Origin of the sequence: Pseudomonas sp. 22072, assembly GCF_052046095.1 — a bacterium.
Lineage (GTDB): Bacteria > Pseudomonadota > Gammaproteobacteria > Pseudomonadales > Pseudomonadaceae > Aquipseudomonas > Aquipseudomonas paracarnis.
Genome location: NZ_JBQEQE010000012.1, coordinates 104,180 through 160,104 on the forward strand (window position 1 = coordinate 104,180; position 55,925 = coordinate 160,104).

At 58.8% G+C, this 55,925-nt stretch carries 53 protein-coding genes and 2 pseudogenes (1 of these 55 cut by a window edge); 20 read left to right on the forward strand and 35 right to left on the reverse strand.

All coding sequences use genetic code 11. The features are described from left to right. Nucleotides 1-125: 125 nt before the first annotated feature. Nucleotides 126-1,415: an SDR family oxidoreductase gene (locus ACTJLA_RS14665; protein WP_314544787.1), complete on the reverse strand. Its 1,290-nt coding sequence runs from the start codon at nucleotides 1,413-1,415 to the stop codon at nucleotides 126-128. Between the two features lie 80 nt (nucleotides 1,416-1,495). Then, a complete protein-coding gene (locus tag ACTJLA_RS14670; protein ID WP_252950256.1) occupies nucleotides 1,496-2,260 on the reverse strand; it encodes an OBAP family protein in 765 nt (254 codons plus the stop codon). A gap of 192 nt (nucleotides 2,261-2,452) precedes the next feature. Between ACTJLA_RS14670 and ACTJLA_RS14675 the strand changes: the two genes are divergently transcribed. Further along, nucleotides 2,453-3,514 (forward strand): M28 family peptidase, encoded by a 1,062-nt coding sequence (locus ACTJLA_RS14675; protein ID WP_252950254.1) that lies wholly within the window; start codon nucleotides 2,453-2,455, stop codon nucleotides 3,512-3,514. A gap of 34 nt (nucleotides 3,515-3,548) precedes the next feature. On the opposite strand, the gene ACTJLA_RS14680 is transcribed toward ACTJLA_RS14675, so the two are convergent. After that, nucleotides 3,549-3,947, reverse strand: coding sequence for a low affinity iron permease family protein (locus tag ACTJLA_RS14680; protein ID WP_014718020.1), 399 nt, complete (start codon nucleotides 3,945-3,947; stop codon nucleotides 3,549-3,551). Nucleotides 3,948-4,069: 122 nt separating this feature from the next. On the opposite strand from ACTJLA_RS14680, the gene ACTJLA_RS14685 reads away from it, so the two are divergent. Next, complete coding sequence (locus ACTJLA_RS14685; protein ID WP_054895711.1) at nucleotides 4,070-4,570, forward strand: CinA family protein; 501 nt, start codon at nucleotides 4,070-4,072, stop codon at nucleotides 4,568-4,570. Nucleotides 4,571-4,589: 19 nt separating this feature from the next. On the opposite strand, the gene ACTJLA_RS14690 is transcribed toward ACTJLA_RS14685, so the two are convergent. The 3 genes from ACTJLA_RS14690 to ACTJLA_RS14700 all read right to left on the reverse strand — a co-directional run bounded on the left by ACTJLA_RS14690 (nucleotide 4,590) and on the right by ACTJLA_RS14700 (nucleotide 5,564). Then, nucleotides 4,590-4,868, reverse strand: a complete 279-nt coding sequence (locus ACTJLA_RS14690; protein ID WP_020303212.1) for a hypothetical protein — start codon at nucleotides 4,866-4,868, stop codon at nucleotides 4,590-4,592. A gap of 5 nt (nucleotides 4,869-4,873) precedes the next feature. Further along, on the reverse strand, nucleotides 4,874-5,128 hold the full coding sequence (locus tag ACTJLA_RS14695; protein ID WP_014718023.1) for a hypothetical protein: 255 nt from the start codon (nucleotides 5,126-5,128) through the stop codon (nucleotides 4,874-4,876). 253 nt (nucleotides 5,129-5,381) lie between these two features. Further along, on the reverse strand, nucleotides 5,382-5,564 hold the full coding sequence (locus ACTJLA_RS14700) for a general stress protein (RefSeq protein ID WP_003190457.1): 183 nt from the start codon (nucleotides 5,562-5,564) through the stop codon (nucleotides 5,382-5,384). 320 nt (nucleotides 5,565-5,884) lie between these two features. Here ACTJLA_RS14700 and ACTJLA_RS14705 point away from each other — a divergent pair, with 320 nt between their 5' ends. The 4 genes from ACTJLA_RS14705 to ACTJLA_RS14720 all read left to right on the forward strand — a co-directional run bounded on the left by ACTJLA_RS14705 (nucleotide 5,885) and on the right by ACTJLA_RS14720 (nucleotide 9,424). After that, nucleotides 5,885-6,115 carry a hypothetical protein gene (locus ACTJLA_RS14705; RefSeq protein ID WP_236455270.1) on the forward strand — a complete coding sequence of 77 codons (231 nt, stop codon included), beginning with the start codon at nucleotides 5,885-5,887 and terminating at the stop codon, nucleotides 6,113-6,115. Nucleotides 6,116-6,280: 165 nt separating this feature from the next. Next, complete coding sequence (locus tag ACTJLA_RS14710) at nucleotides 6,281-7,165, forward strand: manganese catalase family protein (RefSeq protein WP_014718025.1); 885 nt, start codon at nucleotides 6,281-6,283, stop codon at nucleotides 7,163-7,165. Nucleotides 7,166-7,228: 63 nt separating this feature from the next. Next, a complete protein-coding gene (locus tag ACTJLA_RS14715; RefSeq protein WP_019821478.1) occupies nucleotides 7,229-7,738 on the forward strand; it encodes a ferritin-like domain-containing protein in 510 nt (169 codons plus the stop codon). 108 nt (nucleotides 7,739-7,846) lie between these two features. Beyond that, nucleotides 7,847-9,424, forward strand: a complete 1,578-nt coding sequence (locus tag ACTJLA_RS14720) for a histidine kinase famiy protein (protein WP_172415510.1) — start codon at nucleotides 7,847-7,849, stop codon at nucleotides 9,422-9,424. Between the two features lie 214 nt (nucleotides 9,425-9,638). On the opposite strand, the gene cyoE is transcribed toward ACTJLA_RS14720, so the two are convergent. The 5 genes from cyoE to cyoA are packed head-to-tail and all read right to left on the reverse strand — an operon-like array spanning nucleotide 9,639 to nucleotide 14,350. Further along, complete coding sequence (cyoE, locus tag ACTJLA_RS14725; RefSeq protein ID WP_089042641.1) at nucleotides 9,639-10,535, reverse strand: heme o synthase; 897 nt, start codon at nucleotides 10,533-10,535, stop codon at nucleotides 9,639-9,641. Further along, nucleotides 10,493-10,831: a cytochrome o ubiquinol oxidase subunit IV gene (cyoD, locus tag ACTJLA_RS14730; protein ID WP_314544518.1), complete on the reverse strand. Its 339-nt coding sequence runs from the start codon at nucleotides 10,829-10,831 to the stop codon at nucleotides 10,493-10,495. Before cyoD ends, cyoE begins: the two co-directional genes overlap by 43 nt. 1 nt (nucleotide 10,832) lies before the next feature. Further along, the gene (locus ACTJLA_RS14735; RefSeq protein WP_054895700.1) at nucleotides 10,833-11,447 is read right to left on the reverse strand and encodes a cytochrome o ubiquinol oxidase subunit III; all 615 of its coding nucleotides are present in this window, start codon (nucleotides 11,445-11,447) and stop codon (nucleotides 10,833-10,835) included. Nucleotides 11,448-11,450: 3 nt separating this feature from the next. Continuing rightward, the gene (gene cyoB, locus ACTJLA_RS14740; RefSeq protein ID WP_054895699.1) at nucleotides 11,451-13,424 is read right to left on the reverse strand and encodes a cytochrome o ubiquinol oxidase subunit I; all 1,974 of its coding nucleotides are present in this window, start codon (nucleotides 13,422-13,424) and stop codon (nucleotides 11,451-11,453) included. A 2-nt stretch (nucleotides 13,425-13,426) separates the two neighbouring features. Beyond that, entirely contained in the window at nucleotides 13,427-14,350 is a 924-nt protein-coding gene (gene cyoA / locus ACTJLA_RS14745) for a ubiquinol oxidase subunit II (RefSeq protein WP_089042643.1), read from the reverse strand. Nucleotides 14,351-14,747: 397 nt separating this feature from the next. Between cyoA and ACTJLA_RS14750 the strand changes: the two genes are divergently transcribed. Next, entirely contained in the window at nucleotides 14,748-15,062 is a 315-nt protein-coding gene (locus tag ACTJLA_RS14750; protein ID WP_314544511.1) for a hypothetical protein, read from the forward strand. 402 nt (nucleotides 15,063-15,464) lie between these two features. Next, the gene (locus tag ACTJLA_RS14755; RefSeq protein WP_003190473.1) at nucleotides 15,465-15,734 is read left to right on the forward strand and encodes a DUF6555 family protein; all 270 of its coding nucleotides are present in this window, start codon (nucleotides 15,465-15,467) and stop codon (nucleotides 15,732-15,734) included. Nucleotides 15,735-16,210: 476 nt separating this feature from the next. Here ACTJLA_RS14755 and ACTJLA_RS14760 read toward each other — a convergent pair whose 3' ends face one another. The 4 genes from ACTJLA_RS14760 to ACTJLA_RS14775 all read right to left on the reverse strand — a co-directional run bounded on the left by ACTJLA_RS14760 (nucleotide 16,211) and on the right by ACTJLA_RS14775 (nucleotide 17,934). Further along, a complete protein-coding gene (locus ACTJLA_RS14760) occupies nucleotides 16,211-16,444 on the reverse strand; it encodes a DUF2934 domain-containing protein (RefSeq protein WP_089042644.1) in 234 nt (77 codons plus the stop codon). Between the two features lie 29 nt (nucleotides 16,445-16,473). Beyond that, nucleotides 16,474-17,025, reverse strand: coding sequence for an ATP-dependent Clp protease proteolytic subunit (locus tag ACTJLA_RS14765; RefSeq protein WP_089042645.1), 552 nt, complete (start codon nucleotides 17,023-17,025; stop codon nucleotides 16,474-16,476). A gap of 53 nt (nucleotides 17,026-17,078) precedes the next feature. Further along, on the reverse strand, nucleotides 17,079-17,429 hold the full coding sequence (locus ACTJLA_RS14770; protein ID WP_314544505.1) for a general stress protein: 351 nt from the start codon (nucleotides 17,427-17,429) through the stop codon (nucleotides 17,079-17,081). A 328-nt stretch (nucleotides 17,430-17,757) separates the two neighbouring features. Continuing rightward, the gene (locus ACTJLA_RS14775) at nucleotides 17,758-17,934 is read right to left on the reverse strand and encodes a general stress protein (protein WP_003190478.1); all 177 of its coding nucleotides are present in this window, start codon (nucleotides 17,932-17,934) and stop codon (nucleotides 17,758-17,760) included. Between the two features lie 418 nt (nucleotides 17,935-18,352). On the opposite strand from ACTJLA_RS14775, the gene ACTJLA_RS14780 reads away from it, so the two are divergent. Then, nucleotides 18,353-19,876: a sensor domain-containing diguanylate cyclase gene (locus ACTJLA_RS14780; RefSeq protein ID WP_054921133.1), complete on the forward strand. Its 1,524-nt coding sequence runs from the start codon at nucleotides 18,353-18,355 to the stop codon at nucleotides 19,874-19,876. 27 nt (nucleotides 19,877-19,903) lie between these two features. On the opposite strand, the gene ACTJLA_RS14785 is transcribed toward ACTJLA_RS14780, so the two are convergent. Next, nucleotides 19,904-20,122: a hypothetical protein gene (locus ACTJLA_RS14785; RefSeq protein WP_314544500.1), complete on the reverse strand. Its 219-nt coding sequence runs from the start codon at nucleotides 20,120-20,122 to the stop codon at nucleotides 19,904-19,906. A 21-nt stretch (nucleotides 20,123-20,143) separates the two neighbouring features. Next, on the reverse strand, nucleotides 20,144-20,599 hold the full coding sequence (locus ACTJLA_RS14790; protein WP_003190483.1) for a GNAT family N-acetyltransferase: 456 nt from the start codon (nucleotides 20,597-20,599) through the stop codon (nucleotides 20,144-20,146). A gap of 250 nt (nucleotides 20,600-20,849) precedes the next feature. Between ACTJLA_RS14790 and ACTJLA_RS14795 the strand changes: the two genes are divergently transcribed. After that, nucleotides 20,850-21,689 carry a DNA/RNA non-specific endonuclease gene (locus ACTJLA_RS14795; RefSeq protein WP_314544496.1) on the forward strand — a complete coding sequence of 280 codons (840 nt, stop codon included), beginning with the start codon at nucleotides 20,850-20,852 and terminating at the stop codon, nucleotides 21,687-21,689. 3 nt (nucleotides 21,690-21,692) lie between these two features. Here the strand turns inward: ACTJLA_RS14795 and ACTJLA_RS14800 are convergent, their stop codons facing one another. Then, entirely contained in the window at nucleotides 21,693-21,911 is a 219-nt protein-coding gene (locus ACTJLA_RS14800; protein ID WP_054895691.1) for a hypothetical protein, read from the reverse strand. A 234-nt stretch (nucleotides 21,912-22,145) separates the two neighbouring features. Here ACTJLA_RS14800 and ACTJLA_RS14805 point away from each other — a divergent pair, with 234 nt between their 5' ends. Both ACTJLA_RS14805 and ACTJLA_RS14810 read left to right on the forward strand, forming a co-directional pair. After that, nucleotides 22,146-22,589 (forward strand): DUF421 domain-containing protein, encoded by a 444-nt coding sequence (locus ACTJLA_RS14805; protein WP_034127111.1) that lies wholly within the window; start codon nucleotides 22,146-22,148, stop codon nucleotides 22,587-22,589. A gap of 135 nt (nucleotides 22,590-22,724) precedes the next feature. Beyond that, a complete protein-coding gene (locus ACTJLA_RS14810; protein ID WP_003190489.1) occupies nucleotides 22,725-22,874 on the forward strand; it encodes a hypothetical protein in 150 nt (49 codons plus the stop codon). Between the two features lie 242 nt (nucleotides 22,875-23,116). Here the strand turns inward: ACTJLA_RS14810 and ACTJLA_RS14815 are convergent, their stop codons facing one another. From ACTJLA_RS14815 to ACTJLA_RS14830, 4 genes are all read right to left on the reverse strand, one after another. Then, entirely contained in the window at nucleotides 23,117-24,457 is a 1,341-nt protein-coding gene (locus ACTJLA_RS14815) for a c-type cytochrome (RefSeq protein WP_198861906.1), read from the reverse strand. A 16-nt stretch (nucleotides 24,458-24,473) separates the two neighbouring features. Beyond that, nucleotides 24,474-26,711, reverse strand: coding sequence for a xanthine dehydrogenase family protein molybdopterin-binding subunit (locus tag ACTJLA_RS14820; protein WP_314544488.1), 2,238 nt, complete (start codon nucleotides 26,709-26,711; stop codon nucleotides 24,474-24,476). Then, nucleotides 26,711-27,169, reverse strand: coding sequence for a (2Fe-2S)-binding protein (locus tag ACTJLA_RS14825; protein ID WP_014718046.1), 459 nt, complete (start codon nucleotides 27,167-27,169; stop codon nucleotides 26,711-26,713). The genes ACTJLA_RS14820 and ACTJLA_RS14825 overlap by 1 nt, the downstream gene beginning before the upstream one ends. Nucleotides 27,170-27,449: 280 nt before the next feature. After that, entirely contained in the window at nucleotides 27,450-28,391 is a 942-nt protein-coding gene (locus ACTJLA_RS14830; protein WP_057978049.1) for a LysR family transcriptional regulator, read from the reverse strand. Between the two features lie 108 nt (nucleotides 28,392-28,499). Here ACTJLA_RS14830 and ACTJLA_RS14835 point away from each other — a divergent pair, with 108 nt between their 5' ends. Beyond that, nucleotides 28,500-29,999 carry a CoA-acylating methylmalonate-semialdehyde dehydrogenase gene (locus ACTJLA_RS14835; protein WP_440841490.1) on the forward strand — a complete coding sequence of 500 codons (1,500 nt, stop codon included), beginning with the start codon at nucleotides 28,500-28,502 and terminating at the stop codon, nucleotides 29,997-29,999. 96 nt (nucleotides 30,000-30,095) lie between these two features. Here the strand turns inward: ACTJLA_RS14835 and ACTJLA_RS14840 are convergent, their stop codons facing one another. The 3 genes from ACTJLA_RS14840 to ACTJLA_RS14850 are packed head-to-tail and all read right to left on the reverse strand — an operon-like array spanning nucleotide 30,096 to nucleotide 37,317. Continuing rightward, entirely contained in the window at nucleotides 30,096-35,060 is a 4,965-nt protein-coding gene (locus tag ACTJLA_RS14840; RefSeq protein ID WP_440841492.1) for an RHS repeat-associated core domain-containing protein, read from the reverse strand. A gap of 42 nt (nucleotides 35,061-35,102) precedes the next feature. Next, entirely contained in the window at nucleotides 35,103-36,080 is a 978-nt protein-coding gene (locus ACTJLA_RS14845) for a hypothetical protein (RefSeq protein WP_054922103.1), read from the reverse strand. Between the two features lie 43 nt (nucleotides 36,081-36,123). Then, nucleotides 36,124-37,317, reverse strand: a complete 1,194-nt coding sequence (locus ACTJLA_RS14850) for a hypothetical protein (protein ID WP_089042651.1) — start codon at nucleotides 37,315-37,317, stop codon at nucleotides 36,124-36,126. Nucleotides 37,318-37,577: 260 nt separating this feature from the next. On the opposite strand from ACTJLA_RS14850, the gene ACTJLA_RS14855 reads away from it, so the two are divergent. Further along, on the forward strand, nucleotides 37,578-38,354 hold the full coding sequence (locus ACTJLA_RS14855) for an ABC transporter substrate-binding protein (RefSeq protein ID WP_054895682.1): 777 nt from the start codon (nucleotides 37,578-37,580) through the stop codon (nucleotides 38,352-38,354). Nucleotides 38,355-38,472: 118 nt separating this feature from the next. Here the strand turns inward: ACTJLA_RS14855 and ACTJLA_RS14860 are convergent, their stop codons facing one another. The 7 genes from ACTJLA_RS14860 to xylA form a co-directional block, all read right to left on the reverse strand. Further along, nucleotides 38,473-39,099 carry a helix-turn-helix transcriptional regulator gene (locus ACTJLA_RS14860; protein WP_057978045.1) on the reverse strand — a complete coding sequence of 209 codons (627 nt, stop codon included), beginning with the start codon at nucleotides 39,097-39,099 and terminating at the stop codon, nucleotides 38,473-38,475. Next, nucleotides 39,099-40,232, reverse strand: a complete 1,134-nt coding sequence (locus tag ACTJLA_RS14865; RefSeq protein ID WP_440841494.1) for an NAD(P)/FAD-dependent oxidoreductase — start codon at nucleotides 40,230-40,232, stop codon at nucleotides 39,099-39,101. The genes ACTJLA_RS14860 and ACTJLA_RS14865 overlap by 1 nt, the downstream gene beginning before the upstream one ends. Nucleotides 40,233-40,349: 117 nt before the next feature. Beyond that, nucleotides 40,350-41,291: an ornithine cyclodeaminase family protein gene (locus tag ACTJLA_RS14870; protein ID WP_236455873.1), complete on the reverse strand. Its 942-nt coding sequence runs from the start codon at nucleotides 41,289-41,291 to the stop codon at nucleotides 40,350-40,352. 226 nt (nucleotides 41,292-41,517) lie between these two features. Beyond that, a complete protein-coding gene (locus ACTJLA_RS14875; protein WP_106118377.1) occupies nucleotides 41,518-42,654 on the reverse strand; it encodes a sugar ABC transporter permease in 1,137 nt (378 codons plus the stop codon). After that, nucleotides 42,655-44,208: a D-xylose ABC transporter ATP-binding protein gene (gene xylG, locus ACTJLA_RS14880; RefSeq protein WP_314544462.1), complete on the reverse strand. Its 1,554-nt coding sequence runs from the start codon at nucleotides 44,206-44,208 to the stop codon at nucleotides 42,655-42,657. Next, entirely contained in the window at nucleotides 44,205-45,206 is a 1,002-nt protein-coding gene (gene xylF, locus ACTJLA_RS14885) for a D-xylose ABC transporter substrate-binding protein (protein WP_181124158.1), read from the reverse strand. The genes xylG and xylF overlap by 4 nt, the downstream gene beginning before the upstream one ends. Before the next feature lie 144 nt (nucleotides 45,207-45,350). Then, entirely contained in the window at nucleotides 45,351-46,667 is a 1,317-nt protein-coding gene (gene xylA / locus ACTJLA_RS14890; protein ID WP_127882107.1) for a xylose isomerase, read from the reverse strand. A gap of 291 nt (nucleotides 46,668-46,958) precedes the next feature. On the opposite strand from xylA, the gene ACTJLA_RS14895 reads away from it, so the two are divergent. From ACTJLA_RS14895 to ACTJLA_RS14920, 6 genes and pseudogenes are all read left to right on the forward strand, one after another. After that, on the forward strand, nucleotides 46,959-47,231 hold the full coding sequence (locus ACTJLA_RS14895) for a PAAR domain-containing protein (protein WP_440841497.1): 273 nt from the start codon (nucleotides 46,959-46,961) through the stop codon (nucleotides 47,229-47,231). A 232-nt stretch (nucleotides 47,232-47,463) separates the two neighbouring features. Then, on the forward strand, nucleotides 47,464-48,906 hold the full coding sequence (locus ACTJLA_RS14900) for a hypothetical protein (protein WP_314544452.1): 1,443 nt from the start codon (nucleotides 47,464-47,466) through the stop codon (nucleotides 48,904-48,906). Further along, complete coding sequence (locus ACTJLA_RS14905; protein WP_127882110.1) at nucleotides 48,903-49,235, forward strand: hypothetical protein; 333 nt, start codon at nucleotides 48,903-48,905, stop codon at nucleotides 49,233-49,235. Before ACTJLA_RS14900 ends, ACTJLA_RS14905 begins: the two co-directional genes overlap by 4 nt. 244 nt (nucleotides 49,236-49,479) lie before the next feature. Then, nucleotides 49,480-49,719, forward strand: a complete 240-nt coding sequence (locus tag ACTJLA_RS14910; protein ID WP_127882111.1) for a hypothetical protein — start codon at nucleotides 49,480-49,482, stop codon at nucleotides 49,717-49,719. A gap of 478 nt (nucleotides 49,720-50,197) precedes the next feature. Then, nucleotides 50,198-50,344: pseudogene (locus tag ACTJLA_RS14915) on the forward strand (serine/threonine-protein phosphatase); the annotation flags it as partial. Nucleotides 50,345-50,517: 173 nt separating this feature from the next. Next, nucleotides 50,518-51,693: a XylR family transcriptional regulator gene (locus ACTJLA_RS14920; protein WP_314544448.1), complete on the forward strand. Its 1,176-nt coding sequence runs from the start codon at nucleotides 50,518-50,520 to the stop codon at nucleotides 51,691-51,693. On the opposite strand, the gene ACTJLA_RS14925 is transcribed toward ACTJLA_RS14920, so the two are convergent. The 3 genes and pseudogenes from ACTJLA_RS14925 to ACTJLA_RS14935 form a co-directional block, all read right to left on the reverse strand. Beyond that, nucleotides 51,690-52,952, reverse strand: a complete 1,263-nt coding sequence (locus ACTJLA_RS14925; RefSeq protein WP_314544447.1) for a carbohydrate porin — start codon at nucleotides 52,950-52,952, stop codon at nucleotides 51,690-51,692. The genes ACTJLA_RS14920 and ACTJLA_RS14925 overlap by 4 nt on opposite strands. 57 nt (nucleotides 52,953-53,009) lie before the next feature. Beyond that, a complete protein-coding gene (locus ACTJLA_RS14930; protein ID WP_054895671.1) occupies nucleotides 53,010-55,418 on the reverse strand; it encodes a glucose/quinate/shikimate family membrane-bound PQQ-dependent dehydrogenase in 2,409 nt (802 codons plus the stop codon). A gap of 295 nt (nucleotides 55,419-55,713) precedes the next feature. After that, a pseudogene (locus ACTJLA_RS14935) lies at nucleotides 55,714-55,925 on the reverse strand (methyl-accepting chemotaxis protein); its annotated part runs 325 nt beyond the window's last position; the annotation flags it as partial.

The window sequence follows — 55,925 nt, forward strand, 5'->3', positions numbered from 1 at the left end:
CCCCCCCCCCCCCCCCCCCCCCCCCCCCCCCCCCCCCCCCCCCCCCCCCCCCCCCCCCCCCCCCCCCCCCCGCTCCCACAGAGGAGTTGTGCTTGACTGGCTGGTATTCGGGATTTGCCCCGTTTTCATTTGTGACGAGCCGAATATTTGCGCGCAACGACAACGCCGCCCACTAGCAGCGCTGCGCCTATTGCAACCATCCCATAGGGCGTACGGCGGGTTTGCCGCCAGCCGCCTTCGACACGACGTTCGCCGCTTGCCGGGGTGTAGAGGTTGCCCGTAGAGGTCACGGCGCGCGGGCTGCGCTCCAGGCCGAGGCGGGTGAGCCAACCGGATAACCGGGCAAAGCCGGGCAGCAAAAAATGCGCGACGCGGGCCACGGTGGCAGCGCTGCCTACCGTGGTGCTGTCCCTCGGTTGCAGCGCACAGGCCACCATCGCTTGCGCGACTTTATGTGGGTCGTAGACCGGTGGCGGTGGCGTCAAGGTGTGGCCGGTAAAATTGCCGCCATCGCGAAAGCCCGGTGTGTCCATCACGGCGGGATAGATGTCGCACACATGAATATCGGGGTAATCAGTCAGCTCGCCACGCAGTGCTTCAGTCAGGCCGCGCAGGCCGTATTTACTGGCCGAGTAGGCGACGGCATAGGGCTGGGCTACCCAACTGCCCAGCGACAAGGTGTTGATCAGAATGCCGCGGTGCTGGGCTTTGAAATAGGGCCACACCACATGGGCGCCGCGCAGGTACCCGAGCAGGTCGGTTTGCAGCACCTGTTCGTGGGCTTCCAGCGGCGTGTCCTCGAAACTGCCGACGGCGCCTACTCCGGCGTTGTTGATCCAGATATCGATGCGGCCATTGCCGAAGGCCGCCGCCTGTTCGGCAAGGGCGCGCATCTGGTCGCCCTGGGTTACATCGGTTTTAACGGCGATGGCCTCGGCGCCACGCGCAGCGCATTCCTCGACCACCTCTTCCAAGGCTTTTTCATCTCGGGCCGCCAATATCAAGCGGGTACTTTGCTCGGCAAAGGCGTGAGCAGCCGCGCGACCAATGCCACTGGAGGCGCCGGTGATCACCACGGTCTTGCCGTGCAGTTTCCCCTTGGCCTGCATGACGCCAGGCGAATCCTCGGGCACGTGGACGGGCACCGGGTGCAGTTGCAGGCGGGTACCGTCAGTCAGTATCAGGGTCAGGTTTTCGACGGTGCCAGCGACGCGGTCGGGAAACACCGGTTCGCCTGTGGCGTCGAGCTCATCATAGATAAACGTCTGGCCTTCAAGCCATCCGACGGCCGTCATCAATTCAGGGCCCAGGTAGTACTTTCCGTCCAGGAAAAAACCGCTGAAGTTCGGTGTGCGCTCCAGGTTTTCCACGGCGTATCGCTCGCCAGGCCTCATTCCGGTTGCGGTATCAATCATCATGACATCCTCCTTTGGCTGGTCTTGGGTAGAGAAAGGCCCGCAAATGATCGTTCAATCCAAATGACTGAATGGCGGTGTCAATGTTGATGGGCCTTCAGGGTCGGGTCGGCGATCTGGATAACCGTGCCCTGGCGCCACGCGTCCGCCCCAGGGGCGATGGGCGGCGCGGGGATATCGGCGCGCGTCTTTTTCTTGTCGGCACTGTCGATGCCCAGTCGTTTATCGCGTTCGGCGACCATACGCGGGTCAGCCTGGCCGTCGGCGGTAAAGCCCATCATCAGCTGAGGCACGCCTAACGGGAGGCGTTTATCCAGATCGGTATGCCAGGTGTGCCAGGTCTTGCCGTAGGTGTGCACCAGCTTCTCCATCAGCGCATGTTCCGCCACCTCAGGAATTCCCGGCGCGACCAGTTGCCCTGACTTCACTTCATGCACATGGCTGTGCCACAGCGCCTTTTCAGGCGCGGGCAACGTGTTGAACTGCGCCTCGCTGATGATGTACTCCACGCCCATCAACTTCGCATCCTTGCGGTTGCCGTCGTAGATCACACACTGGATGACCTCCTCGTTGAGGATTGCGCAGTAGTGATGGGCTTCCATTTGCACATCGGGATGGCCGTTGTAGAAGTGAAAACCGTCCAGGTAGGCGTTCAGGGCATCAATCGGTGGGCGTGATTGCAGCAGGGCGGCGCCGGCTTCCAGCGTTCGGGTCGAAGGTGTTGTCGGCTTCCCAGGTGCCTCGACATTCGAAGGTGAGTTGTTGCCAGCGCAGGCGCTGAGCAGGGACAGCGCAACTGCGGCGGATAGGGATTTTGTCACTCGATGGGTTGGGGTGTCAGTCATGGTCGGCTGCCTCCTGTTGCCGGTATGGTCACGTTCGAGGATCTGCGTCAGGGCTGATCCTGTTCTCGTTGGAAAGACGCGCGTACGGGGCGTTCAAAATGCTTTGAGTTGAACACTCACTCATTCATCAGGTCGTTTTTTATAGAGGCGCTGACAGCGCAATTGCTTACCTGCCAGTGAGGTGTTCATCCCATGCACAAGACTGAAAATCCAGCGTCGACGCTGCTTACCCAATTGCTCCGGGCACGCGGGCCGGGCGGTCAGGAAGACGAGGTGCGCGCCATTTGCCTGGAAAGCCTGACGCCGTTGTGCGATGAGGCCTGGGTCGATCAGGCGGGTAATGTGGTGGGTTTGATCAAGGGCAAGCACAGCGATGCCGAGCCTGCCGGTGCGGTTAAAGTCATGGCACATATGGATGAAATCGCCATGGTGGTTAAACGCGTCGAGGCGGATGGCACGTTGCGGGTGACGGCGCTGGGTGGGGCCAACCCGGTCAACTTTGGCGTGTGCCCGGTGGATATCCTGGGGGACACACGCATCCTTCCTGGCGTGCTGTCCTTTGGCTCGATGCACGCCACCAGTAATACGGCACAAGGGGCTGATGTGCTCTCGGGCGATGTGCACTGGAACGACGTTCATGTGATCACGCGATGCACTGCCCAGGCATTAGGCGAGCACGGCATTCGGCCAGGAAGCCGTGTGGTGCTGAGCCGTCATTGGCGTGAGCCCTTCCAAGTGGGCGATGCCATTGCCGCGCATTTTCTGGATGACCGCGCCCCGATTGCTGCCGTTCTGCATACAGCCCAGCTGCTGGCTTCGCGCCGGGAGGCGTTGGCCAGGGATGTCTATCTGGTATTCACCACGCTCGAAGAGGAGTGCAATGCCGGGGCAATGTATGCCGCGTCGACGCTACCCGGCGACACCACCATCGCGGTGGAGGTGGGGCCGGTCATGCAGGAATACGGCACGCGCCTGGCCGTCGACCCGATCATCAATACGGGGGACCAGAAAGGCTATTACACCCGGGCGGTGGTCAACGACCTGGCGGCTGCCGCAGAGCGCTGCGGCTACAGCCCCCAATATGCGCTGTTGGTGGATTTCGCTTCGGATGCCAGTGCGGTCATGAGTAACGGGACCTGTGCCCGCGCCGGCTGCCTGGCCATTCCAACGGAAAATACCCATGGTTATGAATTGATTCTGGATGGGGCGGTGCAGGCCTGTGCCGAGACATTGGCCGAGTACCTTGCAGCCTGATAGACGGTGCAAGGTACGCTGACCGGCGTGGGGCTCAGATTGGGCCGCTTGGAGAATCTGTCTCCTGCCTGATTTCATCGGCCGCATTGGGTTGCCCCAGCTTGCTGTATTGCTCGCGCAATTTTTGCAACTCACGCGACCCAAGCTTATCCAGGCTCAACGCCGCATTGTGAGCTTCTTTGGTGGCACGAATCAGCTCGTCCAGTTTCAGATGAAGAATATCGTTGTCGCGGTTCTGGGTATTCTGGATCAGGAACACCATCAGGAAGGTGATGATGGTAGTGGAGGTGTTGATGATTAACTGCCAGGTGTCGTTGTAATGAAAGTAAGGCCCGGTGAGCGCCCAAACAGCAATCAAGCTGACGGCTGTCAGAAAGGTTTTTGAGCTGCCCGCCTGGTTGGAGAGTTTTTGGCAGAATTTCGCGAACTTCATGGTGCTGTCTCCTGGGGGATGTTCCTCTGTAGACCCCAGCAGAATTTCGAAATTCTTTTTTACAAATCGTTTTTTTTGACAAAAATCAATGAGCAAATCCCTCTTGCACAGGAGCACTCAGCATGTCGGTCGCTGCTTCTATCGTTGAATACCTCAAGCACCATCAGTTGGTCATCACGACGGCGGAGTCGTGTACCGCAGGCAAGATCATCACCTTGCTTTCGCAGGTCGACGGCAGCGGTTCGTGGATCGAAAGCGGGTACGTGGTGTATTCGCCAGAAGCGAAACAGCGGCTGTTGAACGTGCGTCGCTATACCATCGATACCTTCAATCTCACCAGCTGTGAGGTCGCCCAGGAAATGGCCCAAGGCGCGCTGCGCGACAGCCCCGCTGATGTGGCGGTCGCCACCACTGGCCTGCTGGGGCCGGATGGAATTGATGGCATTCCCCCAGGCACTGTCTGTTTTGCCTGGGCCTATCGAAACGGCGGGGCACTGAGTGTGTTCAGTCGCAAGGAACGCTTTATGGGTTCTCGTGAGCAGGTGCAGTTGGCCGCGTCTCTTCATGCATTGAAATGGCTGCCGCATTTTCACCAACGGGCGATGGTCGGTGAACGCGCCTAATGCTGCCAAGTGTGCGCGTTTACGGCTGCGGTTCGATGTCCATCAGCAAGTCGCCGTTGGTCAAGGATTCAGCCTCCTGCACCACGCCACGATAGGCCTGACCATTCCATTCAAAGCTAATCCAGTGGGCCTTCGGCAATAGCTTTGGCCATGGCGGTGCAAGCCGCAACTGCACGCCGGGCGCAGTGCGCACAAGTTGCCCCATGCATTCGCTGGCGAGCGTGTTCACACCGAACAGCGTGTCATGCAGGTATTGAATGTTGACCGGTTGCAGCGTTGCGTCAGTAGCGTCTGGCATATCTGTTACCCCACCGATGACAGCCAGAAAGACTGTCTGGCGATGACCATTTCTTCACGTATTTCCCGCACAAGCCGGTTGATCCCCGAAACACCGTGGTAGTGGGCGCGGTTGATGTTCGCGATGGTGAATTGGTCCATACCGTGCGCCGTTACAGTGACTGAAAGGCTGCCGTCTGCGTTGAGCGCGCACTTGACCGCGCACTTGGGAAGGCGAGCGGAAAGGGCCGTTTCGATTTCGGCTTTCGTTAACGTATCCATGAGTTCACCGCATAAAGGACTCAGCGCGGTAAGGCTAGCTCATAATGACGGGGCGTAGATACTGGCAAGGTGATGGCTTTGTAAGAAGGGTCGTCCACAACTTTGCGTCGAAAGCCTCTACTTGAAACTTGGGCTGAAGGTTCGCTCGTTGTTAAATCAAGCGGGCAGGATGAGGGGGGGGGGGATTATAAGGTGTAGCCTGTTCAAACTATTGGGTTTGAAGGGGCAGCCAGGCTGCCCCTCCTACCGTTACTCAAGAACCCGACTTCCGACCGCCGCCGTGGCTGTGCTGGCCACCCTTGCGACCTGCTTCAGAGGCCTTTTCACGGTCGTTGGCGAAGTTGCCGCCCGACGCCTGGCCGCCTTTTTTACCGGCTTCGGAGGCTTTTTCGCGATCATTGGCAAAGTTGCCCGGGTTTTTATTACCTGTAGTCATGATAGTTCTCCAGTCGCTAAGTTTGCGTTTCGTTAGTTGGCCGTTTCGCAACGGACACTTATTCCGATATTGGCTTTTTGAAAAATGTTTTACCGATTTTTCTAACCGGCGACGAACGGTAATTTCGCTGAAAAAGTTATACAGAAACTTGGTTGATGCGCCGCTTCGTATAACTTTTATTGCCGGCCAGCGCTTTGATATTAATCAAATCGAAACTGCTGGTTTAGTTAACGGTCCTGCCATTCGTCTTTTTCCTCGCACTCCAAAAAAGGGTGTGGTTCCAACGAGGTTCCTAACCTGTGAACGGGAGCTTTTCAGCCATGAAACACAACCCATCCAACCCACAGTACCGGCCGCTTGAGCAACCAGACGCACCCAATGAAGACGGTTGCGTCATCGGCACTGCCGGGCGCGACGAAGACCCCAACGCGACCACCGATTGGGACCATCCCGACAGCGCCGCAACGCCCGCTGACGCCAGCATCAAGCCCGCCAACGGTACGCCCGGCATCGACGCCGTGCCCGAGTCGGAAAACCACGGCGCCGATTGAGAGAACTGCGCTACAAGTGCCGTTTCGCTTGGCCTGCAGCGCATTACCGCTGGTCGTGAGGCGTCGGTTTATTTTGAAATTTTCCACGCGCAGGCCACTTCCCATGCAAGGTAGGCGCGCATTCCAGCAGGGCGCCTTTTTCCGTAAGCCTGAGGAGATTTGTTCATGTTTCTACATAACAAGCGACTTCAATACACCGTCCGCGTCGCCGAGCCCAATCCGGGCCTGGCCAACCTTTTGCTCGAGCAGTTTGGCGGCGCCCAAGGTGAGTTGGCCGCCGCGTCCCGTTACTTCACCCAAGCCTTGGCGGAAGACGATCCGGGGCGCAAAGATTTGCTGATGGACATCGCCACCGAAGAACTCAGCCATCTGGAGATCGTCGGCTCCATCATCGTCATGCTCAACAAGGGCGCCAAGGGGCGAATGGCCGAAGGCGTGGAAGAGGAGGGCGAGTTGTATCGTGCCCTCAATGGCGCCGGCAATGACTCGCATATCACCAGCCTGCTGTACGGGGCGGGTTCGCCTTTGACCAACTCTGCCGGCGTGCCGTGGACCGCCGCCTACATCGACACTATTGGTGAACCCACCGCAGACATGCGCTCGAATATCGCCGCCGAAGCCCGGGCCAAAATTGTCTATGAGCGGTTGATGAACGTCACCGATGACCCGGGTGTAAAAGATGCGCTGGGTTTTTTGATGACGCGGGAAATCGCTCACCAGATATCCTTCGAAAAAGCGCTGCATGCGATCCAGCCGAATTTTCCCCAGGGCAAGTTGCCGGGCAAACCGGAGTTCACCCAGGTGTACTTCAACATGTCCCAAGGCGCGGAGAACCTGCGCGGGCCCTGGAACCAGGGTGACGGTTGGGAGTTTGTGGAAAACCCACAACCGGCGGTCGATGGCGGTGACGGCACCGCCAGCGTGCAGTTGGACGCCGACGATGAAGCGGTGCTGAGCGCGATGAAAATCCGCACGCTCTCGGACCCCACCAGCGACCCCACCACCGGCGCTGACCTGGGGGCGGGCCTCAAGCCCAAGCCCGACCTTTGATTGAGAACAGCCGCACGCTGAAGGGCGTGCGGTGCTTTCGACTTTCTTGACGAGGACAACGACATGGCAACCCCACAGGAAAACCTGCTCGACTGGCTACGTGATGCCCATGCGATGGAGCAACAGGCCGAGAAAATGCTCAAGGCACAGTCCGAGCGCCTGGAGAATTACCCCCAACTAAAGGCGCGAATCGACGAGCACATTGAGGAAACCCTTGGGCAGCAGCAACTGATTGACGAATGCCTGACGCGTTTGGGAGGCAGTGCTTCGACCCTTAAAGACGTGGGCGGCAAGCTGATGGCTTTCGGTCAGGCGGTCGGTGGCTCGCTGATGAGTGACGAGGTGATCAAGGGCGCGATGGCCGGCTACGTGTTTGAAAATATGGAAGTGGCCAGCTACACGGTGCTCATCGCGGCCGCGAAGGCAGCGGGCGACGCCGAGACACAAGCGGCGTGCGAAAAGATTCTACCCCAGGAAGTCGCCATGGCTCAGTGGTTGCTCGAGCACTTGCCAGAGCTTACGCAAGCGTTTTTGCAACGCTCTGAGGCGCCTGACACACAAGCCAAGCGTTAATGACACGTGCGGTGCCCTTGGGGGGCGCCGCGTCCGCTCGGCACAAGATGGCACTGCGCAGCGTTTTCACGGTCCATGGAACACGTACCACGTATCTGGAGGTGAACCTTGGCGACAAAGAAGAAGCCTGTGGTCGACGGTATGGAATTGGCAATGCTGTCTGCCAGCCGCAAAGACCTGTTCTTTGCGGCCATGCAAGCCAGCCACAGTGCAATGATCGTGACCGACCCCGCGGGGCCTGATAATCCGATCATCTTTGCCAACCAGGCGTTCCTGACCCTGACAGGCTTTGAACTGGACGAAGTGATCGGACGTAATTGCAGGTTCTTGCAGGGGCCTCAAACCGACAAAAACGCGCTGCACCAGGTGCAGCGCGCGGTTGAGCAGCACCATGAGGCCTGTGTCGAGGTGCTCAACTACCGCAAGGATGGCTCGACCTTCTGGAACGAGCTGTTCATTTCGCCGTTGTTCAACGAACGTGGGCAACTGGTGTATTTTTTCGCATCGCAGCTGGACGTGAGCCGGCGTCACGATGCCGAACAGCGCGTGCGTCGCGCACAAGACCTGGAAGCGCTGGGGCAACTGACCGGTGGCATTGCCCATGACTTCAATAACCTGCTGCAAGTGATGATGGGTTATCTCGACTTGATCCAGCAGAGCGCCAAGCGCCCCGGTAGCGATCCGCAGCGCATCGTCAACAGTGCCAGCCGTGCCAGGGCAGCGGCGGAAAAAGCTCAGACCCTGACCCAGCAGTTGCTGGCGTTTTCGCGCAAGCAACGGCTCGACAGTCGGGTGATCAACTTGAACAGCTTGCTCAGCCGCCCCGAATTCATGGCACGTGCGCTGCAGGGCGTCGAGTTGCATGTAGAACTTGCCGAAGATCTGTGGAACTGCCGCATCGACCCTGTCCAGGCGGAGCTGGCAGTGCAGCACCTGTTATCGAATGCCCAGGATGCTTTGCGCGGGCGTGCGGACCCAGCGGTAACCGTCCAGACCTGCAACGTCCAGGTGCCGGGCGATGTCGGTGCCGAGCGGGATGGGTTGACCGAGGGCTGTTACGTGAGCATTTCGGTCTCGGATAACGGCAACGGCATCGACGCAGGTATTCAGGACAAAGTCATGCAGCCGTTCTTCACCACCAAGGAAGAAGGCCAGGGCTCGGGCCTGGGGTTGTCGATGGTGTATGGCTTCGTCAAGCAATCGGGCGGTACGGCGCGGATTCATTCAGACCCGGGCATCGGTACGACGATTCGCTTGTACTTTCCTGCAGATGACAGCCAGCTGTGGGTCGAGCAGCCCCCCACAGCCATCTCACCGCAAGGTAACGAACGCATCCTGATCGTGGAGGACCGGCCCGAGGTGGCCGAGTTGGCGCAGGTCATTCTGTCTGACTACGGTTACCACACGGACATCGCCCTCAATGCCGCCGAGGCGTTGGGCATGCTCAAGCAGGCGACGTATGACCTGGTGTTCAGTGACTTGATCATGCCCGGCGCGATGAATGGCGCGGCGTTGGCGCGGGAGGTGTCGCGCTTGTATCCGCACATCAGGATCTTGCTGACTACCGGCTATGCGAAAGACGCATTGGCCCGCGCGGAGATAGAGGTGCATGAGTTCGAGTTGATTCCCAAGCCGTATCAGCCTGCTGATTTGCCGCGCAAAATCCGGGCGGTGCTCGATGCCTGATCGAGCAGGCCACTGTGCCCCAAATGTGGGAGCGGGCTTGCCCCAATGCCAGTCAGTTAAGCGCAATCCCCTGTGGGAGCTGGCTTGCCTGCGATAGCGGCGGGTCAGTCAACATCAATGTTGGGTGGGCCGACGTCTTCGCGGGCAAGCCAGCTCCCACAGTTGATCTTCGTTGCTTTGAGCATTGCATCCCTCGAGGGCGCCGCCCACAAAGCTACCTCAGCACCGCCAGCGCCAGGTCAAGCGCCAGCACCAACACAATCGAAAACCCGAATATCCTGCGTGCCCAGCCGGTCGGGTCAGCGAGGCGTGTACCGCTGGCCGCGAGGGTTAGCCAATAACTCCCCAGCCCGAGCATCACCACAAAATACAACGCCGCCATCTGCGCCACCGCGCCTAGCATCAGGGCGCTGGCGAGGAAGGCCAGCATGTACGCCTGGATCTGCCGATGGGCTTGGGCCAGGCTCAACAGTGGCAGACCTGCGGCGCGGAAATCCTCGCGGCGCATCACGGTGATGGCGTGTGAATGCGGCATCTGCCAACAACAGAACACCGCGATCAGTAGCATGGCCGTGAGGTCAAACCGCCCGGTGACCGCGCAATAGCCGATCACCGGCGGCATCGCCCCGGAGAGGCTGCCGATCAAGGTGGCCCAGTGGGAGCGTCGCTTGAGCCAGTAGGTGTAGACCCCCGCATAGATCACCAGCCCGACCATCGCCAGCCCACACGCCAGCGCATTGCTGCCGGCCCACAGCAAGCCAAAACCGCAGGTGCCCAGGACGATCCCATAGCCTGCGGCAGTGGACACTCTGATGGTGCGCAGTGCCAATGGCCGATGACAAGTGCGTACCATGCGCCGGTCGATGTCGCGGTCAATGCAGTTGTTGATGACACAGCCGCAACCGATCACCAGGGCCGTGCCGAGCAGTGTGGCAAGCCCGTGCGTCACCGAGGCTACATGCCCGCTGGCGGCGAGCAGGTAACCGCCCAGCACCGACGCCAGGTTACCGACAATAATACCCGGCTTGGTGAGCTCGATAGCGGTATTGAACAGCCCCCGCCAGTGTTTCAGTGCGCCAGCATGTTGTGATGAATACTGCCCATGATCCATAACGAAAGCCCCACCAACAGAAGAATGATGACCGCCGAGAAAATCAGCGCAATCAGGTTCCAGCGTTGTTCTTCGGCCGTGTCCAGGTGCAGGAAGAACTTGAGGTGGACCACGATTTGTATCGCGCCCAACGCCACTACCAACCAGGCGGTGACGGTGCGCGGCAGTGACGGGAACATCACCAGGGCGAACGGAATCAGGGTGAGCAGTACTGACACCAGGAACCCGACCAGATAGGAGCGACTGCTGCCATGGCTGGTACCGGCACTGCTGTGAAGCGAGCTTTGCTTGTACATGTCACACCACCCCCAACAGATAGACCACGGTAAAGACGCAGATCCACACCACGTCCAAAAAGTGCCAGAACAGGCTCAGGCAACTGAGCCGGGTGGCGTTGGTGCTGGTCAGGCCGCGTTGCTTGACCTGGACCATCAGCACCGCCATCCAGATCAGCCCGGTGAACACGTGCGCGCCGTGGGTGCCCACGAGGGTGAAGAAGGCCGTCAGGAAGCCGCTGCGGTCCGGCCCGTAGCCTTCTTCGATCAGGTGGTGGAATTCGTTGATCTCCATGGCGATAAAGCCCGCGCCCAACACGAACGTGAGCCCCAGCCAGCGCAGCACATCGCGTTGCTTGCCGTGGTTCATGGCGAGCATGGCGTAGCCGTAGGTGATACTGCTCAACAGCAGCAGCATGGTTTCGGCCAGCACATAGGGCAGTTCGAAAATATCCATGCTCGACGGCCCGCCCGCCACGCTGTCGCGCAATACGGCGTAGCCGGCGAACAAGGTCGCGAACAGGATGCAGTCGGTCATCAGGTAGATCCAGAACCCGAACAGGCTCAGGGAACCGGCGTCTTCATGCCCTTGTTCGTGGGTATGGGCAATGTCTTTTTCCATAACGATATTGGACATGGGTCAAGCCTCCGCCAGGTCTTTGAGACGGGCCGTTTCGATGCGCGCGACTTCCTGGGCGGGCACGAAGTAATCGGTGTCTTCGTCGTAGCTGCGCACCACGAACGCGACCACCGAGGCCACCAGGCCGAACGCCGCCAACCACCAGATGTGCCACACCAACGCAAAGCTGCAGACCAGCGCAAACAGGCTGATGACCAAGCCCGACGCGGTATTGCGCGGCATATGGATGCTGCGATAGTCGGTGTGGCTCAGGGTGCTGACGCCGCGCTCCTTCATGCCCCAGTACGCGTCCAGGTCATTGACCTTGGGCTGCTCGGCGAAGTTGTACAGCGGCGGGGGAGACGCGGTGGCCCATTCCAGGGTGCGCCCGTCCCACGGATCGCCGGTGCGGTCGCGGTATTGATGACGGTTGCGGATGCTGACAAACAATTGCAAGGCTTGCGCCGCCACGCCGCAGAGGATGATTGCCACCCCCACCAGCTCCAGCAGCAGCCAGGGCCGCCACTCGGGGTTGTCGAAATGATTGAGACGGCGCGTCATGCCCATGAAACCCAGCACGTAGGAGGGCATGAACGCGAAATAAAAGCCCACCAGCCAGCACCAGAAGGCGATGCGGCCCAGCTTGTCGTTCAAGCGGAAACCGAACGCCTTGGGGAACCAATACGTCAGGCCGGCCATATAGCCGAACACCGCGCCACCGATGATCACGTTGTGAAAGTGCGCGATCAGGAACAGGCTGTTGTGCAGCAGGAAATCGGCCCCGGGCACCGCCAGCAGCACCCCGGTCATGCCGCCGATGCTGAAGGTCACGATAAAGCCCAGGGTCCACAGCATGGGCGTTTCGAAGCGCACGCGGCCGCGGTACATGGTGAACAACCAGGTGAAGATTTTCACCCCGGTCGGCACCGCGATGATCATCGTCATGATGCCGAAGAACGCGTTGACGTTGCCCCCCGCGCCCATGGTGAAAAAGTGATGCAGCCACACGATGAACGACAACACGGTGATCGCGATGGTCGCCCATACCAGCGACACGTAGCCGAACAGCCGCTTGCTGCTGAAGGTGGCGGCAATCTCGGAAAACACCCCGAACGCGGGCAGGATCAGGATGTACACCTCCGGATGCCCCCAGGCCCAGATGAGGTTCACGTACATCATCGGGTTGCCGCCGGCCTCGTTGGTGAAAAAATGCATGCCCAGATAGCGGTCCAGGGTAAGCATCAGCAGGGTGGCGGTGAGGATCGGGAATGCCGCCAGAATCAGCACCGACGTGCACAGCGCATTCCAGGTGAACACCGGCATCTTGAACAGCGTCATGCCTTCGGTGCGCATCTTCAGGATGGTGACGAAGAAATTCACCCCCGTGAGCAGCGTGCCGATACCGGATATCTGCAATGACCAGATGTAGTAATCCACGCCGACGCCGGGGCTGTAGCCCAGCTCGGATAACGGCGGATACGCGACCCAGCCGGTGCGCGCGAACTCACCAACCCCCAGCGAAATATTCACCAGCGCCGCACCCACCACGAACAGCCAGAAACTCAGGGCGTTGAGAAACGGATAAGCCACATCGCGAGCGCCGATCTGCAACGGCACGACGATGTTCATCAAACCGACGACGAAGGGCATGGCCATGAAGAAGATCATGATCACGCCGTGGGCGGTGAAGATCTGGTCGTAATGTTCCGGCGGCAGGTAACCCGGCCCGCCGCTGGCGGCCATGGCTTGTTGGGTGCGCATCATGATCGCATCAGAAAACCCGCGCAGCAGCATCACCAGGGCGACGATGATGTACATGCAACCGATCTTCTTGTGGTCCACCGAGGTGAACCACTCGCGCCACAAATAACCCCACTTGCGTTTCCAGGTGATCGAGCCCACCAGCGCCACCCCGATCAGGCCGACGACGGCCAGGGTGTACATCACAATGGGTTCAGTGGTTGGGATCGCGTCCCACGACAGTTTTCCGAACATGGTTACCGCTCCTCAGCCAGCAGACTTGGGTGTTGATCGGTGCGTTGTGCAGCGTCGCTCAATGGCGAGCGCCGGGGTTTATTGGCCTTGTTCATGCCCCCGTATTTATCGACGATGTCCAGGAACAAGCGCTCCTGTACCGCCGAGTAATAGGTCACTGGGTGCTTGAGGGTCGGCTTGGCCAATTGCGCGTAAGTGCTGTGATCCAGAGAGGTGGCCGCGCCCTTGACCTTTGTCACCCAGGTTTGAAAGTCGGCAGTGCTCAGGGACAGCGTGGTGAAATGCATGTCGGAAAAACCGGGGCCGTTGTAGTTGGCGGCAATCCCTCTGAACTCACCGGTTTCGTTGGCGATCAGGTGCAACTTGGTCTGCATGCCGGCCATGGCGTAGATCTGCCCGCCGAGTGCGGGAATAAAGAACGAGGTCATGGCCGCGTCGGAGGTGACGGTGAAACTCACCGGCGTGTGCACCGGCAGGGCCAGTTCGTTGACGCTGGCGATGCCCAGGTCAGGGTAGATAAACAGCCATTTCCAGTCGGTGGCCACCACCTGCACATTGATCGGCGGGGTGTCTGACTCCAGCGGGCGATAGGGGTCGAGTGCGTGGGTGGTCTCCCAGGTCACCCACCCCAGGACGATGATGATCAGCAGGGGAACGCCCCATACCACCGCTTCGATTTTGTGTGAACTGGCCCAGCGGGGGGAGTAACGCGCTTTTTTATTGGTGGCGCGGTAGCGGTAGGCGAAGACAAACATCATCACAATCACCGGAACGACCACCAGCAGCATCAGGCCCGTAGCGAGAATAATCAGGTCGCGCTCATCGGTTGCTACTTGCCCCTTGGGGTTGAATACCACCAGGTTGCAACTGGTGAGTAAGAAGAGGCTGGTGATAGTGACCAGGCAATAACCCATCGCTCGTTTCATGCCTTGCTCCTGTATTGGAAACTTGCGTTTTGCTGTGCCGAATCTGTGCTCGCGCGTTAACTAAGCGAAGCGCTTGTTAACATCAGGAACCATCAGGTGATAAACATTCGGCAATAAGCTGCCGTCAGTAGATAAAGTGCGTCTACTGTCCGGTTCTATTGGCTTTTTCTGCCGCTCTGCAGGGCGCATTTCGCCGCGCTCCCGAACATTTTGAATAGAGCCCGATGGGTTGGTTTAACAATTTGTTTCCTCGCCTGACGAACGGTTTAACAGGCGAAACGGTAAAGGGTTTTTATCGGTGCATGATGGAGGTGGCCTTGCAGAAAGTCTGAATTCTGGTTAGGGATTTCAGTCGTTAGTTGATGGCCAACCCCACTAACGGTTTTGGAGAAGCGCTATGTTTTTACGTGGCAACACCTATAAAGCCTGGGTCTCAAAAGCACTGGAAGAAAAATGCTTCACCCGGGAAGTCGAAAACGGCTGCCATATCGAAGTCAGGGCCCGAGAGCGGGACGATGCTGATATTGAAGTGCTGCTCTGTGTTTATACCGCGACGGGACAATGTGTGGTTGAACGCATCAAGCAGTTGCCGGGTGCCGAATGGACGGTGAATGACGCGCTCAAACGCGGTATTGATCAGGCGGAACGGATTGCCGGAGGTGAGTCCGGCCGACTGCCCTGTGCTGACGCTCACGTGCACGACGACGATTGAGTGGCTCCGCGATCTTGAATGTGGGAGCTGGCTTGCCTGCGATGACGGCCTGACAGCCGACGAGGATTTTGGTCCGACAGGCAAGCTTGGACCTCGGTGCGTCAGTTAGACAAGCGTCGGCTGCCAGGCCGTCACGGGAGCAAGCTCCCTCGCCACAGGGTGTAGCGTCGCGGCAGAATAAAAAAGCCCGCACGGAATGCGGGCAAGACAGGAGTTTTTACCAAGAGCCTGGAGTGAACAGACTCAGTATTAAGAAACAGAAGAAGCATGAACCGTTTTATTTTTTTAATGCGAGGCCGACGAACGGTAGTGCGACAGAAAGTGCGTGATCGTCGTCATTAAAAGATTAAAATTTCTGAACCTTCGTTCTGAGCAAATAACAAAAAATCAGAAGGAGAGGTTATGAAAAATTCTTTATATGTCATCGAGTACGAATACCACCACGAGCCTAAGTCTTTCATTATAAGAGCGGAGGTGATGAATAACGCAGAGGCGTGGCATTGGGCCTGTTGCGATGCTGGAATTGGCATTATTCCCAGGTCGCGTAATGAAAAGATCAAACGCATCAGTAAACCGCTGGCCGAGCGCTACGGTCTTGAGAATGTAAGATGGCGCCCGTCTGGGAGTATCCCGTTTATTGCAAAGCCCTATGTGCCGCCGCCACCCGAATGAATGTGTTTTTAATGGGCGGGGTTCATGCGGGTGGCGGTAGGGGAGAGGCGAGTGTTTACTGTTTTTTGCGTCGCTCCTGCAACATGCACAACTTTTGCACGCTGCGTTGAAGTGCCTCTTTCATAAGGTCGGCTGCATAGTGTTGCTTGCACGCTGGGCAGAGCATGTCAGAGGCCGACGACACTAGAAAGTCGGGGTCATCCAGCGTCGATTCGTAGGGTTGTTTACATTGCAGGCAACTTCGGTTCGCTTGTAGATGGGGCACATCGATTCCTCCCTGAATGAACGGCCACTCTCGATTAAGAAGTGGGCGTTTTCAACTGCTAAAGAGGAAGAATTCAAACAAGCGATTAGTTGATGTTTTAATGCCAGTATCGAGAGGCGGCGGGGAGGGGATGGCGCTTGGACGGCTGTCGATGTTTTAGAACCCTGGCAGGTTTATCGACAGGCGCGTCCTCACTCTCTGCTCTGTGGGTTCAGCAGTTGGGTTTTCTGCTGCGGGTTTTTTGCCCGGCGGCGGTCGCCTGGCGCTTTGATCGGTCCGGGTTGGGCGGGGTGACGCTACTTGCTATCGAGCCTGCCAGGCCGTCATTCGGCGGGGTTGTCAGCTCCTCCCTGGCTTGTAACCAGTGCACGAAATCCTGACCGCCAGGCTTCCCTTGCTGTTCCCAAATGCGGTACGCGGTGAGTCGGATCGTTTCTTCGTCCATTGTGAGGCTCCCCTATTGAATAAAAGGTGCTATGAGTGAATGAAGCTGCTCACGAAGTCCGCCTTGACCACGGGAGGTTCGATCCCATGGATCAAGCCGGCGGTCAGCGCTTGTTGCGGGTCGAGAATGCGTGGCGCGGCGATCAGGTACTTTTCGGTCTCCAGTTTTTCGACAGCATCGGCGGTGCGCTCGGCCACGATGCGTGCGTACAACTGCAAGTCGTAATCGAGGCTCATCGCATATTCGGACATGCGCGAGTGGTCAACCGCGCCTTGCACATGCCAGTGGAAGGGGTGGAACAGGAATTTACTGTGCTTGCAGGCGGTTCTGCGCTCACCGGCCAGGAAGATGATATTGCCCATGGATTCCACGGTGCCGAGGTTATGGGTATGCACCGGAATCGGCAGGGACAATAAAAAGTTGTACATCGTAAAGCCGTAGCTGCATTCACCACCCATGGTGGCGATATTCAGTACCAGGCCCTGGGCATCTTGTTGTACGGCCAACGAGGCTTTTTCAATCAGTTGGCTGCACGTAGAAGCGGTGACCGGTGCGGTGAAGTTGATAATGTGTAAAGGCATGGTGTCCCTCATCAATGAAAGCAGGGGAGCATGGCTCCCCTGCATCAAGCACATCAGCTTTTGCGTCCGCCGCCGTGGCTGTGTTCGCCACCTTTACGCCCGGCTTCGGAAGCTTTTTCACGGTCATTGGCAAAATTGCCGCCACTGTTCTGGCCGCCTTTGCTGCCCGCCTCGGCGGCGCGTTCGGGGTCATTCTTGAAATTGCCCCCGCTGTTCTGGCCGCCTTTGCTGCCGGCTTCAGCGGCGCGCTCGGGATCATTCTTGAAGTTCCCGCCACTGTTTTGGCCACCTTTGCTGCCGATCTCCTGGTAGAACTCTTTGTTATGGGACGCAGAAGTGGCTTCGCCGCCTTTTTTACCGGCTTCGCTGACGCTCATCTGGCCTTGCTTGTCTTGAGTAGTCATGTTCAGTTACCTCGTCGTTATGTCGGTAATGTAACGTTCACTTCGATTGTGCTGGAAACGTGCACTTAGGCGCGTGAGTCAAGCTGCACGGTTATAAGTGCCTTTCACACAAGGGTGGCGTTTTAGATGCACTTATCGTGGCTTCGGCTTGTTCAGCAAGTTGCTGATGTTCGTAACACGCAGACGTATTAGAACGCAGGCCAGTCCTTGCTTTAGTTTGCACTTCTACAATCGGCCTGCGAGCTGGCTCGCCGCGCTGATTATCAATGGACGCACGCATGATGAATGCCCTTTGTTAACGAACGGAACAGCGGTACTGCCCGTGTGGTCAGGACTTACGTCCACCACCATGACTGTTCTGGCCGCCTTTACGCCCGGCTTCCGAGGCTTTCTCGCGGTCGTTGGCGAAGTTGCCGCCAGAGGCCTGTCCACCTTTCTTTCCCGCCTGTGATGCTTTTTCGCGATCATTGGCAAAGTTTCCAGGGTTTTTATTGCTCGTCGTCATAACAATACTCCCAGTTTTGAAATGTCGTTTCGCTAGTTGCCCGTTTATGCAACGGACATCTTTTCTGATAGGGGCAAGTGCGCAGATGTTTTGAAATTTTTTAAAAAGGGCGATGAACGGTAGAGTGGTAGATGAAACTTGTACAGCTAGGCTCAAGAAGTGCCGCTTCGTATAAGTTTTGTCGCGTCGATTGATATTGAATTAATGGCGACCTTAACGATTGGTTTAGCATTCAATACCCTGTTTGATAGTGGTCATTAAAGGCGCTGGCTCCTCTGGCCGGCGCTCAGCCGCACACTCTGTTGCTGCAGCCCGCACAGACTGCTTGTATGCTGGCACTCTGGAACCGGTTGCCCCTGTGAGTACCGACGTTCGAATGATGGCTGGAACGGAAACCGGACTTCCTTAAGGTGCTGACGTGAAGCGTGATACCCGTCTTGTGATGCTGTTGCTGTTGGTGATCGGCTGTTCCCTGACTTCGCTGACGATTTGGAAAGTCCTGTCTTCCCGCGACCGTGCGCTGGCGGAAGTGGATGTGCATGGCTTGAACCTGACCCAGGCCCTTAACACCTATACCGAAGGCATCGTGCGGCAAAGCTCGTTGCTGTTGCTGGGGCTGGTTGAGCGCCTGGAAACCGAAGGCAGTGGCCCGGTGCAAATCCAGCGCATCAGCACGCTGATCAACCTACAGCAGCCGCTGATGCCGCAGTTGAGCGGCATCACCATTTATGATCATCAGGGCCGGTGGCTGCTGTCTTCCAATCGTGCGATTCCGGAGGGCGCCAATAGCAGTGATCGAGCCTATTTCATCCACCATCGCGACGATCCGAGCGCTGAACCTTTTATTGGCCCGCCGATTCAAAGCCGCGCCAACCATGAATGGGTGGTGACCATCAGCCGCCGTTTCAACGACGCGGCCGGCAACTTCGCTGGCGTGGTCGCTGTGACCCTGGGGGTGGAAAACTTTCTGCGGGTATTCGGTAAACTCGATGTGGGCCAGGAGGGCGCCATCGGCCTGTCCTACGCCGACGGCACGTTGCTGGTGCGTTACCCCTTCCGCGAGCAGGACATGGGCCGCAACTTTTCCACCTCGCCTATTTATTCCAAGTACCTCGTCGACCAGCCTGTGGGCACTGCGGCCTATACCTCCAGCCTGGACGGGGTAGAGCGACTCTATGCCTTTCGCAAAAGCGAAACCCTGCCGCTGATCACCACGGTCGCGTTGGGCAAGCACGAAGCCCTCGCGGCGTGGCGCATCGAGGCGGCACTGTCAGCGGTCGTGGTAGCGGGGCTGTTGGGGCTGACGGGGCTGATCGGCTGGTTTCTGATCCTGGATATCCGCAGGCGTACGGCGGCGGAAGAGGCGTTGCGTGTCGCCCAGCAACAGTTGCTCGACTCCAATCGGCAATTGGCGCTATTAGCGAAAAAGGATGCGCTGACCGGCCTCGCCAACCGCCGCTGTTTTGACGAAACGCTGGCGGTGGAAGCGCGCCGGGCGCAGCGCGAGGGTACGTCACTGGCATTGCTGATGATCGATATCGACCATTTCAAACGCTTCAACGATGCCTTTGGTCACGTCGCGGGAGATGCTTGCTTGCAGGCGGTCAGCACGTTATTGGAAACGTGCGTGCGGCGGCCCTCGGACCTGGTGGCGCGCTATGGCGGAGAAGAAATGGCGGTCATCATGCCCGCGACTGACAGTGCAGGCGCTGCGGTGGTCGCGCAACGCATTCTTTCGCGCCTACAGCAGGAGAACATCACACACCCAGGCAGCCCCTTCGGGCGCGTGAGTGTGAGTATCGGCGTTGCGACGGGCCTGGGCTCACGGCTGGAGCCGGTGTTGGGTTTGGTCGAGGCGGCCGATGCAGCGCTTTACGGTGCGAAGGCGGCGGGGCGCAATGGGTTCAACGTGCACCCTGCGGACGTGACTTCGGGCGGCTGAAACGGCTTTTACCTGGGTATGCGCGGCTCACATCCCAAGCGTCGGGATCATGAGTTCGCCGCACTCCATCAGTTGGCCAGCGGTGACTTGCAGCTGCGGGGTGGGTTTGGCCGCATAGCCTGCGATGAAGCCGGCACTTAGCAGTGCCAGGCAGAGGACGGTTTTTTTCACAAGCATGCGCAGGGTCTCGATCGGTTCAAAAGGGTGAACCACAGATTGTGCATTCGAGAAAAGGTTCCTGGCCACGCAGAAGGCACCTTATGGAGGTCAGCGAATGAACCTGACGTACACACGTTCAGGGTCGTTATCGTCCAGATTCTCGATCTGCCCGCTGGGAATAAAGCCGGCTTTCGTCAGCAGGGCCTGGGACGCGCCGTTGGAGGCATTGGTCGATGCGAACAGCTTGGGCGTCTTGCAGGCTGCTTCGGCCGCTGACAGCAGACGAAGGGCGACGCCCTGGCGCTGGTACAGCGGTGAAACCACCACCAGCGCAATAAACCCATGGTTGAAAAAGTCGTGGGTGAGCACCAGGTAGCCGGCGCACACGTTAGCGTCGGCGGCTACCAAGCATTGCTGGCGAACCACGGCGTCATAGATAAACACGCGACGGCTGGCATGCTCGGTTGCGTAGGCATCCAGTGCGACCAAGGCATGCACATCGTCGGGGGTGGCTTGGCGGATCAGCCAGTGTGGGGCAGCGGGAGGAAGAAGGTATTCAGCCATGGTCGTGGAGCATCCTCTGTTTGAACATTTGCCCCCACGTGCTTGATGACAGTCCCTTGTGCATTGATGAGGCGATGCTATCGCCCGCTATAGCACAGTTACAGGGTGCGAAGGGGTTACGTTTGTTGGCCTGGTTGCGGTCGTTGTTTAGAAATTTTTATGTGTTCCAATGGTTATCTCGACTTGCGCAGGAAGCGCATCGGCCGAGGCCATTCAGTCTTTTAACAGATACATCCCAAGGAGTAACACCATGCAAGGAAGCACATCGCTCAAGTACCTGGCGTTTTCGTTGATCCCGTTGATGGCCGCCTGTACCACGCCCACACGCCAATCCGCCGTCCTCCCTGCGCCACCCTTGCAGTTCGATAACTGCGCAGTTGGTTGCCCCACCGGCGGCAGCCCAGTGACGTTGAACCGCCAGGCCTACACGTTGAACAACAACGGTTCGACCAAGTTTGCCAATTGGGTGTCCTACAAGATCACCAAGACCACCGCGGCCAGCGGGCGCTCCCGTGACTGGCGCACCGACCCGGATATTCCAGCCGGGGAAACCCTGGACCCGGTGGATTACAACGGCGCCAACGTCGCGCTCAAAATCGACCGTGGGCATCAGGCCAACCTTGCGTCGATGGCCGGGGTGGCCGATTGGCAAACGCTCAACTACTTGTCGAACATCACCCCGCAAAAGGCCGAGCTCAACCAGGGGCCGTGGGCGCGCCTGGAAGACCAGGAGCGCAACCTCAGTAAGGAGCCAGGCGTCGATCAGGTGTATGTGGCTACCGGCCCGTTGTATGAACATTTTGTCGGCTCGTTGCCGGGCACGAACAAAGTGCACACCATCCCCAGTGGCTATTGGAAAATCATCGTGGTCGGCAGTTCGCCGGAAACGGGTCTGTACGCCTCATTCGTGATGAACCAGGAAACCCCCAAAGGCGCAGACTTCTGCGATTACCAGGTCACCGTGGATCACATCGAAGAGCGCTCGGGGCTGACGTTCTGGAGCACCTTGCCGCAAGCGATGCAAGCCACGCTGAAGGCCAGGCAGGGTCAGTTGCCGAGTCGGATCGGCTGTAGCCGAACCAAAGCCTGACGCCTAGTCGGCACACACCAACGAGGGCCTGCGGCTGTTGTTCTTGCCCAGGCGCTCATGCGTGGCGACGTCTGTGGCCTGTTCACGCAGTGCGTCTTCGAGCGCTTGCAAATGCTTGGAAAGGATTTTCACCGACCCACTCGGGTTGGCGGGGTCGAAGGGGATCCGACCGTTGGCAATCAGCACCATGGCCAGTTCCCACGCGCGTTGTGAGTCGTTCATGACAGGGATTCCTTCTTCAGCGTGATCGATATAGAGCTGTGACCCGCTGCCAGCGCCCGGATATCAACTGGGTTGCTGCCGAAATTTCGATCATTTCACCGATTCAGCGGCGCTGGAACCATCATCTTTTTAGATGGTGGCCGGGACGCGTCGAAAGAATGAACCTGAGCGGCACGGTGCTCACCTAATCCGTATGAATCGGTCGTTTCCCATTCACTGTTCCGAGGGGCAACCATGGACTCTGTACTGCGGGCTGTGGCGATTTACCTGGTGCTGCTGGTGCTGTTCAAAGTTGCCGGCAGGCGCACGCTGGCCGAGCTCACCACCTTTGACCTGGTTTTGTTGATGGTCATCGGCGAAGCCACCCAGCAGGCGTTGCTGGGCGAAGATTTCTCAATGACCAACGCCGTGCTGGTCATCGCTACCCTGATTGCCATCGACATTGGCTTCTCGCTGGCCAAGCAGCGTTCAGCCTGGTTCGCGCGGGTGCTCGATGGCGGGCCGACGGTGCTGGTCGAGCAGGGCCAGGTGCTGCATAAACGGCTCAAGCATGCGCGGCTGGACGAGGGTGACATTCTTGAGGCGGCCCGGTCCACCCAAGGGCTTGTCGAGCTCAAGCAGATCCGCTTCGCGATTCTTGAGCGCAACGGCAAGATCTCGGTGATCCCGTTTGATTGATACGCGGCCCCCATTCGTCAGCCAAGGGTCTGTTTTTTGAACGCACGCGCCTCTGTACCAGACAGATAGATCATGGGCGGACGAATGTTGCTGTCGTCACGCGGATATCACTCACTCGCCAGCAGGTGAACCCTCATGAAGAAGCTCTATATGTGCCTGGGTCTGTGCAGCGCATTCATGCTGCACGGCTGTTTTGACAACGCCGACAACGCCACTAAAGACAACAACAGTGGCACCCAGTCGTCGGTGCAGATGCAGGAAGGCAAGGCGGACGAGAGCAAATAGAGCGGCCTGCCAGCCGCCGCTTATATCATTGATGCTCATTGCCGAATGTGGGAGCTGGCTTGCCTGCGATAGCGGTGGTTCAGTTAACGATGCAGTGACTGACCGTCCGCCTTCGCGGGCAAGCCCGCTCCCACAGCGGACCTGTGCCAGGCGCTGATTTTGTGGGCAATGCATGGCCAGTGTGGGAGCTGGCNGGTGTTTGCATCGCAGGCAAGCCAGCTCCCACAGTTGATCGCGACCGATCAGCGCATATGCAGGATGATCGGGCTACTGCTCGCCGGGTCGGTATGCCCACGCAACTTGCCCACGGCCTTCGCATCGACCGCACCGCCGTGGTTGCCCCAGGTACCGCGCACGTAGCTCAGCACGTCGGCGATTTCCGAGTCGGACAATTGCTCCCGGAACGCTGGCATGCGGTAGGCATCCGGCAGGCCGGCGGTGATCACGCGCTGTGAGCCATTGAGCGTGATGTTGATCGCGGACGCATCTTCCTTGGCCAGGGCCGAGGTAGCGCCGGCCAGAGGCGGCATCCAGTCGGGTTGGCCTTTGCCGTCGAGCCCATGGCAGGAGGCGCAGCGGGTGGCGTACGTGTGAGCACCGGGGACATCCGAGCGCGCCGTTACCGGCTGATATTGCCAGGGGCTGCCGTCACGCTGGGGGTCGCCGGGCAGTGACTTGAGGTAGCGAGCGATCGCGGCCAGGTCATCGTCCTGCATGAACTGCGTGGAGTTGTTGAAGGCTTCGGTCATCGAGCCATAGACCACGGCATGCTGGTTGCGACCGGTCTTGAGGAACTGCACGATCTGTTCCTCACTCCAGCGCCCCAGGCCGGTGTTGTGGTCCTGGCGCAGGCTGGGGGCGTACCAGCCGTCGAGCAGGGCACCGGCCAGGAACGGCGCGCCGGATTCGTCCAGGGCCTTTTCGTTGAACGCCAGCCCTCGTGGCGTGTGGCAACTGCCGCAGTGGCCGGGGCCTTGGACGATATAGGCGCCCCGGTTCCACAGTGCGTCCTTGCCGGGCTTGGCGGCATAGGTCGCGGTCGGTGCAAACACACCGTTCCACAGGGCGATGGGCCAACGCAGGTTGAGCGGCCAGGGAATGTCGCTGGGGATATTAGGCTGGTTGGCCGGTTGCACGCCTTTCATGAAAAACGCGTACAGCGCCTGGATGTCGTCGTCGCTGAGCTTCACATAAGACGGGTAGGGCATGGCCGGGTAGAGTCGTCGCCCACCCGGTGCTACGCCGTGGCGTACGGCGCGGTCGAAGTCGGCCAGGCTATAGGTGCCGATGCCATGCTCGCGGTCGGGGGTGATGTTGGTGGCGTGGATCGCCCCCAGCGGTGTGGCCATTTCCAGGCCACCAGCGAATGGCTGCTTGCCGGCCAGGCTATGGCAGGCCACGCAGTCACTCACTCGCGCGACGTATTCGCCGCGACTGACCAAGGCGGGGTCGAAACTCGTGGCCTGTTGCTGCTCAAAAGGCGAGGCAGGCTCGCGAGTGACGTACCAGGCCAGCAGGCCGGCGGCGACCACGCAGGGCAGCACCAGCCACCCTGCGGTTCTTGCGAATCGGCGGTTATTCATGGGCATTCCCTGTCGGTTAGCTGAAGGTGTAACGGCTCAAAGGCAGACTGCGGATGCGTTGGCCGGTCAGCTGCGCCACGGCATTCGCCACGGCCGGGGCCACAGCCGGCAACGGCGGTTCGCCGATACCGCCCATTTTTTCTCCGCTTTCGACGATCTTCACGTGTACCTGCGCCATACGCGAAGGCGGCAGCACCGGATAAAGGTCGTAGTTGCGCGCCCTTGGCTTGCCATCCACGTATACCGCTTCCTCCAACAAGGTTTGCGACAGGCCCAACGCCACGGCACCGTTGACCTGCGCTTGCACAATCGCCGGGTTGACGATGCTGCCCGGGTCAATCGCTTCCCAGATGTGATGAACCTTGACCTGGCCGTTCTCGATCGACACCTCGGCCACCACCGCTGCATGGGAGCCAAACGGCGAGGCCATGGCTACGCCGCGTGCACGGCGGGTGCCGTCTTCGGCGGTGTAGGGCCCACGCTTCCAACCGCCAGAAAGCTCGGCGGCCGCTTGCAGCAGGGTGGTCAGGCGCGGGTTGTCGCGCAGCAGGTGCAGGCGCAGTTCATAGGGATCATGGCCGCCTTTGTCGGCCAGTTCGTCCAGGAAGGCTTCGTAGAAAAAGTCATTGAGCGAGTTACCCACCGAGCGCCAATAACCGAGCATGGCCGGGCCTTTGACGTAAATCTGTGCGATGCGTTTGTTGGGTATTGCGTAGCTCTTGCCCGACAACCCTTCCAGGGCAGTAGGGTCGATGGCGTCGCCCTGTTTGCCGGCGATGGCTTCGGTGGGGCCTTCGGTGGCGCTCACCGCTTCGATGGCGACGGGCAGGCCTTTGTCATCCAGCGCGGCGCGGAACTTGACCACGGCGACCGGGCGCAATACATCGCGCACGAACTCTTCTTCACGGCTCCAGATCAGTTTGATCGGCCGGCCCACCGCCTTGGCCAGCGCAATGGCCTGCGGGTAAGGATTTGCCGAGTCATACAGGAAATGCCGGCCGAAAAAACCGCCCAGCAGCGGCGAGTGCAGGGTGACTTGCTCAATGCTCAGACCGGTGCGCTTGGCAATGTCGGCACGGAACATATCCGGCGCCTGGTTAGGCAGCCACACCTCCAGCGTGCCGTCGGGGTTAAAGCGTGCCAGGGCTGAAGGCGGTTCCAACTGGGCATGGTTGAGGTACTGGTTGTGGTAGGTGGCTTCGACGCGGGTCTTGGCGCTGGCCAGTGCACCGGCCACATCGCCTTCGTTTTCGTCATCGCGGGCCGGGCCCTGCTGGGCGGCGAGGAAGTCGCGGTACTTGTCGCTGGAGAAATCCGCTGGCATGGCCCGCACGGTGGAGTCGGCGGCGGCTTCAAGCCACTCCACCTGGATGGCTTCGACGGCCCGCTTGGCATGCCACCAACGTTCAGCTACCACAGCTACGGCGCCGGGCAGGGTGTAAACCGAATGCACGCCTTTCATGGCTTGCACCTGCGCCTGGTTGCGCAGGCTGCCCACGGTCATGCCCAGGCGTGGCGCATGCTGGACGGCGGCATGGAGCATGCCGTCGATTTTCAGGTCGATGGTGTACTGCGCCTTGCCGGTGGATTTGTCATAGGCATCCAGGCGCTTGACCGGCTTGCCGATCCAGCGGAACTGGCTCGGGTCGCGCAGGGTGATGCTGGCCGGGTCGGGCACCGGCATATCCAGGGCGGCACCTGCCAATTCGCCGTAGCCCAGGGAGCGACCGGAAGCGGCGTGCACCACGCGACCGGGCTGTGTGGTCAGCTCGCTGAGCGGTACGCGCAGTTGCGCGGCGCCGGCCTGCATCAGCATCGCGCGGGCGAGGGCGCCGAGGCGCCGCATGGTCGGGTAGCTCATGCGCACCGACATGCTGCCGCCGGTGATGCGCATGCCATTTTCCATCACCACGTAGGCTTCGCCGGGCGGGGCCGCTTCGACGATGAACGTGGCCGGGTCGGCATCCAATTCTTCACCGACGATCTGCGCCATGGCGGTGTGGGTACCTTGGCCGCCTTCCATGAAGGGGCTTAGCAGGCGCACGCTGCCGTCTGGGCGAATCTCCAAAAAGGCGGGTACCTGGGTTCCACGCTCAGCGGCCGCGCCGGTCGCGGCTTGCACGCGGGAGGTGCCCAGCGGCAAGCCGAAGCCGATCACCAGCGCGCCCACCGCGGTGCTGGCCAGGAAGCGGCGACGGGACAGGTTGATCGGTTCGCCCAGGGTAACGCCGGGAATGATCTCGGTGGTGTTCATCAGGCGGTCTCCTTCCCGGCGGCCAAGGCATCCATGGCGGCATGGATCGCGTTGTAGGTGCCGCAACGGCAGAGGTTGACCATCGCCGCGTCGATCTGCGCCTTGGTCGGCGCGGGGGTATGTTTGAGCAGCGCGGTGGCCGCCATCACCTGCCCGGACTGGCAGTAACCGCATTGCGCTACTTGATGTTCGACCCAGGCCGCCACCACACGCTTGCCCACGTCATCGGCCTCCACGGCCTCGATGGTGGTGATCTCGCGACCGACCACGCCGGCCACGGGCGTCACGCAGGCGCGCACCACGTTGCCGTCCACCAGCACCGAGCAGGCGCCGCACTGGGCCAGGCCGCAGCCGTATTTGGTGCCGGTCATGCCCAGGTTGTCACGGATCACCCACAATAACGGGGTGTCGGCTTCGGCATCGACCTGATAGGCCTTTTGGTTGATACGTAATTCCATGCGGGCTCACCTGCTGATCATCGGTTGGTGGTGCTGAGTTCTTATAGGAGCGGTGCGAATGGAAGTCGCCCATCGTCGAACTCTAGACCAACGCGCAAGGGCTATCTATCCGATTGCCCTCAAGTTCAGAGGATCAGGCAAGAATTCAACAGGATTGGGTCACTGTCCTCTGTAGGAGCGAGCTTGCTCGCGAAGATCGCCAACGATAACGCGCGCTATCAGGTTTAACGCGGGGTTCTCGGTTTTTTCGCGAGCAAGCTCGCTCCTACAAGAGCCTTCATCAGCAGCCACCAAATTGAAACCCGCCTGACAGCTTTTCCTTCAAATACCCTACCAATACGGTCACCGACTTGGGCACATGGGGCGAGTAGGGCCGAATGAGGTAAATCTCATCGGCAAACGCGCCTTTGAGTGTCCAGTCCTTCAATACCTGCACCACTTTGCCAGCGGCCAGCGCCGCCTGGGCGCTGAAGTCCGGGAGCAGGGCGATGCCCAGGTGGTTGAGTGCGGCGTCGCGCAAGGCTTCGCTGTTATTGGTGGCGAAGCTGCCGGCGATGGGCACGGTGAGGCGCTCGAGGGGTTGGCTGCCGCGTTCGAAGGTCCAGGCGGGCTGGTCGGTGCCGCGTGGGTAAAACAGGCAGTTGTGGGCCGACAGGTCGCCCGGCTCGCGGGGTTCACCGTGGTGTTGCAGGTAATCATGGGTGGCGACCAGTACCGAGTTGGTGTCGCACAGTTTCCACGCCACGTGGGTTTCGGGCACCTGGAAGCCGTGGCGCACCGCCAGGTCGTAACCCTCGGCGGCCAGTGAGCTCAAGGCATCGGAGACGTCCAGTTGAATACGCACCTGGGGGTACTGCTGCAAAAAGCCGGACAGGTGCGGCACCAGTTGTTGCCGGGCGAAGGCCACGGGGGCGGTCAGGCGCACCAGCCCGCGTATTTCCCCGACCGAGTCGCGCACCGAGGAAAAACTGCGGGCGATCTGCGCGTAGGCGCTGCGCACTTCGCGGGCCAATGACAGCCCTGCATCGGTCAGCCGCACGCTGCGGGTGGTGCGCGTCACCAGCCGGGTGCCGGTGGCTTTTTCCAGGTCGGAAATGCGCTGGCTCACCGCCGATTTACTCACCCCCAGGCGCGCGGCGGCGGCGGTGTAGGTGCCTTGTTCCTCCAGCACAGACAGCCAGTGAATGTGGGTCCACAGCCCTTCGATCTCAGCCTTTTCCATGGGTGTATTGTTCGCATATAAGGACAATAAGTTCTGGATTCTGCTCTGGTTCGGAACAAAGTGAAAGCCTATCGTGTGGACCAACGCTACCCACCTGGATCGACTGCCATGACTGCAACCATCGAGCACTACATCAACGACCAGCGCGTCAGCCGCGATGACCGTTATCAGGACGTCTACAACCCGGCCACCGGTGAAGTCACCGCCCGTGTGGCTCTGGCCAGCCGCCAGACCGTGACCGAAGCCGTCGCCGCCGCCCAGGCCGCGTTTGCCGGCTGGGCCGACACCCCGCCGATCCGTCGCGCCCGCGTGTTGTTCGAGTACCTGCATCTGCTGCGCGAACGCAAGGACGACCTGGCGCGCATCATCGTCGCCGAGCACGGCAAGGTGTTCACCGATGCCCAGGGCGAAGTCGACCGTGGCATCGACATTCTCGAATTTGCCTGCGGCATTCCCAACCTGCTCAAGGGCGAACACTCCGACCAGGTCTCCCGTGGCATGGACAACTGGACGATGCGCCAGCCGTTGGGCGTGGTCGCCGGCGTGACGCCGTTCAACTTCCCGGTGATGGTACCGATGTGGATGTACCCCATTGCCATTGCGGCGGGTAACACCTTTATCCTCAAGCCCAGCCCGACTGACCCAAGCGCTTCGCTGTTCATGGCCGAGTTGCTGCATGAAGCCGGCCTGCCCAAAGGCGTGTTCAACGTGGTGCAGGGGGATAAAGAGTCGGTGCACGCGCTGATCGAACACCCGGACGTCAAGGCTGTGAGCTTCGTCGGCTCCACGCCGATTGCCCAATACATCTACGAGAGCGGCGCCCGCAACGGCAAGCGCGTGCAAGGCCTGGGCGGGGCGAAAAACCATATGGTGGTGATGCCCGACGCCGATATCGAACGCACCGTGGACGCGCTGATGGGCGCCGCCTACGGCAGTGCCGGCGAGCGCTGCATGGCGATCTCGGTGGCGGTGCTGGTAGGCGACGTGGGTGACAAAGTCATCGCCGCCTTGACCGAACGCGCCAAATTGCTGCGCATCACCGATGGCCGCGATCTCAAAGCCGAGATGGGCCCGATCGTGTCGCGGGCCGCGCTGGAACGCATTAGTGGCTACATTGAGCAGGGTGTACAAGCGGGCGCGCAGTTGCTGCTCGATGGCCGTGACTACGTCCCCACCGAACCCGGCCTGGAAAATGGCTTCTGGCTCGGCGCGACCTTGTTCGACCACGTAACCCAGGACATGAGCATCTACCGCGAAGAAATCTTCGGCCCGGTGCTGGCCTGTGTACGGGTCAACGATTTTGCCGAGGCAGTGAAGCTGGTCAACGACCACGAGTTCGGCAACGGCGTCAGCTGCTTCACCCGCGATGGCAACATTGCTCGTGAGTTTGCGCGGCGCATCGAAGTGGGCATGGTCGGTATCAACGTGCCGATCCCGGTGCCTATGGCCTGGCACGGGTTTGGTGGCTGGAAGAAGAGCCTGTTCGGCGACATGCATGCCTACGGCACCGAGGGTGTACGTTTTTACACCAAGCAGAAGTCGATCATGCAGCGCTGGTCGGAGAGCATCGAGCAGGGCGCGGAGTTTGCGATGCCGGTGTCGAGATAATCGGTACAGCCAAATTACTGAAATTTACCTTGGCGCCCGTTTCCGGGCGCTCCTTGCACAAGCAGGCAAGATGTTACAGCCTAGCCTTACCATTGGTCATAGGCTGTAACGTCGCCCTCCTGATTGCTGGCGTGCGGTACGCTCGATCAAGTACCACGAACTTTGTCTGTCAAGAATATCTAAGTAAAGCATGTCACGAATCTGTCCCGCAGAAAGGTACCCGTTTCTGATTTCATCAGGGGTAGGCGCAACTGCCTCGAGGACAGCTCGAGGATTGATGCCCTGCCGACGAAGACTTGATGGTAAAACACCGGGCTCGTTCCCGGCCCAGATTCGCCTCACCGCACTGATATAGTTGGGAGCACGTTCTGGTGCTACCGGTAAGGCGTGTAGTGCAGGGCGAGAGTGAGTGACCACTGCCTGATTCATTTGGCGTGAAGTAGCAGACAAGTTGGCCAAGGCTCTGCCGGGCAATTGATTGAAAATATTTTCCAGCACATGTTCCGGCATGCCGCTCAAGGTAGCATTCGGTCCGCCCCTCAGCGCTCCTCCTTGCACTTCCAACCTGGGTACCCCTCCTGCTGACTGCAGGTTTTGCTGCCAACGACCCACAAATTGACCCAGTTTCGCTGCGGCTTTCCAGGCGAGAGGCGCCAATGCGGTGACGCCTGAGGCTATTCCTGTGGCAAAGGACAGTGCACCCAGTATGGACGCGGCTTCGGAATTACCCGAAGCCTCCAGTAGAAACGAAGCGACACCGGTGGTGGTCGCTACCACTCCCAGTGCCATTGACGTTACCGCCAATGCGCCACTTGTCGTGAGTGCCGCCAGCCCACCCGCCATTACTCCGGCAACGACGGGCGCCGCTGTTCCGAATGAGGCGGCCGTCGCTAGTACGCCTATCAACAACCCTGCGCCAGCCAAGAACCATTTCCAGAAACTATGCCCATCCGGGTCGACTCGGTTGAGCGGGTCACCGGCGCAATAGGCGTAACGGTTGAGTCCACCCCTACCGAATGGACTTTCATTGTCGGGTGCCAAGAACATCATAAGGTGAGGGTCGTAGGGTCGATAGCTGCCCAGCAAATAGCCACCTTCTACCAGTCCACGGGGCTCTCCGGCGTAGCCTAGGCGGCTTTTTCCGCTGCCCATGTCCGCCCCATGGGCGGTGTAGCGCACGCGGCGGATCTGCTGATCGTTTTCAACCTGCACCGTGCCTTGACCATCGCAGCCTGTCAGCAAGACCTCGCGTACAGCCTGGGCCATCGTATTCTGGGCAAACACGAAGGTGTCGTCGCGTAGTAACGATAATGCGTCGTCCGACCGGGAGCCGCGTGTACTGATCAGCCGATCACCCTGATAGAACCAGAGCGTCTTAACCCCGTCCTGTGTAGTTTGCGTGACTCTGCCCAGCGGGTCGTATTGATAATCGTATTGACCGTTGCCGCTGATCACTGCGCTGAGTCGCCCCTCTGCGTCCCATTGCAGCTCGCGGCCAAGACCGTCGCGTACCAGACGCCCATCGGCGTCGTACTCCAATGTCAGTGTCTGGGGGGCAGGGTAGGTATGTGTGATGGTAATGGGGCGGTCGGGGGCGGCGCAGTCGTAGGTGAACACCATGACATCGCAATTGCCGTCCGTGTAGGTCGTGGTGACTTGTTCGTAGCCGTCCAGGGCGTTAAACGTGAACGTTTGCTGGCTTATAGGCTGGCCGGTGCGCGGATCTTCGGGGCCCTCAGGGCCAGTCACCGATACTTCTACCAGCCTTGCACGCGCGTCATATTGAAATACCTCTTCGCTCAGCAGGTGGTTTTCTTCCTGCCAACGGCGGCTCGCCAGTTGGTCGCGCCCTGTCCACGTCAAAGTCTGGGTCAGTTGACGATGGTTATCGCCGACCCAGGTACGTGAAACTTCCCGTTCAAACTCATCATAGTGGAGGATCTGTTTGAGAGACTGGGTAGGGCCTTGTGTGATGTATTGGCTGACGCGGCCGAATGTGTCGTAGGTAATTTGCAGTTCAACAGCTCCCAGCACCTGACGCTCCGGACGGCCGTAAACGTCATAGAACGTTTGGTGTTCTGCGCCGTTGGAATCCGTAAACGACACGTGCCGTCCCTCCAATGAGTGCGTCCAATCCGTGCTATGCACTTGACCGTCCAGGCACAACTGTTCGGACAATAAGCGCCCGTTATTGGAGTACTGCCAAGTCAATGTGCCGAAGGGGCTCTGTGCTTGTGTTATCTGGCCGGACTTGAAGTCGTATTGAAAAGTGCTGTCCTGACTATCGCCGGGCGACAGTCGGGTCAATTGATTTTCAAGCATTGGTTCATAGGCATATGCCATGGAACGACCACTGCTGCTGGTTCGAGAGGCGGGCAGCTTCTGACCCTCGTTATAGTTGAGACATTCCTTCCGGCTACCGATGGTGCGGCTGACTGGACGACCGATGCCATCATAGGTCTGCTTGCCTAGTGGCAAGGGTGTGAGGCCGATGGGTTTCAACGTAATGCTAACCGGATGATCCGCATCGCTATGCGGGGCGAATGCCCACTCAACCTCGCTGCCGTCTTCCAACCGACGGCGGGTAATACGTCCATATACATCGTAGTGCGTCTGCGTCTGCACACTGGTCTCGCCCGGCACGTTGACCGTATGGGACAAGGGACGATGAAGCCCGTCGTGGGTCCAGGTTTCACTGCGCAGTATTTCATCGTTGCGAGCAAGCGACGTCATGCTGAGCACCTCGCCGGCACTGCCGCGTACTATCCGGGTTTTCGCAGTCACCAGGCCGTCCCGGCTTTCTCGCCAAATGTCGCTTGTCAGTGTGATGGGGTTGGCTTGAGTGTGCTCGAGCGTGCCGTCCGGGTATCTGATCGTGCTCACTTGGCCCCAGTCATCGAACTCATAACTGGTGGTGAGACTCAACGACTGTTCCCTTCCGGCAAACCAGTCCTGAGTGGTCTCTTGTAACAACTGTCCTTCGACGTTATAAACGCCTCGCCAGGTTTCCCGAAAGACCTGGCCGGTGATCAGGTCGTCACGTCGCTCCTCGCGCACTCGGCGCCCGGCGCCATCGAGATAGATACGTCTTTGCTGGCCTGCCAGATCGGTTTCTTCTGCCATGACGGCGCGTTGGCGATAGCGGCCCGCGAGCACATAGCGACACGTGGCGCTGGCTTCGAACTCAGTGCCGGGTGCTACCGTGCTGCGAATGACACGACCCAGGGCGTCATATTCATAAAGGGTTTCCAAACCCTCTTCGCGATTGCTTAGCGTCAACCCCAAAAGACTGTCCCGGGTGACGTGTTCGGTTGATGTATAGCTACCGTCATGGCCGGTAACCCTAATGTGGGTCGTCAGTGCGGTGGCGGTCAGAGTCCGATGGTAATCGGTGGTGGTGATGAGTCCTTGAATCTGCGTCTGTGATTGAGTCACCTGGGCGAAGAAAGGACTGTCGACGACGGTGTCATAACGCTGGGTGGTGTGACCGATCAGAACCAGGCCATCTGCGGTGACGCTAAACGCCTCTTCCGACACGACGACCCACTGCAAGTGATCATCCGATTGGCGTCGCGGCAGCTGTTCATATCGGTAGTGCGTTTGCGTTATCGGCGCGCCGCCCGTTCCGCCAGAGTTTACGGATGCGGGCGTCACGATATGGTGTTGTATCCAGCGGACAAACATTTCCGTGTCGACAACATCCTGCGTGCCGCCCAACGGGTAATAAACCCACTGCTCCACTCGGTCATCGGCATGGCGCTGTTCAAGGGTATTACCGTAATTGTCGTAGGTTGTTTGAGAGGTCTCTTCGCGCGCATCTTGCGCGTCTTCGTAGCGCTTGGTGACTTGAGTGGGTAGCTGACACCAGGCTGGCTGAGCCTCCCAGCCCAGCGTCGGATCCTCACCATAGTCGGTGGTTGTCGTCACTGTCTTGCCGTTACGCTGCACACGCTCTCGTGTCAGCAGATGGAATCGGTTCCAGGTCCGCTCGGTTTCTGACAGCACTAGCCCGGTGTCGCTGTGCAACGTCTCCAGGCATGTATAGCTATACGACTCGGTGCGATAGAGATTGTCTTCTCCATCACGCCAGCCTCCTGGCAGGTCGGCGCCGTTACCTAGGAAGTTGGTGCTGCCCACCCATGTATAGGTTCGCGAGTTCGCAGGTTGACCCGCCCCAGGATCATGCCGATGCGCTGTCACACGGGGCAGCGAGGATAAAGGCGCGCCGGGTGGAAGTTGGTGGCCCTCGGTACCGGTGGCATACCACACCTCATCCTCGCTGCCCAAGGGGCCAGTCAGTCTGACGGGAAACAGCAATCCGTCGTGCTCGTCATAACTGAAGGTCCAGCGGCTGTCGTTGTCCGGCAGGATCAGTGTGCTGAGTTGGTCGCCGCTCAGGTGTAGCCTGTAGACACTTTTGGCGGCATCGTCTGGAAAAAGTTGAATCTGGAACTCGTCGATGGTGTCCCGAACAACTCGCAGCACCGCGCGCTGTTCATCGCGAATTTCAGCGAGGACATAACGCCCACTGCCATGGGGCAACCAGTCCAGAAATACCTGGCGCCCTTCAGCAGAGCGTATTTCCTGGGGCAGGGCCAAGCCGCTGTCGCCCTGAACGACCAGCCACTGGGTTTCGCCATCTTTGTACTCGACGCGAAAGCGGCGGCCGTCCGGTCCTTCCTGAATCACGCGGAAATTCAATAGCTTCTGGTCGATGAATACCAATTGACCTTGGTCGACGAATGTCGTCGCTTGACGATCGAGGCTGAAGCTTTCTCCCGTCGTCAACTGCAAGCGCCCGGCGGGCAAGTCCAGTTCAGACATTGCCAGCATCCAGCCACGCCCGAATCCAAAATCTGTGTGGGACGACAGTGGGCTGAACAGCAACCTGAACGACACGGAAGGGCCGGACTGATGATTGGCCTGGAGTTCCGGCAGGGCGATGTGGAGAGTGAGCTGGCCGGTGCGAGCATCGACGCCGTTGCTGACGTGACTCAGGAAATTACCGGCCTGTGTGTAAAGACCGCCTGTTTTCAAGTGGATTGAAGAAGCGCTGTCCATGCCCGAAACTCCTGATGATGAGAGGAGACCTGTGAGGGAAAATCACAACAACACCAACTCCAAGCGGCCAGTCGGCGTTCGGTCTTTGAATGCAATATTCAATAGGTGCTCATTGCCGTACGTGTCGATGGCGCGCAGCTGACAAGGGCCGCCTTGATTGATCGCACTTTCACTGTGGTAGGGAATATTGTTGCCGCCCTGCAGCACCACAGTCACATGCCCTCTTCTTGGACGCGCAACCGTAGTGGCAGGGGAAAACTCCGAGCCGAGTTTAATCGCTGTGTTGTAATTGACGTTGGGCTCGCCCGGTGCGGCGTATCCGACATGGGAGGCCCGCGTGACCGTGTTGTCGCGGTCAACCCATTGAATCATTCCCATGGGGCTCATACTTGTTACCGAGAGTAATTCGACCACGGGCATCTGCACATTCTTTCCAGCGAGTTGGTACTCCCAGGTGAATAAATCGCTGTTGGGGTTGCCCGCGACCAAGTCTCGATTGAACGTGTAGTTGTCAGGGATACTAAAGTGCGGAATTTCTGCCGTTCTAAGGTCGACATACGATTTGAACGTAGCATCTATTGCGGTGTTGTAAGTAACAGGCCCTTGCGCGGTGTGCTGGGTGATTTGTGCATACAATCGGACCGATGCCCCCGTGGGAGCACGGCTCAGGATATAAAAATCTTTTTGAAAGAAATTGACATTCTCAGGCTCTTTTTGAGTAGGCGGTGGGCTGACAGCGCTCGCTGGATAAGGCAGGTACTGATTTTTCGTTTGGGAATAGAACCATTCACTGCCGTCGTCACCTCCGGGTAATATTGGGAAGAGTTCGTTTTTACGGGTGGTAATACACAAGCTCTCTAATTCATCGTCAGAAATGGTCTGGCCTGTTCTGGGAGCAATGATCAATGTCACCAATACTTGTTGACGGGCGTTGGGATAGAGCAGCGCCGACAAACTGGTCAAACTTATTTCGAATCGGCTCAGCCAATTATTGGAGGCGCGGAGGGTTTGTTCAGTCATGCTATTCACCGTGAGTGTATGGGCTACTGAAATGACGTGGTATTCACGTTTCGAAGGAGTCCTGAAAGATGTTGACCGGCGCTTCCTCTATGCGAAGACTGTATCTCGTGCTGTCATTTTCTGGATCTAATAACGCCACACTTGTTTTAAATCGTTGCGAGTTACCAAAAGCGTCAAAAGTGGTAAATTCTTTAGAAGAATTTCTAACAAGGCTGTTACTTGTTGGCACCACGCCTGAAACCACGAATACCAACCTATCGGTGCTTGGCTTGAAGTAACCATTTTCTCTCAGCCATTGACCAGCTTGGTTATTCCAGTTCGAAGGGTAGGCATACCAGAGAAAGTTCGGCTTGTCGGGTTCGCGGACGCCGACCAGGAGGGAGAAGTAGGCCTTTCCAGAACCATGACGGAGATCGTATATGTTCCAAGTAAACCATTCATCGTCATGTTCAACGTGTTTAATCGCAATGGCCCTTGCGGTGCCGGGCAAGTTAAATCCGATGTAATGGTTGTAGGTATACCAATACTGGCTGTGATAACGCACTTGTTCGATTGCTTCTACCAAGCCGCCATTTCCCGCAGTGTAATAGTTCTGCGTTACTGACCTAAGATAGACGGAACTGTAGAAACGACCATTCTGCCCGGCGCCGCCATAAGACACATCCTCGTTATGGCTGGTGTAATCAACGCTCGTACCGGGTAAACGGACACGTACGGCGAATCGGTCTACTATGCCCCCGGGGTTTGCGTCATTGGTCAAGTATCGTTTAAATACTTTTCGTTGGGTTTGTGTACCGTCCGGAGAGTAAAGAGTAAGCGGTTCCGGTGTTGGCGCAGGCAAGAACTGACTCGGCGCCACGCTTTCCGGCCTGTAGGATTGCGGAGGGGGTGATGAGTCAATTTCTTGAACAGTGAAACTTTCATCAAACGGTAAATAGCCTTTTTCATGCGGGCCGGTTTTTGCAGGCCAGCGACCTCGCAGGGCGATGAACGGAATGATTTCGACCGTTGTTCCATCGGGTACGACGGTCACTTGTCCATGTTCATCTCGCGCCTCCAGCGTAATCAAAAATTCGGAAACCTGGCGCCGGTTGTTATAAAGCCGGGCGGTAGCATTTTCTCTTCCTTGAAACTGCTGCTGTTCAAGCAGCAAGTAGCTGATGGTCCTTGCGGAACCTGCGTTCATTGGGTATCCGCCGCCAGGCATGTCGATTTCAGTTAACGGAGTATCGCTCATGATTTAATCATCCAATTCGAACTGACTTAAGGTTCATCACCAAGCCCAATCAGATCGGAGAGGGGGTGCAGCGTCTACCTGTCAATATTGACAGTCGCGACGAGTGGTATATGCGCATGGCTTGCGAGAGTCGGCTGCTCTGCGTGTCAAACGTCCTGTTGATTTAAAGTACGATAAAGTCCAGTATAGATTTTGTAGTATGTATGATCTTCCGTTTTGACATTCTTGCCAAACCAACAACAACTTGCGAGAACCCCTCCATGAAGAAACGCCATCTCCTTCCCGCCCTGGCCCTGAGCCTGTTTGCCGCCAGCCACCTGCCGGCCGCCGAGAAAACCCTGCGTATTGGCATTGAGGCCGCTTACCCACCGTTCGCCTCCAAAACCGGTGACGGCAAGATCGTGGGGTTCGACTACGACATCGGCAACGCCCTGTGTGCGCAAATGAAGGTCAAGTGCGTGTGGATCGAAGGGGAGTTCGACGGGCTGATTCCGTCCCTCAAGGTCAAGAAGATCGACATGGCGTTGTCGTCCATGACCATCAACGAAGACCGCAAGAAGTCGGTGGATTTCACCCACAAGTACTACTTCACCTCGTCGCGTCTGGTGATGAAGGACGGCGCCGTGGTGGATGACCAGTACGCCAGCCTCAAGGGCAAGAACGTCGGTGTACAGCGCGCCACCACCACCGACCGGTATGCCACCGAGGTGTTCGAGCCCAAGGGCATCAACGTCAAGCGCTACAGCAATAACGAAGAAATCTACATGGACCTGGCAGCGGGGCGCCTGGATGCGATCTTTGCCGACACCATTCCCCTAAGCGACTTCCTGTCGATGCCGCGCGGGCAGGGTTATGCCTTTGTCGGCCCGGAGCTCAAAGACCCGAAATACGTGGGTGAGGGGGCCGGCATCGCAGTACGCAAGGGTAATGGCGAGTTGGTCAGCGAATTGAATGCGGCCATCGACGGCATTCGCGCCAGCGGCGAATACCAGAAGATTTCACAGCAGTACTTCAAGGCCGATATCTACGGCGACTGATTCTAGCGGATCGAACTCTTGTAGGAGCGAGCTTGCTCGCGAAGAACTCTCAGGCACCGCGTTNAATGCACGCGTTATCGTTAAAGTTCTTCGCGAGCAAGCTCGCTCCTACAACTGATCAGGCCTTCAATTCCTTCAAATGCTTGTAGACCGTCGCCCGCCCCATACCCAACACATTGGCCACATAGTTGGAGGCGCTCTTGCCCTTGAAGGCTCCCTCAGCATGCAGCGCCAGCACCAGTTCGCGTTTGTGGTCGCGGGTCAACAGGTTCAGGCTCAACTGACGCTCGCGCAGCCAGGCATGCAGGAAGGTGTTGATGCGTTCCTGCCAGTCATCACGGAACAGCGCGTCCGGCTGTGCGATCAGCTTGCTTGGCGACAGGAATAAATCCAGCGCCGCCTTGGCCGTTTCGAACATTGAAATATTCAGGTTGATGCACAATACAGCCAGCCGGTGACCTTTGTGGTCGTGCAGCACAGTGCTCAGGCTGCGGATTTTCTGGCCGTCCCAGTTGAGCTTTTCGTAAGGGCCGATATTCACCTCGCTGACGTCGCCGTCGAGCATGTCCTCCAGGGACGAGTCGTCACCCAGGCTGCGTTTGGACAGGTTATTGGCGATGTAATCCACGGTTTGCGTGCGCAGGTCATGCAGCACCACTTCTGCATGGGGAAAGAACAACGTAGCGATTGCATCGGCAATCGCGCGAAAGTTCTGCATGACCTTGTCTTGTTCAGCGGTGTTCATCAATGGGGCTCCAGGCGGACCGGGGAGAGCATACCAGCGTCCAGGCCGAACCGGGTCAGTGCCTCCGGCAGCGGTTCGCCGCGCACCAGAGCGGCGCTTGCCTGGCCCATGGCGGGTGAGGTCTGGATACCATAGCCGCCTTGCGCTGCCACCCAGAACAGCCCCGGTACTTGCGGGTCAAAGCCCGACAGCAAATCACCGTCCTGCACAAAACTGCGCAGCCCGGCCCAGGTGCGCGTGGGGCGGCGGATGGTCAGGGTGGTGGCTTCCTCGATCTGGTAAATGCCCATGGCAATATCCAGCTCTTCGGGTTGCACATCCTGGGGTTCTACCGGGTCGGCGTTGGCCGGTGAGCCGAGGAACATGCCGGCATCCGGTTTCATGTAGAACGCTTCGTCGAGGGCTACCAGCATCGGCCAGTCGTGGCTGTCCATGCCCTCGGGGCCGGCAAAGACAAAGGCCGAGCGGCGCTTGGGCTGCAAGCCGATGGACGCTGCGCCCGCCAGCCCGCCGATATGGTCGGCCCAGGCACCGGCGGCGTTGATGATGACCGGCGCGGTGAAGGTCGCATCCTGGGTGCGCACCTGCCACAAGCCATCGGCGTCGCGGCTCAAGCCCAGCACATGGCTGTCGGTGCGCACTTCGCCCTGGTTGCGGCGGATACCGCGCAGGTAGCCTTGATGCAGGGCGTCGGTGTCGATGTCACAGGCGGTAGGGTCGTAGATTGCCCCGTGGACTTTTTCACGGCGCAGTATCGGCAAACGTGCACAGGCTTCATCGACCGTCAGGCGCTGCACCTGCGCCACGGTGGCTTTGGCGCTCAGGTACTGGCTGTCGAGTTCGGCCGGGTCACCGTTGAAATCCACGGTCATTTCGCCCCGGGGCGTCAGCAGTGGGTGTTCGCAGAAACCTGCGGGTGGCAGGTCGAAAAAGGCCCGGCTGGCCAAGGTCAGCGCCCGCACTTGCGGGGTGCCATACGCGGCGGTGTAGAGCGCTGCCGAACGCCCGGTGGAGTGATAGGCCGGATGGTTTTCACGCTCCAGCACCAGGACCTTGCCGTGCTGCGACAACCAGAACCCGGTGGACGCGCCGGCAATGCCGCCGCCGATAATGATGAAGTCTGCCTGGCTCATGGAGATCTCCTGAAATAAGCATTGTAGGCGCGTGCGTGCTCGCGAAAAACGTTGACGATAACGCGCCGATTCTGTGTGACCGCAGTGCCTGTGAGGTCTTGGCGAGCAAGCTCGCTCCTACAGTCGATACAGGGCATTGGCCAGGGCGATGTCTTCCAGGCCCAGGCCGATGGAGCGGAAAAAGACGTGACGATCGTAGTCGGGGCGCTGGGCCATGTCGCTGAACAACTCGGGCAGGTCGCCGACAATCGTGCGTTTGTCCCAGCCGTGCTGTTCGCTGGCGATCAGCATCTCACCGGCCGAATCCGGAGTGGTCTGGCGGTAGTCGCAGAACACGTGCATCTGGTTGAGGCAATGTGGCGGTACTTCATGGGCACGTGGCGCATTGGTGCTGATGGAGGTAATCAGCGCGGGTTTGCTCAGGCGCGAGGGGTCGATGACCGGCCCGGCGGACGAGGTGCACAGCAGGATCACATCCGCGTCTTCCAGGGCGGCCTCACAACTTGAGACGAGGCTCAGGCGCGGGTCCAGGCTGGTCAACTGCGCACGCGTCTCGGCGCTGGCGCTGCCCAGGCTTGGCGAGTACAGGCGGATCTGCTGCCAGTCGCGCAGGTTCTGCACATAACGCAGGTGCGCCTGGGCGACCTTGCCGCTGCCGATGATCGCCAGGCGTTGCGCCGCCGCCGGTGCCAGCGCATCCACTGCCAAAGCCGTGGCGGCGGCGGTGCGTGCAGTGGTCAATTCAGCGGCATCGCACAACAGCAATGGCTGGCCGCTGTGCATCGACATCAATAAGGTCCAGGCCGTCACCAAAGGGCCCTGATCACGCACGATATAGGGGGAGGTCTTGACCCCGTACACGCCGTCTCCGACCAGTACGCCCAGGTAGTTGATGAAATCCCCGGCGCCTTGAGGAAATTCCACCAGCTGTTGCGCCGGCTGTACCGCTTGCCCGGCGGCGAGGTCGCGGAACAGTTTGCGCAGGATCGCGGGTACATCGACTTGAGCCAATAAAGTACGGGCCTGGGCCTGGTCGATGACGAGGGGCGTCGTGGACATGGGGTTCTCCGGATAAACTAATTTGTCCATTATGGACTTTTAGTTTTTATCCGCAATAACCTGAGGGAAAAATGAGATCAATGTGGGGGAGCCATGAAGATCAAATGTGGGAGCTGGCTTGCCTGCGATGGCGGTGTGTCAGTCGGTCCATCAGNAGGTGGCTGACCCGCCGCCATCGCAGGCAAGCCAGCTCCCACAGGTGATCGGTGGTGTTCTGGCGGACGAGTTATCGCCTGCCCGAGCGGGTACTCACATCCACCCACACCGCCAGCACCAGAATGCTGCCCTTCACAATCATCTGCCAGTAGCTGTCCACATCCAGCATCGACATGCCGTTGTCCAAACTTGTAATCACCAACGCGCCAAGCAGCGCGCCATAGACGGTGCCCGAGCCGCCGCGCATCGATGTGCCGCCGATAAAACAGGCCGCGATGGCATCGAGTTCGCCCATGTTGCCCGCCGAGGGTGAACCCGCAGCAAGGCGCGCGGTGTTGACCAGGCCGGCCAGCGCGCACATCACCCCCATGATGCCGAAGATCCACAGTTTCACTGCTTGCACGTTGATGCCGGATAGCCGTGTGGCTTCCATATTGCTGCCTACCGCATACACGCGGCGGCCGAATACGGTCTGGCTGGTGACGTAGCTGAATACGCCGAGCAGCACCAGCAACAGCAGAACCGGCACGGGGATACCGTCGTAGCTGTTGAGGGTGGTGACGAACCCGGCGAGCACCGCGCCGATCAATACCACACGTAACACGTCGCGCACCAAAGCGTGCGCGGCCAAGCCATGCAGTGCGCGGTTGCGCCGCTGCTTCCAGGTCAGGAACAGCGTCAGTGCGAACAGCAGTACGCCAAGCCCAGCGCCCACACTGTGGGGCAAATACCCCTGGCCCACATACACCAGCGACGGCGACACCGGCGCAATAGTGGTGCCGCCGGTAATCCCCAGCAGAATCCCGCGAAACGCCAACATTCCGCCCAGGCCGACGATGAACGAGGGAATGCGCAGGTAAGCGGTCATGTAGCCGTTGGCCAGGCCGATCATCAAGCCGCACAGCGCCACCAGGCTCAGGTTGGCCAATAGCGGCACGTGATAGACCACATCCAGAATCGCCGCCAGCCCGCCCAACAGTCCGAGCAACGAGCCCACCGACAAGTCGATCTCGCCGCTGATAATCACCAGCACCATGCCGCAGGCCAATATCCCGGTGATCGACATCTGCCGCAGCAGGTTGGAGAGGTTGCGCGGGGTGAGAAAACCGCCCTCGGTCTGCCAACTGAAAAACAACCAGATGAACGCCACGGCGATCACCAGCGCGAGCATCTTGTAGCGGGTAAAAAGGTGTTTGACCTGATTCATCTACGCGGTCTTCCGATCATTAGGGTTATGGCTGAGCGCGGCGGCGAGCACCTGTTCCTGGGTGAGCCCTTCATTGATGAAATCCCCCCGCAACTGGCCGTCGCCAATCACCAGCACGCGGTTGGACACGCCGAGCACTTCGGCCAATTCCGAGGAGACCATGATGATCGACACGCCTTCGGCGGCCAGCGCACCCATCAGTTTGTAGATCTCGTACTTGGCGCCCACGTCCACCCCGCGTGTGGGTTCGTCGAGGATCAGCACCTTGGGCTGGGTCATCAGCATTTTCGCCAGCACGGCCTTTTGCTGGTTGCCGCCTGAGAGGCTGGTGATCGGCAGCGACGGGCTGGCGGTCTTGAGGTGCATGCGGCTGATCTGCTGGTCGATGCTGCCCAGTTCGGCCTCAGCGTCGATGCGGGTCATGTGCGCGTAGGTGTCGAGCACCGCCAGGGTAATGTTCTGGCCTACCCCCAGGTCGGGAATGATGCCTTGGCGCTTGCGGTCTTCGGGCACCATGCACAGCCCGGCGCGGATCGACTTGAGCGGCGTGCGCGTATCGATCACCTGGCCGTCCAGCCATACTTCGGCGCTGTAGCGGCCGGGGTAAGCGCCGAACAGCGCCGACACCAACTCCGTGCGCCCGGCGCCCACCAAGCCGGCGATGCCAAGGATTTCACCGCGCCTGAGCACGAAGGAGATGTCGTCGACGCGCTTGCGCTTGGGGTTATCGACGTCGTAGCAGGTGACGTTACGCGCTTCGAAGATCACCTCGCCCACTTCATGGTGCTCGATGGGGAAGAGGTTGCTCATTTCGCGGCCGACCATCTGCGTGATGATCCGGGGGATGTCCATGTCTGCCATGGCGGTGGTTGCGATATGCTTGCCGTCGCGAATCACCGCAATGGTGTCGCACACCGCCGCCACTTCATCGAGCTTGTGGGAGATGTACACGCAGGCCACGCCCTTGGCCTTCAGGCCCTTGATAATGTCCAGCAACACCTCGATTTCGCCACGGGTCAAGGCCGAGGAGGGCTCGTCAAGAATCAACAGGCGCGCCTGTTTGTTCAAGGCCTTGGCGATCTCCACCAGTTGCTGGTAGCCGCCGCCGTACTGCGACACCGGCAGCGCCACATTCATGTCCGGCACCTTGAGTTCACGCATCAACGCCTCGGCGCGGTGCAACATCGCCGGGTAGTTCATGCGCCCACCGGGCAGGGTCAGTTCGTGGCCCATGAAAATGTTCTCGGCCACCGACAGGTCGGGCACCAGGGTCAGTTCCTGGTGAATGATGACAATCCCGGCGGCTTCGGTTTCGCGGATGGACTGGGCCTTGAGCGGCTGCCCATCCCAGACGATTTCCCCCTCCCAGGTGCCGTGCGGGTACACCGCCGACAGCACCTTCATCAAGGTGGATTTACCCGCCCCGTTTTCACCGCACAGGCCCACGCATTCCCCAGGCTTGACCTTGATGTCTATGCCGTTGAGAGCGTTGACACCGCCAAAGCTTTTGACAATGCCGTTCATTTGCAGCAGGTAATCGGCGGCCACGGTCATTGCCCGGCGATCTGCTCTTTGGTGTAGAAACCGTCCTTTTCCAACAGGTCGATGTTGGCTTTGGTCAACGGCGTCGGCGTAAGCAGGATGGTGTCCACCTTCTTGCTGCCATTGTCATATTGCGAGCTGTAGGTCGGCTGTTCGCTGCGTGCCAGTTGCACCGAAAGCTTGGCCGCTTCGGTAGCGATCAGCTTGAGCGGTTTGTACACGGTCATGGTCTGGGTGCCGTTGATCACGCGCTTGATCGCTGCGAGGTCAGCGTCCTGGCCGGAGATTGGCACCTTGCCCGCCAGTTTCTGCGCGGCCAGGGCCTGGATCGCACCGCCGGCGGTGGCGTCGTTGGAGGCGACAATAGCGTCGATCTTGTTGTCGTTACGGGTCAGGGCGTTTTCGACAATGCTCAATGCCTCGGTGGGGTTCCATTCCTTGACCCATTGCTGGCCGACGATCTTGATATCGCCTTTGTCGATGGCCGGTTGCAGCACCTTCATCTGACCTTCGCGCAGCACCTTGGCGTTGTTGTCCGTCGGCGCGCCGCCGAGCAGGAAGTAATTGCCCTTGGGCGCCGCTTGCAACACGCCGCTGGCCTGCATCTCGCCGACTTTTTCGTTATCGAAGGAAATATAGGCGTCGATGTCGGCATTGAGGATCAGGCGATCATAGGACACCACCTTGATCCCGGCTTTCTTGGCTTCGGCCACCGCATTGGTCAGCACCGTGGCGTTGAACGGCACGATCACGATCACATCGACGCCCCGGGAGATCAGGTTTTCGATCTGGGCAATCTGCTTCTGCTCGTTGGCATCGGCAGACTGCACGAACACCTTGGCGTCGAGCTTTTCCGCAGCGGCGACAAAGTAATCACGGTCGCGGGACCAGCGCTCCAGGCGCAGGTCGTCGATGGAAAAACCGATTTTGGGGTGCGCAGGATCCGCCATCACCGGCAGGGCGAGCAGTGCCAGGGCTGCGGCGAGCAGGGCAGGTTTGAATGACTTCATGGTGGTGCGTCCTTTTATTGTTGTTGGAAAGACACTAGGTGAAGATCCTCTTTGTGGCGAGGGAGCTTGCTCCCGCTGGAGTGCGTAGCACTCCCATTTTTTGGGGCCGCTTCGCGCCCCAGCGGGAGCAATCTCTGGCCACAGTCAGGTGTAGATAAACCGATTCACAACGCCTTCAAGCATCTCCTGGCGCCCGCTCACCGCCTGCGGGTTCAGCGCGTTGGCAAAGGCATGTTCAGCCAATGACTCCAGGCTGAACTCACCGGCCAACACCGCCTGGCCCAATGGCTGCTGCCAGCCGGCATAGCGTTGGTCCTTGAACTGCTGCAAGCGGTCGTCCTGCACCATCGCCGCCGCACGCTCCAACGCCAGGGCCAGCACATCCATGGCGGCGACATGCCCGTGGAACAGGTCCACCTCGTCGAGGCTCTGGCGGCGCACCTTGGAATCGAAGTTATAGCCGCCGTTCTTGAACCCACCGGCCTTGAGGATTTCATAGGTGGCCAGGGTCATCTCCTCGACGCTATTGGGGAACTGGTCGGTGTCCCAACCGTTCTGCGGGTCGCCGCGGTTGGCGTCGATACTGCCGAAGATCCCCAACGACACGGCGGTGGCGATCTCATGATGAAAGCTGTGCCCGGCCAGCGTCGCGTGGTTGGCCTCGATGTTCACTTTGATCTCGTGTTCCAGGCCGTACTCATGCAGGAAGCCGAACACGGTGGCGCTGTCGTAATCGTATTGGTGTTTGGTCGGCTCTTGGGGCTTGGGCTCGATCAACAGGTCACCCTTGAAGCCGATCTTGTGCTTGTGTTCAACCACCATGCGCATAAAACGCCCGAGCTGTTCGCGCTCGCGCTTGAGGTCGGTGTTGAGCAAGGTTTCATACCCTTCACGGCCACCCCACAGCACATAGTTGGCGCCCTTGAGACGCAGCGTGGCATTCATTGCACTGAACACCTGGGCGGCGGCGAAGGCGAACACCTCTGGGTCTGGGTTGCTCGCGGCCCCGGCGGCAAAGCGCGGGTTGCTGAAGCAATTGGCGGTGCCCCACAGCAGCTTGATGCCGGTCTGTTCCTGATGGCGCTCCAGGTGGTCGACCATCTGCGCAAAGTGATTGCGGTACTCCTTGAGCGTGCTGCCTTCGGGCGCCACATCGGTGTCGTGAAAGCTGTAGTAGTCGATGCCCAGCTTGGAAAAAAACTCAAACGCCGCCTCGGCCTTGCCGATGGCCACCTCCATCGGATCGCCACTGCGCTGCCACGGGCGCTTGAACGTGCCCATCCCAAACATATCCGCCCCCGGCCACACAAAGGTATGCCAATAACAGGCTGCCATGCGCAGGTGCTCCCGCATGGGTTTGCCGAGGATCAGTTTGTTGGCGTCGTAGTGACGAAACGCGAGGGCAGAGGTGCTGGCAGGGCCTTCGAAGCGCACCTTTTCGACACCGGGGAAGTACGGCATGGGGTTTTCCTTATTGTTCTGAGCGGTGTCTGGATACTAGCAATGGCACTTGGGCGGCTGATTATGAAAATCACCAAAGGGGAGTGCGATTTTGAGTGAGGGGCTGAGAACGGCTGAGGGAGTACAGGATTTAGAGAAACGTCTGACTTTACGGTGGGGATATGCCTCTTCAAGGTTTGGTGTGCCACTGACTTGCTCCTGCTCGTTTACCTCGGAAGGCGTTACGCGTCAGTTTTCTTATCGAGACGAGCAGGGAAGTACGGCCAAAAAACATGGATAAGAGGCAAGAAAATGAGCGTAGGTTATTTCATTGGACTGGGTGACAAGACCTCCTGCGGTGGGAAAGTGCTGGACGGTGATAAGAGAGTCAACATACATGGCCTTTTTCATGCGTGCGAAGGTGACCGAGTCACCTGCGACAAGGATGGGCAAACTTATAAGATCGTCGGTGGCATTTCCCACATAAACAGCCATGGTCGGCTTATGGCCGGCACTTTGGATAGTTACAGCGTCAGTCGCGAGGCGCTGGAAGCCACACTTTTCCGACGCTCGACCCGGCTGTAATGCGCAAGTTTAAAACACTGAATCCGGATACCGGCAACGTCAAAGCCGTCTCGATGATCGTACTCAGTGACCCAAACAACACCTGCTGCGCCTATCAGGAAGCGCAACTTTGGCATGCCCCGCCGAACCCGATCTAACGAAGGAGATACACCCGGAGCAACGCCACTGCTGATAGTTGATACGACAGCGGCGATTTAAGGACAAAACAACCATTTGAAGGAGCTCATTGCCAATGAGTAGTGACAACTCAAGGAAATTGACACCATCAGGAGTCTGCCGCCCCACACAGCCGAACAGGTATGCCGCACACATGCCGCCTTCCCAGCGGGAGTTTGATTGTGTGGAGGAACAGCGTCCCCGCGAACTAGATAAAAACCAGCATATAGGACTTATCTTCGAGTGGGATAACGGGGAACGCTTGGACCCGAACATATCCTGTCACCTTACGGTCGGTAGCGAGACAACAATTCACAAACTAGCGGATGGCAAAAACCTGTTTTGCCTGGCGCCAGCCGGTGAATACGTGGCCCAACTGCTTAAGGACGTCGACACGAAGAAAAATCTTGACGAAGCCCGAGAGCAGCTCACAAAAGCACTGGCTTCAATCATTGTTCATGAAAAAGAAGAAGCGGCGGCGCTAAGAAAAACTCAGGATGAACGAAACTTTGTTAGCAATTACGCGCACCTGTATTACAAACAGGCACGCGGCTTCGCACTCACAGGCTGGAGATTTAGCAAAGACCTCAAGGAATGGAATGATTTAATAAATCCATTCAACCAGTTGTCAAACGCACTCATTGCCGCATGGAATGCCGAAAGTACTGGCGGAGTGTCTTGGACAAACTCCCTTATTCAGAATTATTCAAAAAAACAGAAAGATGAGTTCATAGAGGCTCTTGGCTTCGACCCAAAACAAATCGATATTGAACAGCTAGCTGAAGCTTATGAGTACGCATGCTTTATCTACAGCGACTCACCCAGCAAAATATTAATTGGCAAATTTCTTTTAGAATATGTGATGGTGCAGAACCCAGAGGAAGTTGCCGAGTTCAGCGGAGCCGTTCTATTTGAAGTAGTGCTGGGCGCAATACTGGTATACTTAACTGGCGGCGTAGGCTTGGTGTTCAGGGCAGCGCGAGTCATAACCGACAACCTCTTGGCGCTACTACGAAAGGTTGGCGAGATCCTCATAAAAATCGCCAAGCTGACCAAGAGTGCTACGATAAAATCAACTAGCCTTGTAAGAGGTGTCGCAGGGAATTCGGTAAAGACCGTCAGGATTCCACGACCAAAAGAGATCGTGCCAGATGAAATCCCTGCGCCGAAGCTGCATGAAACAGGAGGTGCGGCAAGAGCAGCACAATATGCAAAAAACTGGCCAGAAGCCGATCTAGACAATGCAGTCAGTAAATTTTCCGGTCCGCACCCCATTATTAGCACAACAGAGAAAGGAAAAAAAATATATAAGAGTCCAGAAACCGGTGTCGAAATAGTTGAAGATCTTAACGGAGGTTACTTTAGAATTTATGACCCATCAAAGCCCGGAAAAAGAAAATACCTAGACTTATCGGGCAGCATCCCCAACAATAAAACTCTGCCAAATGGAAATAAAACAGGAATGACACAAAGCGAATACAACGAAATCACTCACTTCAAAAAGAGCTTTAAAAAATGAAATTAATATCAACCCCCTTAACCGTTGAAGCAATGCATCGTCTGGACATCGACGAAAGTCTGCCCGGCGATGTCGAGGAACTTTATCTCGCGAACGAAGACTACTCACTGTTGTCCAATTGCGGAGTATTCGACACAATCAATTTAGCCTTGGGAAAAATGATAGATGAGTATGAAGATGAGAACATCCAAGGTTTTGCAGATCTTAACACTTCACTTAATATCCTCGGTGCGACTTTTCACAACACACAACTTGAGGTGGTGCGCGAAATAATGCGCCTCAATCAGTTGGCAATTAAAAATAATACAGGGCTGTTTTTTTATTTTTAAGCGCGCCTTAACTCATGCTACTCCTCATACCCTTCTGACAAGGTGCGGGCGCGCAATGAAACCGCCCCGAGCTCGGGCTCCGGGCGGTAGCCGATGGCAAGGACCTAAGACTCTAATATGAACGCACAGACAAAATCGGCGATAGGATCCAAGAAGTTGCGGTGGCACAACCTGCAGCTCAAATCTCTCAATTATATCTCGGCAAGGAATAGAATTAAGCCTTGTGAAAAAAACGTGAAGCTGGATGAGTAACTCAATTAACAACATAGATAATCTCCCTTTAATTGAGGAGATCAAGCGTATAGCCCAGGGTCTGGCGTTAATAGATGCGATAATTATGCCCCAGTGGGAGCACAGGTACTTTTCGCTTAACTGCAACTGGGACGGCCAGCATGAGGAAATGATAGCATCCATGAGGAACGGCGAAGGGGAGGGTGCTTTTTACACTTCATTTGTGAGGGGGCGCAGGAAAAGTTTTATCTAAAAAGCCATTATCTGACGCGTTTGCGCATCTGGATAAGGTCCCCAAAAATTTCCATACGTTCAAAGATGAGCCCGCATTCTCAAATGATAACGCAAGCCTGTTTTTTTGGAGAAGAGCTAACCAATCGTCGTGGTATACTATCACCAGATAAACTGGAAGAACTTTCTTTGCTCGGCTTTTTGGAAGGGGGGCTCAAGCATATAAAAAACTCGCCCAAGACTACTATGAAAAAGACATAGATATAAATACCATTGAGAGAATCTTTGAAATATAAACGGTTACAGCAGAACAGTTAGCCGTACTTAATTCTGAAATAAGCCTCGATGACTTAGAACAAGATCTTCAGGAAATTGTAGGCGATGCAAACTAGTTATTTCCACCCCTAAGAATGACTCGCTGCGAATTCTAATCAGGTCGTATGCCCCCAAGGATGTCCTGATCAACTCCGGGTAATTGTGAGGTAGTGCCGGCAGCGAGTGACTACGTGGAACGCCTGGCACAGTTGCGCCAGTGCCTGCATGGACTCAATCGTCGGCTCCATCAGGAGCTGACGGTGACCCCACGACGTCGCGATACCACCATGGGCAGCACGGTAATGGCCCTGTTGATGCAGGACAACCGGAGCGACTTTTAGTTATCGATTTGGCAATGATGATAGTTGCCTGTATTTGGATGGGTGTCGTGGTTGTGCTGCTTAGATTTAGGTGACCTCAAAGCGGGCCTCCTCCAAGGCTCGCTATCCTGATCAGTCAAACCTCTGCGTACTCATCTGCACCGACCGGCCCCAGGACAAAAACAATGAAAACCCTACCGCCCGTTCACCGCATTGCCTTGCTGTTCAACGGCAGCAAAATCTACGACCGTGGCATCATCGCCGGCATTGGCAACTACCTGAGCAGCACCCGCGCATCCTGGGACCTGTTCCTGGAAGAGGACTTCCTCTGTCGCCTGCGCGGTATCGAGCGTTGGCAGGGGGATGGGATCATTGCTGACTTCGATGATCCGCTGATTGGCGAGGCGCTGGCCGGCAGTCGGGTTCCAGTGGTGGCGGTGGGTGGGTCTTATGAGGATGTGGGCAAGTACCCGAAGGGCATTCCCTATGTGGCCACCGATAACCATGCCCTGATGAAGCTGGCCTACGAGCATCTGGTGGAGGCGGGTTTGACGCGGTTTGCCTGTTTCAGCCTGCCCGAAGCCCAGGCCAATCGGTGGGCCCAGGAGCGTGAGAAAGCTTTTCGCCGCTTGATGCAGCGCGATGGCTTGCAGGTAGAGGTGTATCGCGGGCTGGGCACCAGTGCGCCGTTGTGGGACAGCGCGGTGGAGCAGCAGATTGCCTGGCTGCACAGCTTGCCCAAGCCTATCGGCATTATCGCGGTGACCGATGCCCGCGCCCGGCAATTGCTGCAAGCCTGCCTGACGGCGGGCATTGCGGTGCCGGAGGAGGTGGCGTTGATCGGCATCGACAACGACCCGCTGACCCGCACCCTCACGCGGGTGCCGCTCAGTTCGGTGATCCAGAGCACGGAGACCATGGGCCGTACCGCTGCGGCATTGTTGCATCAGATGCTGCATGGCAAACCCTGCACGGGCACGCAGGTGCTGGTGCCGCCAGACGCCATTAACGTGCAAGCCTCCAGCCTGCATCAACCCCTGGGCAACCCTTACGTGATGCAGGCCTTGTTGTTTATCCGCCAGTACGCCTGCCAGGGTATCAAGACCGATCAGGTCGCGGCTTATGTCGGTGTTTCCCGCTCGTCCCTGGAAGCGCATTTTCGCAAGGCGCGTGGCTGCAGCGTGCATGATGAGATTTTGCGCTTCAAACTCGCCGCTGCCGCCAAGGGCCTGGAAAACCAAAGCCTTGCTATAGCCGACATTGCCGCACGCTGCGGCTTCACCTCTGCGCAGTACCTGCATACGGTGTTTCGCCGCGAATTTGGCTGTACGCCACGTCAGTATCAGCAGGGCGCGAGCTAGAACACCGCTTTGACTTGCAAACCCAGCACCAGCGCATTGTCGATGCTCTCACCGGAAAACGCCCCCGGCTCGATGATGTATTGCACATCCGGGCGCAAGGTCAGCCAAGGCGTGGCCTGGTAGCCATAACTGAGTTCGATCAATTGTTCGGCGCTGTCGATTGAGGGGTAGGACGCCCCGGCATTGAACGCGGCCAACTCTTGCACATCACGGCTGCGCGGGTTCGGCACCGCGCGGCCATAGCCCAGGGCGACGGTATCGCGCGGGCGATCTTCGAACGGCTTGTACAGCACCACGCCTGCGCCATACCACTTGGTGAACGGCGAGGCCGTTTGGCTGGCGGCAGAGTACTGGCCGAAGGCGTGCAGGCTACGGCCTTGGGATGATTGTGAGGCCCACACAGCCTGGTCGATCAAGAGGTAGTGACCGCCACGCCCGCTGACGTCCTTGTTGCTGCCAATGCGTTTTACATCGGAACTGTCGTAGTAATAACCGAGCTTGTATTCACCGGGCAGTGCGCCCGCATGCTTGTAGATAAGCTCGATGGGCACCACGGTGCCGGTGGTGTGCTTGGGCCCCAGGTGCCAGGCACGGCTTGAGTTGCCATTGCTGGACGGGTCGACATTGAACGCCGCCACGCGCAGTTGCCAGTTGGGCGAAAAGTCGTATTTCACCCGGGCGCCGAGGTGCGCATTCGGGTAGTTGGCCCAGCCACTGCCGCCGGACATATTCAGCGGATGCCCGCAGAAGCCGGCGTTCATGAAGTTGCACAGGATGCCGCTGTCCAGGCCGCCGAGATCATTGCCCATGGCCATATAGCCCAGCTTGAGGTTCAGCGCCGGGGTGAACAGCGTGCGCTCGTAGCTCAGCTCGGTGAGGCGCGTGTAGAGGCCGCCGTAGTTTTCCTGGATCGGCAGGCGGTTGCCCACCAAGTCCTCGGAGGCGCTGTTGCCGCGTCGGTCGTTGATGGTCAGCTGGATGCGGTCGCCGTTGTTGAAACCGTAGAGCTTGCCCAGGTCGAACTGCACGCCGAGCTTGATATTTTGCGAATAGCGCGCCGAACGGTGTTGGCCGCCGTGGGCGTTGTAGGCGGTCTCGCCGCTGTAGTCACCGGTAAAGCGCACACCTTGCGCGTCGAGTTCGCGGCGCAGGCCGCCCCAGTCGCCGGTCAGGGTGGTGTCGTCGGCTTGAACGGGCAGGGCGGCCGCAAAGGCCAGGCCCAGCGCCAGGCGCCAGGCGGTATGAGGAGTAGGGGTCATGGGGGATCTTTCCAAACACAAAGCGCGGTGCCGGAGCACCGCGCGAACAGAGGGCGGTTACGGCAGGGCGTAGGCGATCACGTAGTCGCCACGGTCGGTGGACTGGCGTGCGCCGCCGGCGGTGACGACGATGTATTGCTTGCCGGTTTTCGGCGACACGTAGGTCATCGGCCCACCCTGGCTGCCAACGGGCAGGCGGGCTTTCCAGATTTCATCGCCATTGCCGCTGTTGAAGGCGCGCAGGTAGAAGTCCTGGGTACCAGCGATAAAGATCAGGCCGCCTTGGGTGGACAGCGTACCGCCCAGGGTCGGCAGGCCTACCTTGATCGGCAGGTGCATGCGGATACCCAGGGGGCCGGTGTCTTCAACGGTGCCCACCGGTACTTGCCAGGCGACCTTCTGCGTCTTCATGTCGATGGCGGTCAAGGTGCCGAATGGCGGCGCCTGGCACGGAATGCCGGCCACCGACAGGAAGCGGTTTTTGTTCACCGCATACGGCGTGCCCTTGAGCGGCACGGCGCCCATGCCGGTGTTCAGCGCTTCCCCACCGGAAGAGGTCTGGGCCTTGTTCTGCGACGGTACCATCTGGATCCACAGGCCCAGGCGCATGTCGTTGACGAAGATAAAACCGTGCACCGGGTCGGTGGAAATGCTGCCCCAGTTCATGCCGCCCAGGGAACCCGGGAAGCTCAGGGATTTATCGGTGCCCGGCGCGGTGTACAGGCCGTCGTAGCGCATGCCCTTGAAATCGATGCGGCACAGCAACTGGTCATACGGCGTCGCGCCCCACATGTCCGACTCGGTGAGGGTTTGCGCGCCGATCTGCGGCATGCCGACGGATTTAGGCTGGGTCAGGGAATACGGCTCGTTGGGAATGTTCGCGGCTTTTACCGGCACTTCCTGCACGTCCGTCAGCGGCTTGCCGGTGGCGCGGTCGAGCACGTAAATCTGCCCGGCCTTGGTGCCGATGACCACGGCCGGTACAGCCTTGTCGCTACCTGGCGGGGTGAAGTCGATCAGGCTTGGCTGCATTGGCAGGTCGAAGTCCCACAGGTCGTTGTGGACCGTCTGGTAGACCCACTTCTCGGCACCGGTGGAGGCGTCGAGTGCCAGCACCGAAGCGCCGTATTTGTGGTTGAGCTGGGTGCGCTCCACGCCGTAGATATCGGTGGAGGAGCTGCCCATCGGCAGGAAGACCGTGTTCATCAGTGGGTCGTAAGACATCGGCGCCCAGCTGTTCGGGGTGCTGCGCACGTAGGTGGCGTCGCCCGTCGGGGCCTGCTTGTCTTCAGGGTTGCCTGGGTCGAAGGCCCAGCGCATCTGACCAGTGATCACGTCAAAGCCACGGATCACGCCACCGGGCATATCGGTCTGCACGTTGTCTGCCACGCGACCGCCGACTACGACGGTGGTACCGGCCATCAGCGGCGCTGAGGACAGTTGGTAGTAGCTGTCTGGTACATTGCCCAGGCCGGCCTTGAGGTCCACCTGACCGTGGGTGCCGAAGTCTTCGCAGAACTTGCCGGTGTCGGCGTCTACGGCGATCAGGCGTGCATCAATGGTGTTGGTCAGCAGGCGACGCTGGCACTGCGCACCGGCAGGCACGCTGGCGGCCAGGACCGGCGAGCTGTCGGGCTGGGTCGGCTGGGCAATCGGCGCGCTGGCGTCGAAATACGCCATGCCCCGGCAACGCTGCCACACTGCCGATTTGGCGTTGACTTCGTTTTTCCACAGTTCTTTGCCGGTGTCGGCATCCAGCGCGATCAGGTTGTTGTGCGGGGTGCAGATAAACACTTTGTTGCCGATCTGCAGGGGCGTCAGTTGGTCTTCGGCACCGTTACCGTCGCTGATGGCCACGTCGCCGGTGTGATAGGTCCAGGCGACCTTGAGCTTGTCGATGTTGTCGCGGTTGATCTGGTCCAGCGCGGCGAAACGGCTGCCACCTTCGGTATTACCGTAGTGGGCCCAATCTTTCTGCGCATCGGCCGCAGCCACCGGGGTGACGCCCGGGCCTGCACCGGTGGGCGCAACGCTGGGGTGCGCGACAAACATATTGCCCGCTGCCACCGCCACGCCCAGCGCCAATACGGCGGCGACGCCATAGGCACCCCGCGCCGGTTTGCCGGCCAGCAACGGATACACCAGTGCGACCACCACGCCAATCACCGCAAACATGAACAGTCGCGAGAACAGCGGCCAGTATTCCAGGCCCACGTCGGCCACCGCCCACACGGCGGTAGCCACTAGAAACGCGGCGAACAACCAGGCGCCGGCAGGCTTGCAGCGGGCAATCAACAGCCCGGAGATGGCCATGACCACGCCGCCCAGCAGGAAGTACCAGGAACCTCCCAGGCTGACCAGTTTGGCGCCGCCGACGGCAAGCGCAAGGCCGAGCAGGGCGATGACGACGCCCAGGCCCAGGAGTAAGAATCTAGAGACGCCAGCGGCGCGCGATGCTCGTTTCATGTCGAATGGACTCGAGTGAGAGAGGGCAAAGACGCGATTTTAGCAAGATAAGTAACCGGTTAGTACATTTGAGTCCTGCAATAGACTGTTGCAGGTACTGCGATGATGGGCAGGGCCGCCTCTGAGTCGGCCTAGATGGACCCTGCGACGCGTACCCTGTGGCGAGGGAGCTTGCTCCCGCTGGGGCGCGAAGCGGCCCCGCTCNGCTCTTAATTTAAAAGACTGGGACTGCTACGCAGTCCAGCGGGAGCAAGCTCCCTCGCCACGGTACAGCGCTGCCTTTATTGGGCGGGCATCAGAACTTGAAGCGCCCCACCAGCCCATTGAGCTGGCCGGAAATATCAGTCAGCCGCCCTGAACCGGTCTGCGCCGAATGCGCAAAGCCTTCCACCAACTGCGCGTCGGCGTGGATCTGCGCGATATGCCGGTTGATCTCTTCGGCCACCTGATGCTGCTCTTCGGCGGCGGTGGCGATCTGAGTGTTCTGGTCGCGAATCGAATCCACCG

Coding starts and splice junctions, on each gene's coding strand:
- ACTJLA_RS14705 (WP_236455270.1), top strand. CDS start 5,885: ATGAAACACAACCCATCCAACCCACAGTACCGGCCGCTTGAGCAACCA.
- ACTJLA_RS14710 (WP_014718025.1), top strand. CDS start 6,281: ATGTTTCTACATAACAAGCGACTTCAATACACCGTCCGCGTCGCCGAG.
- ACTJLA_RS14815 (WP_198861906.1), bottom strand. CDS start 24,457: ATGAATAACCGCCGATTCGCAAGAACCGCAGGGTGGCTGGTGCTGCCC.
- ACTJLA_RS14685 (WP_054895711.1), top strand. CDS start 4,070: ATGTCGGTCGCTGCTTCTATCGTTGAATACCTCAAGCACCATCAGTTG.
- ACTJLA_RS14895 (WP_440841497.1), top strand. CDS start 46,959: ATGAGCGTAGGTTATTTCATTGGACTGGGTGACAAGACCTCCTGCGGT.
- ACTJLA_RS14680 (WP_014718020.1), bottom strand. CDS start 3,947: ATGAAGTTCGCGAAATTCTGCCAAAAACTCTCCAACCAGGCGGGCAGC.
- ACTJLA_RS14820 (WP_314544488.1), bottom strand. CDS start 26,711: ATGAACACCACCGAGATCATTCCCGGCGTTACCCTGGGCGAACCGATC.
- ACTJLA_RS14920 (WP_314544448.1), top strand. CDS start 50,518: ATGAAAACCCTACCGCCCGTTCACCGCATTGCCTTGCTGTTCAACGGC.
- cyoE (WP_089042641.1), bottom strand. CDS start 10,535: ATGGATCATGGGCAGTATTCATCACAACATGCTGGCGCACTGAAACAC.
- ACTJLA_RS14700 (WP_003190457.1), bottom strand. CDS start 5,564: ATGACTACAGGTAATAAAAACCCGGGCAACTTTGCCAATGATCGCGAA.
- ACTJLA_RS14900 (WP_314544452.1), top strand. CDS start 47,464: ATGAGTAGTGACAACTCAAGGAAATTGACACCATCAGGAGTCTGCCGC.
- ACTJLA_RS14860 (WP_057978045.1), bottom strand. CDS start 39,099: ATGAACACCGCTGAACAAGACAAGGTCATGCAGAACTTTCGCGCGATT.
- ACTJLA_RS14850 (WP_089042651.1), bottom strand. CDS start 37,317: ATGAGCGATACTCCGTTAACTGAAATCGACATGCCTGGCGGCGGATAC.
- ACTJLA_RS14835 (WP_440841490.1), top strand. CDS start 28,500: ATGACTGCAACCATCGAGCACTACATCAACGACCAGCGCGTCAGCCGC.
- xylA (WP_127882107.1), bottom strand. CDS start 46,667: ATGCCGTACTTCCCCGGTGTCGAAAAGGTGCGCTTCGAAGGCCCTGCC.
- ACTJLA_RS14830 (WP_057978049.1), bottom strand. CDS start 28,391: ATGGAAAAGGCTGAGATCGAAGGGCTGTGGACCCACATTCACTGGCTG.
- ACTJLA_RS14770 (WP_314544505.1), bottom strand. CDS start 17,429: ATGACTACTCAAGACAAGCAAGGCCAGATGAGCGTCAGCGAAGCCGGT.
- ACTJLA_RS14905 (WP_127882110.1), top strand. CDS start 48,903: ATGAAATTAATATCAACCCCCTTAACCGTTGAAGCAATGCATCGTCTG.
- ACTJLA_RS14800 (WP_054895691.1), bottom strand. CDS start 21,911: ATGAACGACTCACAACGCGCGTGGGAACTGGCCATGGTGCTGATTGCC.
- xylF (WP_181124158.1), bottom strand. CDS start 45,206: ATGAAGTCATTCAAACCTGCCCTGCTCGCCGCAGCCCTGGCACTGCTC.
- ACTJLA_RS14760 (WP_089042644.1), bottom strand. CDS start 16,444: ATGGACGAAGAAACGATCCGACTCACCGCGTACCGCATTTGGGAACAG.
- ACTJLA_RS14845 (WP_054922103.1), bottom strand. CDS start 36,080: ATGACTGAACAAACCCTCCGCGCCTCCAATAATTGGCTGAGCCGATTC.
- ACTJLA_RS14795 (WP_314544496.1), top strand. CDS start 20,850: ATGCAAGGAAGCACATCGCTCAAGTACCTGGCGTTTTCGTTGATCCCG.
- ACTJLA_RS14870 (WP_236455873.1), bottom strand. CDS start 41,291: ATGTCCACGACGCCCCTCGTCATCGACCAGGCCCAGGCCCGTACTTTA.
- ACTJLA_RS14805 (WP_034127111.1), top strand. CDS start 22,146: ATGGACTCTGTACTGCGGGCTGTGGCGATTTACCTGGTGCTGCTGGTG.
- ACTJLA_RS14930 (WP_054895671.1), bottom strand. CDS start 55,418: ATGAAACGAGCATCGCGCGCCGCTGGCGTCTCTAGATTCTTACTCCTG.
- ACTJLA_RS14910 (WP_127882111.1), top strand. CDS start 49,480: ATGAGTAACTCAATTAACAACATAGATAATCTCCCTTTAATTGAGGAG.
- cyoD (WP_314544518.1), bottom strand. CDS start 10,831: ATGTACAAGCAAAGCTCGCTTCACAGCAGTGCCGGTACCAGCCATGGC.
- ACTJLA_RS14810 (WP_003190489.1), top strand. CDS start 22,725: ATGAAGAAGCTCTATATGTGCCTGGGTCTGTGCAGCGCATTCATGCTG.
- ACTJLA_RS14790 (WP_003190483.1), bottom strand. CDS start 20,599: ATGGCTGAATACCTTCTTCCTCCCGCTGCCCCACACTGGCTGATCCGC.
- ACTJLA_RS14735 (WP_054895700.1), bottom strand. CDS start 11,447: ATGTCCAATATCGTTATGGAAAAAGACATTGCCCATACCCACGAACAA.
- ACTJLA_RS14840 (WP_440841492.1), bottom strand. CDS start 35,060: ATGGACAGCGCTTCTTCAATCCACTTGAAAACAGGCGGTCTTTACACA.
- ACTJLA_RS14675 (WP_252950254.1), top strand. CDS start 2,453: ATGCACAAGACTGAAAATCCAGCGTCGACGCTGCTTACCCAATTGCTC.
- ACTJLA_RS14695 (WP_014718023.1), bottom strand. CDS start 5,128: ATGGATACGTTAACGAAAGCCGAAATCGAAACGGCCCTTTCCGCTCGC.
- ACTJLA_RS14765 (WP_089042645.1), bottom strand. CDS start 17,025: ATGCCTTTACACATTATCAACTTCACCGCACCGGTCACCGCTTCTACG.
- ACTJLA_RS14775 (WP_003190478.1), bottom strand. CDS start 17,934: ATGACGACGAGCAATAAAAACCCTGGAAACTTTGCCAATGATCGCGAA.
- ACTJLA_RS14670 (WP_252950256.1), bottom strand. CDS start 2,260: ATGACTGACACCCCAACCCATCGAGTGACAAAATCCCTATCCGCCGCA.
- ACTJLA_RS14825 (WP_014718046.1), bottom strand. CDS start 27,169: ATGGAATTACGTATCAACCAAAAGGCCTATCAGGTCGATGCCGAAGCC.
- ACTJLA_RS14690 (WP_020303212.1), bottom strand. CDS start 4,868: ATGCCAGACGCTACTGACGCAACGCTGCAACCGGTCAACATTCAATAC.
- ACTJLA_RS14665 (WP_314544787.1), bottom strand. CDS start 1,415: ATGATTGATACCGCAACCGGAATGAGGCCTGGCGAGCGATACGCCGTG.
- ACTJLA_RS14755 (WP_003190473.1), top strand. CDS start 15,465: ATGAAAAATTCTTTATATGTCATCGAGTACGAATACCACCACGAGCCT.
- cyoB (WP_054895699.1), bottom strand. CDS start 13,424: ATGTTCGGAAAACTGTCGTGGGACGCGATCCCAACCACTGAACCCATT.
- ACTJLA_RS14875 (WP_106118377.1), bottom strand. CDS start 42,654: ATGAATCAGGTCAAACACCTTTTTACCCGCTACAAGATGCTCGCGCTG.
- xylG (WP_314544462.1), bottom strand. CDS start 44,208: ATGACCGTGGCCGCCGATTACCTGCTGCAAATGAACGGCATTGTCAAA.
- cyoA (WP_089042643.1), bottom strand. CDS start 14,350: ATGAAACGAGCGATGGGTTATTGCCTGGTCACTATCACCAGCCTCTTC.
- ACTJLA_RS14750 (WP_314544511.1), top strand. CDS start 14,748: ATGTTTTTACGTGGCAACACCTATAAAGCCTGGGTCTCAAAAGCACTG.
- ACTJLA_RS14865 (WP_440841494.1), bottom strand. CDS start 40,232: ATGAGCCAGGCAGACTTCATCATTATCGGCGGCGGCATTGCCGGCGCG.
- ACTJLA_RS14855 (WP_054895682.1), top strand. CDS start 37,578: ATGAAGAAACGCCATCTCCTTCCCGCCCTGGCCCTGAGCCTGTTTGCC.
- ACTJLA_RS14925 (WP_314544447.1), bottom strand. CDS start 52,952: ATGACCCCTACTCCTCATACCGCCTGGCGCCTGGCGCTGGGCCTGGCC.
- ACTJLA_RS14715 (WP_019821478.1), top strand. CDS start 7,229: ATGGCAACCCCACAGGAAAACCTGCTCGACTGGCTACGTGATGCCCAT.